Source organism: Streptomyces sp. NPDC058279 (assembly GCF_042881255.1).
Taxonomy (GTDB): domain Bacteria; phylum Actinomycetota; class Actinomycetes; order Streptomycetales; family Streptomycetaceae; genus Streptomyces.
The window spans coordinates 227815-283426 of the sequence record NZ_JBHVYA010000003.1 but is presented as its reverse complement, the minus strand read 5'-3'; the positions used below and the strand labels follow the sequence as shown (position 1 = coordinate 283426).

Annotated in this window: 54 protein-coding genes (2 of these 54 running past the window's edge); 36 read left to right on the top strand and 18 right to left on the bottom strand. The window is 73.1% G+C overall.

Annotated features, from left to right (window positions below; translation table 11 throughout):
• The 3 genes from tatC to ACFVXJ_RS08805 form a co-directional block, all read left to right on the top strand.
• On the top strand, window positions 1-849 hold the 3' portion of the coding sequence (gene tatC, locus ACFVXJ_RS08815; RefSeq protein ID WP_389660681.1) for a twin-arginine translocase subunit TatC. 108 nt of this gene lie to the left of the window's left edge; the window shows 849 of its 957 coding nt (coding positions 109-957); its start codon lies beyond the left edge, outside the window; its stop codon occupies window positions 847-849.
• Window positions 850-971: 122 nt separating this feature from the next.
• Window positions 972-3824, top strand: coding sequence for a DEAD/DEAH box helicase (locus ACFVXJ_RS08810; RefSeq protein WP_389660680.1), 2853 nt, complete (start codon window positions 972-974; stop codon window positions 3822-3824).
• 91 nt (window positions 3825-3915) lie between these two features.
• A complete protein-coding gene (locus ACFVXJ_RS08805) occupies window positions 3916-4572 on the top strand; it encodes a helix-turn-helix domain-containing protein (protein WP_389660678.1) in 657 nt (218 codons plus the stop codon).
• Window positions 4573-4602: 30 nt separating this feature from the next.
• On the opposite strand, the gene ACFVXJ_RS08800 is transcribed toward ACFVXJ_RS08805, so the two are convergent.
• From ACFVXJ_RS08800 to ACFVXJ_RS08785, 4 genes are all read right to left on the bottom strand, one after another.
• Complete coding sequence (locus ACFVXJ_RS08800; protein WP_389660676.1) at window positions 4603-5565, bottom strand: pseudouridine synthase; 963 nt, start codon at window positions 5563-5565, stop codon at window positions 4603-4605.
• A gap of 30 nt (window positions 5566-5595) precedes the next feature.
• Complete coding sequence (locus ACFVXJ_RS08795; RefSeq protein WP_389660675.1) at window positions 5596-7125, bottom strand: serine hydrolase; 1530 nt, start codon at window positions 7123-7125, stop codon at window positions 5596-5598.
• Between the two features lie 304 nt (window positions 7126-7429).
• Window positions 7430-8266, bottom strand: coding sequence for a siderophore-interacting protein (locus tag ACFVXJ_RS08790; RefSeq protein WP_389660673.1), 837 nt, complete (start codon window positions 8264-8266; stop codon window positions 7430-7432).
• A gap of 49 nt (window positions 8267-8315) precedes the next feature.
• Window positions 8316-9221, bottom strand: coding sequence for a 5'-3' exonuclease H3TH domain-containing protein (locus tag ACFVXJ_RS08785; RefSeq protein ID WP_389661004.1), 906 nt, complete (start codon window positions 9219-9221; stop codon window positions 8316-8318).
• Between the two features lie 174 nt (window positions 9222-9395).
• Between ACFVXJ_RS08785 and ACFVXJ_RS08780 the strand changes: the two genes are divergently transcribed.
• The gene (locus tag ACFVXJ_RS08780; protein ID WP_389660671.1) at window positions 9396-10031 is read left to right on the top strand and encodes a helix-turn-helix domain-containing protein; all 636 of its coding nucleotides are present in this window, start codon (window positions 9396-9398) and stop codon (window positions 10029-10031) included.
• Window positions 10032-10036: 5 nt separating this feature from the next.
• Entirely contained in the window at window positions 10037-10756 is a 720-nt protein-coding gene (locus ACFVXJ_RS08775; protein WP_389660669.1) for a helical backbone metal receptor, read from the top strand.
• Between the two features lie 10 nt (window positions 10757-10766).
• On the opposite strand, the gene ACFVXJ_RS08770 is transcribed toward ACFVXJ_RS08775, so the two are convergent.
• On the bottom strand, window positions 10767-11885 hold the full coding sequence (locus ACFVXJ_RS08770) for a TDT family transporter (RefSeq protein ID WP_389660667.1): 1119 nt from the start codon (window positions 11883-11885) through the stop codon (window positions 10767-10769).
• Between the two features lie 70 nt (window positions 11886-11955).
• On the opposite strand from ACFVXJ_RS08770, the gene ACFVXJ_RS08765 reads away from it, so the two are divergent.
• Window positions 11956-12879: a LysR family transcriptional regulator gene (locus ACFVXJ_RS08765; RefSeq protein WP_389660665.1), complete on the top strand. Its 924-nt coding sequence runs from the start codon at window positions 11956-11958 to the stop codon at window positions 12877-12879.
• 81 nt (window positions 12880-12960) lie between these two features.
• Window positions 12961-13152 (top strand): DUF1059 domain-containing protein, encoded by a 192-nt coding sequence (locus ACFVXJ_RS08760; RefSeq protein WP_361314254.1) that lies wholly within the window; start codon window positions 12961-12963, stop codon window positions 13150-13152.
• 108 nt (window positions 13153-13260) lie between these two features.
• Here ACFVXJ_RS08760 and ACFVXJ_RS08755 read toward each other — a convergent pair whose 3' ends face one another.
• From ACFVXJ_RS08755 to ACFVXJ_RS08745, 3 genes are all read right to left on the bottom strand, one after another.
• A complete protein-coding gene (locus ACFVXJ_RS08755; protein ID WP_389660663.1) occupies window positions 13261-13992 on the bottom strand; it encodes a gamma-glutamyl-gamma-aminobutyrate hydrolase family protein in 732 nt (243 codons plus the stop codon).
• Between the two features lie 44 nt (window positions 13993-14036).
• Window positions 14037-15506, bottom strand: a complete 1470-nt coding sequence (gene eat / locus ACFVXJ_RS08750; RefSeq protein ID WP_389660662.1) for an ethanolamine permease — start codon at window positions 15504-15506, stop codon at window positions 14037-14039.
• Window positions 15507-15702: 196 nt separating this feature from the next.
• Window positions 15703-16449 (bottom strand): FadR/GntR family transcriptional regulator, encoded by a 747-nt coding sequence (locus tag ACFVXJ_RS08745; protein WP_389660660.1) that lies wholly within the window; start codon window positions 16447-16449, stop codon window positions 15703-15705.
• 77 nt (window positions 16450-16526) lie between these two features.
• On the opposite strand from ACFVXJ_RS08745, the gene ACFVXJ_RS08740 reads away from it, so the two are divergent.
• From ACFVXJ_RS08740 to ACFVXJ_RS08725, 4 genes are all read left to right on the top strand, one after another.
• The gene (locus ACFVXJ_RS08740) at window positions 16527-17891 is read left to right on the top strand and encodes a glutamine synthetase family protein (protein ID WP_389660658.1); all 1365 of its coding nucleotides are present in this window, start codon (window positions 16527-16529) and stop codon (window positions 17889-17891) included.
• Between the two features lie 17 nt (window positions 17892-17908).
• A complete protein-coding gene (locus tag ACFVXJ_RS08735) occupies window positions 17909-19300 on the top strand; it encodes an aldehyde dehydrogenase family protein (protein WP_389660656.1) in 1392 nt (463 codons plus the stop codon).
• Between the two features lie 5 nt (window positions 19301-19305).
• On the top strand, window positions 19306-20091 hold the full coding sequence (locus ACFVXJ_RS08730) for a 3-oxoacyl-ACP reductase (RefSeq protein WP_389660654.1): 786 nt from the start codon (window positions 19306-19308) through the stop codon (window positions 20089-20091).
• A gap of 118 nt (window positions 20092-20209) precedes the next feature.
• Entirely contained in the window at window positions 20210-21469 is a 1260-nt protein-coding gene (locus tag ACFVXJ_RS08725; protein WP_389660652.1) for a haloacid dehalogenase-like hydrolase, read from the top strand.
• 9 nt (window positions 21470-21478) lie between these two features.
• Here the strand turns inward: ACFVXJ_RS08725 and ACFVXJ_RS08720 are convergent, their stop codons facing one another.
• Window positions 21479-22003, bottom strand: a complete 525-nt coding sequence (locus tag ACFVXJ_RS08720) for an FBP domain-containing protein (protein WP_389660650.1) — start codon at window positions 22001-22003, stop codon at window positions 21479-21481.
• Between the two features lie 94 nt (window positions 22004-22097).
• A complete protein-coding gene (locus ACFVXJ_RS08715) occupies window positions 22098-23291 on the bottom strand; it encodes an amino acid deaminase/aldolase (protein ID WP_389660648.1) in 1194 nt (397 codons plus the stop codon).
• A gap of 155 nt (window positions 23292-23446) precedes the next feature.
• Between ACFVXJ_RS08715 and ACFVXJ_RS08710 the strand changes: the two genes are divergently transcribed.
• From ACFVXJ_RS08710 to ACFVXJ_RS08700, 3 genes are read left to right on the top strand one after another with little or no spacing between them, the layout of a single operon-like run.
• Complete coding sequence (locus ACFVXJ_RS08710; RefSeq protein WP_389660646.1) at window positions 23447-24238, top strand: hypothetical protein; 792 nt, start codon at window positions 23447-23449, stop codon at window positions 24236-24238.
• Window positions 24235-25413 (top strand): type VII secretion-associated serine protease mycosin, encoded by a 1179-nt coding sequence (gene mycP, locus ACFVXJ_RS08705; RefSeq protein WP_389660644.1) that lies wholly within the window; start codon window positions 24235-24237, stop codon window positions 25411-25413. Before ACFVXJ_RS08710 ends, mycP begins: the two co-directional genes overlap by 4 nt.
• Window positions 25414-25415: 2 nt before the next feature.
• A complete protein-coding gene (locus ACFVXJ_RS08700) occupies window positions 25416-26156 on the top strand; it encodes an SseB family protein (RefSeq protein ID WP_389660642.1) in 741 nt (246 codons plus the stop codon).
• Between the two features lie 98 nt (window positions 26157-26254).
• On the opposite strand, the gene ACFVXJ_RS08695 is transcribed toward ACFVXJ_RS08700, so the two are convergent.
• Entirely contained in the window at window positions 26255-26632 is a 378-nt protein-coding gene (locus ACFVXJ_RS08695; protein ID WP_361314285.1) for a DUF1844 domain-containing protein, read from the bottom strand.
• A gap of 355 nt (window positions 26633-26987) precedes the next feature.
• Here ACFVXJ_RS08695 and infC point away from each other — a divergent pair, with 355 nt between their 5' ends.
• The 9 genes from infC to ACFVXJ_RS08650 all read left to right on the top strand — a co-directional run bounded on the left by infC (window position 26988) and on the right by ACFVXJ_RS08650 (window position 37495).
• Window positions 26988-27722 (top strand): translation initiation factor IF-3, encoded by a 735-nt coding sequence (gene infC / locus ACFVXJ_RS08690; RefSeq protein ID WP_389660639.1) that lies wholly within the window; start codon window positions 26988-26990, stop codon window positions 27720-27722.
• A 102-nt stretch (window positions 27723-27824) separates the two neighbouring features.
• Window positions 27825-28019, top strand: a complete 195-nt coding sequence (rpmI, locus tag ACFVXJ_RS08685) for a 50S ribosomal protein L35 (RefSeq protein ID WP_030387121.1) — start codon at window positions 27825-27827, stop codon at window positions 28017-28019.
• A 103-nt stretch (window positions 28020-28122) separates the two neighbouring features.
• Window positions 28123-28509 (top strand): 50S ribosomal protein L20, encoded by a 387-nt coding sequence (gene rplT / locus ACFVXJ_RS08680; RefSeq protein ID WP_007263143.1) that lies wholly within the window; start codon window positions 28123-28125, stop codon window positions 28507-28509.
• Window positions 28510-28696: 187 nt separating this feature from the next.
• Window positions 28697-29557 carry an RNA methyltransferase gene (locus ACFVXJ_RS08675; RefSeq protein ID WP_361314291.1) on the top strand — a complete coding sequence of 287 codons (861 nt, stop codon included), beginning with the start codon at window positions 28697-28699 and terminating at the stop codon, window positions 29555-29557.
• A 58-nt stretch (window positions 29558-29615) separates the two neighbouring features.
• Entirely contained in the window at window positions 29616-30779 is a 1164-nt protein-coding gene (locus ACFVXJ_RS08670; protein WP_389660636.1) for an ATP-binding protein, read from the top strand.
• Window positions 30780-30929: 150 nt separating this feature from the next.
• The gene (gene pheS, locus ACFVXJ_RS08665) at window positions 30930-32057 is read left to right on the top strand and encodes a phenylalanine--tRNA ligase subunit alpha (RefSeq protein ID WP_389660634.1); all 1128 of its coding nucleotides are present in this window, start codon (window positions 30930-30932) and stop codon (window positions 32055-32057) included.
• Window positions 32057-34585 (top strand): phenylalanine--tRNA ligase subunit beta, encoded by a 2529-nt coding sequence (gene pheT / locus ACFVXJ_RS08660; protein ID WP_389660632.1) that lies wholly within the window; start codon window positions 32057-32059, stop codon window positions 34583-34585. Before pheS ends, pheT begins: the two co-directional genes overlap by 1 nt.
• 989 nt (window positions 34586-35574) lie before the next feature.
• Complete coding sequence (locus ACFVXJ_RS08655; RefSeq protein ID WP_389660630.1) at window positions 35575-36912, top strand: transcriptional regulator; 1338 nt, start codon at window positions 35575-35577, stop codon at window positions 36910-36912.
• A gap of 52 nt (window positions 36913-36964) precedes the next feature.
• The gene (locus ACFVXJ_RS08650) at window positions 36965-37495 is read left to right on the top strand and encodes an NUDIX hydrolase (RefSeq protein WP_389660628.1); all 531 of its coding nucleotides are present in this window, start codon (window positions 36965-36967) and stop codon (window positions 37493-37495) included.
• 96 nt (window positions 37496-37591) lie between these two features.
• On the opposite strand, the gene ACFVXJ_RS08645 is transcribed toward ACFVXJ_RS08650, so the two are convergent.
• The gene (locus tag ACFVXJ_RS08645) at window positions 37592-38485 is read right to left on the bottom strand and encodes a 3-hydroxybutyryl-CoA dehydrogenase (protein ID WP_361314308.1); all 894 of its coding nucleotides are present in this window, start codon (window positions 38483-38485) and stop codon (window positions 37592-37594) included.
• A 154-nt stretch (window positions 38486-38639) separates the two neighbouring features.
• Here ACFVXJ_RS08645 and ACFVXJ_RS08640 point away from each other — a divergent pair, with 154 nt between their 5' ends.
• Window positions 38640-39911, top strand: coding sequence for a glycoside hydrolase family 10 protein (locus ACFVXJ_RS08640; RefSeq protein WP_389660626.1), 1272 nt, complete (start codon window positions 38640-38642; stop codon window positions 39909-39911).
• Between the two features lie 40 nt (window positions 39912-39951).
• On the opposite strand, the gene ACFVXJ_RS08635 is transcribed toward ACFVXJ_RS08640, so the two are convergent.
• Together ACFVXJ_RS08635 and ACFVXJ_RS08630 are read right to left on the bottom strand one after the other, a co-directional pair.
• Window positions 39952-40149 carry a DUF1918 domain-containing protein gene (locus ACFVXJ_RS08635; protein WP_389660624.1) on the bottom strand — a complete coding sequence of 66 codons (198 nt, stop codon included), beginning with the start codon at window positions 40147-40149 and terminating at the stop codon, window positions 39952-39954.
• Between the two features lie 56 nt (window positions 40150-40205).
• Entirely contained in the window at window positions 40206-41141 is a 936-nt protein-coding gene (locus tag ACFVXJ_RS08630; RefSeq protein WP_389660622.1) for a DMT family transporter, read from the bottom strand.
• On the opposite strand from ACFVXJ_RS08630, the gene ACFVXJ_RS08625 reads away from it, so the two are divergent.
• Window positions 41140-42585: a PLP-dependent aminotransferase family protein gene (locus tag ACFVXJ_RS08625; protein WP_389660620.1), complete on the top strand. Its 1446-nt coding sequence runs from the start codon at window positions 41140-41142 to the stop codon at window positions 42583-42585. The genes ACFVXJ_RS08630 and ACFVXJ_RS08625 overlap by 2 nt on opposite strands.
• A 60-nt stretch (window positions 42586-42645) precedes the next feature.
• A complete protein-coding gene (locus ACFVXJ_RS08620) occupies window positions 42646-43395 on the top strand; it encodes an N-acetyltransferase (protein ID WP_389660618.1) in 750 nt (249 codons plus the stop codon).
• A gap of 11 nt (window positions 43396-43406) precedes the next feature.
• On the opposite strand, the gene ACFVXJ_RS08615 is transcribed toward ACFVXJ_RS08620, so the two are convergent.
• Window positions 43407-43541, bottom strand: a complete 135-nt coding sequence (locus ACFVXJ_RS08615) for a hypothetical protein (protein WP_389660616.1) — start codon at window positions 43539-43541, stop codon at window positions 43407-43409.
• Window positions 43542-43665: 124 nt separating this feature from the next.
• Window positions 43666-44883: an MFS transporter gene (locus tag ACFVXJ_RS08610; protein ID WP_389660614.1), complete on the bottom strand. Its 1218-nt coding sequence runs from the start codon at window positions 44881-44883 to the stop codon at window positions 43666-43668.
• Window positions 44884-44964: 81 nt separating this feature from the next.
• On the opposite strand from ACFVXJ_RS08610, the gene ACFVXJ_RS08605 reads away from it, so the two are divergent.
• The 6 genes from ACFVXJ_RS08605 (at window position 44965) to ACFVXJ_RS08580 (ending at window position 50766) form a co-directional block, all read left to right on the top strand.
• On the top strand, window positions 44965-45534 hold the full coding sequence (locus tag ACFVXJ_RS08605; RefSeq protein WP_389661002.1) for a CGNR zinc finger domain-containing protein: 570 nt from the start codon (window positions 44965-44967) through the stop codon (window positions 45532-45534).
• 261 nt (window positions 45535-45795) lie between these two features.
• Window positions 45796-46824: an N-acetyl-gamma-glutamyl-phosphate reductase gene (gene argC / locus ACFVXJ_RS08600; RefSeq protein WP_389660612.1), complete on the top strand. Its 1029-nt coding sequence runs from the start codon at window positions 45796-45798 to the stop codon at window positions 46822-46824.
• Between the two features lie 37 nt (window positions 46825-46861).
• Window positions 46862-48034: a bifunctional glutamate N-acetyltransferase/amino-acid acetyltransferase ArgJ gene (gene argJ, locus ACFVXJ_RS08595; RefSeq protein WP_389660610.1), complete on the top strand. Its 1173-nt coding sequence runs from the start codon at window positions 46862-46864 to the stop codon at window positions 48032-48034.
• Complete coding sequence (argB, locus tag ACFVXJ_RS08590; protein ID WP_389660608.1) at window positions 48031-48978, top strand: acetylglutamate kinase; 948 nt, start codon at window positions 48031-48033, stop codon at window positions 48976-48978. The genes argJ and argB overlap by 4 nt, the downstream gene beginning before the upstream one ends.
• Window positions 48975-50222, top strand: a complete 1248-nt coding sequence (locus tag ACFVXJ_RS08585; RefSeq protein WP_389660606.1) for an acetylornithine transaminase — start codon at window positions 48975-48977, stop codon at window positions 50220-50222. The genes argB and ACFVXJ_RS08585 overlap by 4 nt, the downstream gene beginning before the upstream one ends.
• A 7-nt stretch (window positions 50223-50229) precedes the next feature.
• Window positions 50230-50766 carry an arginine repressor gene (locus ACFVXJ_RS08580; protein WP_361318490.1) on the top strand — a complete coding sequence of 179 codons (537 nt, stop codon included), beginning with the start codon at window positions 50230-50232 and terminating at the stop codon, window positions 50764-50766.
• Between the two features lie 15 nt (window positions 50767-50781).
• Here the strand turns inward: ACFVXJ_RS08580 and ACFVXJ_RS08575 are convergent, their stop codons facing one another.
• Window positions 50782-51471 carry a L,D-transpeptidase gene (locus tag ACFVXJ_RS08575; protein WP_389660604.1) on the bottom strand — a complete coding sequence of 230 codons (690 nt, stop codon included), beginning with the start codon at window positions 51469-51471 and terminating at the stop codon, window positions 50782-50784.
• A gap of 182 nt (window positions 51472-51653) precedes the next feature.
• On the opposite strand from ACFVXJ_RS08575, the gene ACFVXJ_RS08570 reads away from it, so the two are divergent.
• Both ACFVXJ_RS08570 and argH read left to right on the top strand, forming a co-directional pair.
• Window positions 51654-52847 carry an argininosuccinate synthase gene (locus ACFVXJ_RS08570; protein ID WP_389660602.1) on the top strand — a complete coding sequence of 398 codons (1194 nt, stop codon included), beginning with the start codon at window positions 51654-51656 and terminating at the stop codon, window positions 52845-52847.
• A gap of 92 nt (window positions 52848-52939) precedes the next feature.
• The gene (gene argH / locus ACFVXJ_RS08565; RefSeq protein WP_389660600.1) at window positions 52940-54367 is read left to right on the top strand and encodes an argininosuccinate lyase; all 1428 of its coding nucleotides are present in this window, start codon (window positions 52940-52942) and stop codon (window positions 54365-54367) included.
• Between the two features lie 48 nt (window positions 54368-54415).
• Here argH and ACFVXJ_RS08560 read toward each other — a convergent pair whose 3' ends face one another.
• The gene (locus ACFVXJ_RS08560) at window positions 54416-54934 is read right to left on the bottom strand and encodes an HAD domain-containing protein (protein WP_389661000.1); all 519 of its coding nucleotides are present in this window, start codon (window positions 54932-54934) and stop codon (window positions 54416-54418) included.
• 99 nt (window positions 54935-55033) lie between these two features.
• Here ACFVXJ_RS08560 and ACFVXJ_RS08555 point away from each other — a divergent pair, with 99 nt between their 5' ends.
• Together ACFVXJ_RS08555 and ACFVXJ_RS08550 are read left to right on the top strand one after the other, a co-directional pair.
• Window positions 55034-55585: a TetR/AcrR family transcriptional regulator gene (locus tag ACFVXJ_RS08555; RefSeq protein WP_389660598.1), complete on the top strand. Its 552-nt coding sequence runs from the start codon at window positions 55034-55036 to the stop codon at window positions 55583-55585.
• A protein-coding gene (locus ACFVXJ_RS08550; protein ID WP_389660596.1) for an MFS transporter crosses the window boundary here: on the top strand, window positions 55582-55612 show its start. 1514 nt of this gene lie beyond the right edge of the window; only the first 31 of its 1545 coding nucleotides appear in the window; its start codon is at window positions 55582-55584; its stop codon lies off the right edge, out of view. The genes ACFVXJ_RS08555 and ACFVXJ_RS08550 overlap by 4 nt, the downstream gene beginning before the upstream one ends.

The following is a 55612-nucleotide window of genomic DNA, read 5'->3' as shown; positions in this document are numbered from 1 at the left end:
CTGGCGATCCTCGTGATCACCGTGGTGGCGGCCTTCTTCTACAAGAACCTCATCGACTTCATGCTCAAGCCGATGTTGGACTCCGTCGGCTGCACCAACGGGGTGGTCTCGCAGCGCAACGGCCGTCCCTGCGCCGACATGACCGTGAACGGCCTCATCGCGCCGTTCTCGATCGCCCTGAAGGTCTCGCTCACCGCCGGCGTGGTGCTCTCCGCTCCGGTGTGGCTCTACCAGCTGTGGGCCTTCGTCGCCCCCGGTCTGCACAGCCACGAGAAGAAGTACGCCATCGGCTTCGTCGGGGCCGGAGCGCCGCTGTTCGCCGCCGGCGCCATCCTCGCGTACAAGATCCTCCCGCAGACCGCGATGATCCTGCTGGAGTTCACGCCGGAGAACGCGCGCAACCTGCTGCCGGTCGACGACTACCTCGACCTGGTCACGCGCATGGTCGTCGTGTTCGGTCTCGCCTTCGAGCTGCCGTTGCTGCTGATCCTGTTGAACTTCACCGGTGTGCTCACCGCGAAGCGGCTGGCGAGCTGGTGGCGGATCATGGTGCTCGGCATCACGATCTTCGCGGCGTTCGCGACGCCCACGGGTGACCCGCTCACGATGATGTCGCTGGCGGCCCCGATCATCGCCCTGTACTTCCTCGCACTCGGCCTGTGCCTGATCAACGACCGCAGGCGCAAGCGCCGCAACCCCGACGCCGACCTCGACGACGACGAGGCGTCCGCCCTGGACCTGACGCCCGTGCCGATCGGTGCGGTGGAGTCGGCCCCGGCACCCTCGGCCCTGCCGGCCCAGGACGACGGCGGGCGGGAACGGATCAACGGCTACGACGACGTGACCTGAGGGTCCCGGCCCGGCGGTCCCGGCCGCCGGTCCGGTCCGTCGCGCCGGTCCTCGCGCAGGTCATCAGGCTCCCGGTAAAGATCCGACTGTTGTCACAGGCGGCGGGTAGGCTCGAAGACAAGATGACCGAAGAACTCTCACCCGCGCAGCGGTACGCCGCTGCCCGGATCCGCGCCGCCGAAGAGGCCACCGCCCTGGCTCCCTTCCGCGAGATGTACGAATTCGGCCTGGATCCGTACCAGGTCGAGGCATGCCGGGCCCTGGAGGCGGGCAAGGGCGTCCTCGTCGCCGCCCCCACCGGCTCCGGCAAGACGATCGTCGGCGAGTTCGCCGTGCACCTCGCGCTGCGGCAGGGCCGCAAGTGCTTCTACACCACGCCGATCAAGGCGCTGTCGAACCAGAAGTACGCCGACCTCGTCAAGCGCTACGGCGCCGCGAAGGTCGGCCTGCTGACCGGCGACAACAGCGTCAACTCCGAGGCGCCGGTGGTCGTTATGACCACCGAGGTGCTCCGCAACATGCTCTACGCGGGCTCCCAGTCCCTCCTCGGCCTCGGCTACGTGGTCATGGACGAGGTGCACTACCTCTCCGACCGGTTCCGCGGCGCCGTCTGGGAAGAGGTGATCATCCACCTCCCGGAGTCCGTGACGCTGGTCTCGCTCTCCGCCACCGTCTCCAACGCCGAGGAGTTCGGCGACTGGCTCGACACCGTGCGCGGGGACACCCAGGTGATCGTCTCCGAGGAGCGGCCCGTACCGCTGTGGCAGCACGTCATGGCCGGCCGCAAGGTCTACGACCTCTTCGAGGAGGAGTCCGACCACGGCGGCCGCGGCTCCGCCCGCCGCGAGGTCAACCCCGACCTGCTGCGCATGGCGCGGGAGGAGAACAGCCGCACCTACAACCCGAAGGAGCGGCGGCGCGGCAAGATGGTCCGCGAGGCCGACCGCGAGCGCGAGCGGCGCTCCCGCGGCCGGATCTGGACCCCCAGCCGGCCCGAGGTCATCGCCCGCCTCGACAACGAGGACCTCCTCCCCGCCATCAACTTCATCTTCAGCCGCGCCGGCTGCGAGGCCGCCGTCCAGCAGTGCCTGTACGCCGGGCTGCGGCTCAACGACGACAGCGCCCGACTGCGGGTCCGGGAGATCGTCGAGGAACGGACCGCGTCCATCCCCACCGAGGACCTCCATGTCCTCGGGTACTACGAATGGCTCGAAGGGCTGGAGCGGGGCATCGCCGCGCACCACGCCGGGATGCTGCCGACGTTCAAGGAGGTCGTGGAGGAGCTGTTCGTCCGCGGCCTGGTCAAGGCCGTCTTCGCCACCGAGACCCTCGCGCTCGGCATCAACATGCCCGCGCGCACGGTGATCCTGGAGAAGCTCGTCAAGTGGAACGGCGAGCAGCACGCCGACATCACCCCCGGCGAGTACACGCAGCTCACCGGCCGGGCCGGGCGGCGCGGCATCGATGTCGAGGGCCACGCGGTGGTGCTGTGGCAGCGCGGCATGGACCCGGTGGCGCTCGCCGGGCTCGCGGGCACCCGGACGTATCCGCTGCGCTCCAGCTTCAAACCCTCCTACAACATGGCCGTGAACCTGGTGCAGCAGTTCGGGCGCCACCGTTCGCGCGAGTTGCTGGAGACCTCGTTCGCGCAGTTCCAGGCCGACCGCTCGGTCGTCGGGATCTCCCGGCAGGTGCAGCGCAACGAGGAGGGCCTGGACGGCTACCGGGAGGGCATGACCTGCCACCTCGGCGACTTCGAGGAGTACGCGCGGCTGCGCCGCGACCTCAAGGACCGCGAGACGGAGCTGGCCAAGCAGGGCGCGGCGCAGCGCCGCGTGCAGGCGGCCGACTCGCTGGAGAAGCTCAAGCCGGGCGATGTCATCCACGTGCCGACCGGCAAGTTCGCCGGGCTCGCACTCGTCCTGGACCCGGGCATGCCGGCCGGGCGCTCCAACGGGCACCGCGGATACGAGTACACCGAGGGGCCGCGCCCGCTGGTGCTCACCGTGGAACGGCAGGTCAAGCGGCTCGCGGCGATCGATTTCCCGGTCCCGGTGGAGGCGATCGACCGGATGCGGATCCCGAAGACCTTCAACCCGCGCTCCCCGCAGTCCCGTCGGGACCTGGCGTCGGCGCTGCGGGCCAAGGCCGGGCACATAGTCCCCGAACGGCGTGGGCGCGGCCGGGCCGCCGCGGCCGACGACCGCGAGATCGCCCGGCTGCGCGCCGAGCTGCGGGCGCACCCCTGCCACGGCTGTGACGAGCGCGAGGACCACGCCCGTTGGGCGGAGCGCTACCACCGGCTCAAGCGGGACACCGTGCAACTGGAGCGGCGCATCGAGGGGCGGACGAACACCATCGCCCGCACCTTCGACCGGATCCACGCCCTGCTGACCGAACTGGACTACCTGCGCGAGGACGAGGTCACCGTGCACGGCAAGCGGCTCGCCCGGCTGTACGGGGAGCTGGACCTGCTGGCGTCCGAGTGCCTGCGCGAGGGCGTCTGGGAGGGCCTGAGTCCGGCCGAACTGGCCGCCTGCGTCTCGGCTTTGGTGTTCGAGGCGCGCCAGTCCGACGACGCGGTGGCGCCCAAGGTGCCGGGCGGCGCGGCGAAGGCGGCGCTGGGCGAGATGGTCCGGATCTGGGGTCGGCTCGACGCGCTGGAGGAGGAGCACCGGATCAACCAGGCGGAGGGCGTGGGCCAGCGCGAGCCGGACCTCGGCTTCGCGTGGGCCGCCTACCAGTGGGCGTCCGACAAGAGCCTCGACGAGGTGCTGCGCGAAGCGGAGATGCCCGCGGGTGACTTCGTACGCTGGTGCAAGCAGGTCATCGACGTGCTCGGGCAGATCGCGGCGGCGGCGCCGTCGTCGTCCGCGCCGCCGTCGTCCCAGGGCGGCAGCACGGTGGCGCGAAATGCCCGGAAGGCCGTGGACGCCCTGTTGCGTGGTGTGGTGGCCTACAGCTCCGTCGGCTAAGTGGATTTGGGTCTTCCTCCGAGAGGCGGGGAGGCCGGATCTCATCTCTTGCCATGATCGATCCGACGTGTCCTGTGCGACGATCGGGCACATGAGTGGGGCAACGGACGAAGGGTCGAGACGGGTCGGTCGGCCACGCGCCGACCAGGCGAGACGGCATGACGACCGGCCGCCGCGCGAGGAACTCCTCTGCGCGGCGGCCGAGTTGTTCACGGTGCACGGGTACGCGGCGACCACCACGCGCAATGTCGCCGAACGGGCGGGAATGCGCCAGGCGACGATGTACCACTACTTCCGCGGCAAGGAGGAACTCCTCGCCGAACTGCTGGAGTCCACGGTCGCGCCCTCGCTGGCGCTGGCCCGCCGACTGGTGGCCGATACCGTACGGCCCGCCGCGCGGCGGCTGTGGGAGCTGTGCCGCTCCGATGTGCTGCTGTTGTGCGGCGGCCCGTACAACCTGGGCGCGCTCTACCTGTTGCCCGAAGTGGGCGGGGCCCGGTTCGCCCAGTTCCACCGGATGCGCCGGGAACTGCGCGACTCCTACCGGCAGTTGCTGTGCGCCACCTCGGTCGGGGAGGAACTGGCCGGTGACGAGGCCGGGTTGGCCCTGCGCAACGACCTCGTCTTCGGCCTCGTCGAGGGGGTCATGCTCATCCACCGTTCCGACCCGGCGCGACCGGTCGCGGCCTTCGCGGAGGCCGCCGCGGACGCGGCGTTGCGGGTCGCCGGGGTCACGGAGATGGCGTGAGCCCGGCGGGGCCCGTGGCGCCCGCGGGGCTCAGGGGCCGGCCTCCCAGCCGGGCAGGTCGTCCCAGGCCCGCAACGTCAGACCGCTCTCCAGGTGGTGGGCGATCCCGGTCACCGGATCGGTGAACGCGAGCGTGCGGGCCAGGAGTTGGAGCGGGCGCCGGTAGTCGGCCGGGTCCGCGGCGGCGGCGACCACGGGGTAGACGGGGTCGCCCAGGATCGGCAGGCCCAAACCGTTCATGTGCACCCGCAGCTGATGGGTGCGCCCCGTGCGCGGGGTCAGCCGGTAGCGGCCCAGCCCGCCGCTCGCGGCGATGAGCTCCACGACGCTCTCGGCGTTGGGCGCGGCGCCCGCCACCTCCACCGCGGCCATCTCGCCGCGGACCTTCACGATGTGGCTGCGCACCGTGCGCGGAAGGCGGACCCGCGGATCGTGCCGCGCGACGGCCTCGTACTCCTTGAACACCTTCCGCTGCTCGAACAGCGACTGGTAGGCGCCGCGGTCCTCGGGGCGGACGCTGAACATCACCAGTCCGGCGGTCATCCGGTCGAGGCGGTGCGCCGGGCTGAGGGCGGGCAGGTCCAGCTCGACGCGCAGCCGCGCCAGGGCGGTCTGGAAGACGTGGGTGCCGCGCGGGGTGGTGGCCAGGAAGTGCGGCTTGTCCACCACCAGGAGGTGCGCGTCGCGGTGGACGACCCGGATCGGGAACGGCACGACCGGCTCGGCGGGCATGTCCCGGTGGAACCACAGGAACGCGCCCGGTTCGTACGGGTCCCGCGGGCGCAGGACGCGCCCGCCGGGGCCGAGGACCCGGCCCGACTCCAGCAGCCGCGCCATCGACTCGGCGCCGCGGGTGCCGGCGTAGCGGGCGGTGAGGTAGGCGCCGAGGTCGGGCCACAGCCCGTCCGGGTCGGGGGGCAGCCGCAGGCGGACCGGGTCGATGCCGGCCCGCTGGGGCAGGGGTGCGGGCGGGATGGTGGATCTGCGTCTCATCGGGGTCCAGCGTAGGCCCTGCGGGCGCGGCTACTGTCGGGTGAAGGTGCCCAGGTGGGTGGCGTCCAGGTACTCGATGCGCAGCGTCCCGTCGGCGAAGAAGGCGCCCGTGCGGCCGACGGCGTTCTCGCCCCGGGTCTCGAAGCTGAACGTGTCGCCGTCGTAGTGGGCGAGCGGGTAGCGCTGGGGCTTCGGGCCGAGGGCGAGGGTGAGGCCGCTGCCGTCGGGGTTCGCGGTGACGGTGGCCTTGCCGTAGTAGGGGTTGTCGTACGTGCCGGTGTACGCGGAGGCCGCCTTGGCGGGTTTCGCGGTGGCGGGCGGGTGGGCGTAGTCGGTGGGGGACCGGGCCTCGTCCGCCTGCTTGGCGTAGACGGACGCGAGCAGAGGCAGCCAGTCGGTCGTGGCCTTGCCGTGCTGGGCGACGTCGAAGAAATCGAGGGCGACGGCGTCGGCCAGGCCGACGGGGGCGCCGTTGGTGAGGACGACGATGCCGAGCTTCTCCAGGGGGAGCATCGTGACGTTTGCGTTGGCACCGAGTTCGAAGGCGCCGGAGTGGCTCAGGCGCAGCCGGCCGGAGTCGTCGTAGGACACGTTCCAGCCGAGGCCGTAGAAGCCGGCGCGGCCGGTGGGGGAGGTGGGCGGCTGCGAGACGATCTCGGGAACGTGCGTGCGGGCGAGCGTGGCGGCGGGGATGATCCGCTTGCCGTCGAGGGTGCCGCCGGAGAGCTGGAGGCGCATCCAGCGGGCCAGGTCGCGGGTGGTGGAGCTGACGCCGCCGGCGGGGGCTTGGGCGTCGGCATCGCGGACGAAGCGCGGGCTCCAGGTGCCGTCGGCGTTCTTGACGTGGGTGGCGGCGCGGTCGGGGGCGTGCGCGTAGGCGGCGAACTCGGTGCTGGTGTGGGTCATCCCGGCGGGCTTGAAGAGGGTGTCGTCGGAGAGCTTCTGCCAGCTGACGCCGTGGGCCTCGGCGACGGCCTCGGCGGCGGCGGTGAGGCCGAAGTTGGTGTACGCGTAGCTCGCGCGGAAGGGGGTGAGGGGCTCCAGGCGCAGGTGGTCGAGGATGTACGTCCGGTCGTAGCCGAGGTCTTCGAGGAGGTCTCCGGCGTGGTCGGGGAGGCCGCTGCGGTGGGAGAAGAGGTCGGCCGTCGTGACGTGGTCGGTGACCCAGGGGTCGCGCAGCGCGAAGTCGGGGAGGGCGACGTGGTCGTCCCACTCGGCGGGGTCCTTGAGGACGCCGGCGACGACGGTGGACGAGACGGGTTTGGAGAGGGAGGCGATCTGGAAGACGGTGTCGGGGTCGACGGTCGCGCGCTCGCCGGTCTTGCGGACGCCGAAGCCCTTGACGTGGACGACCTTGTCGTTGTGGACGACGGCGACGGATACGCCGGGGACGCCGGTGCGGGACATCATGGCGGTGACGGTGGCGTCGAGGCGGGCGACGGCCTTGTCGACGGCGGCGTCGGTGAGGAGGGGGTGGGGGGCCGGGGGTGGCGTCGCCGCCGTCGTGGCGAGGAGGGCGGCCCCGGCGGTCGCGGCGGCGAGCGCGTGGAGGGTACGCATGGGGTCAGTGTCCCGCCGGACGGGTGACTCCGCCTGGGGGCTGCGCCGCGGGGTGGGTGGTTTGCGTGCGGCGCCGTTGCGCTTCGCGGCCCCGGCTGCGCCGGGTTTTCGGGGCCCCGCCCCGGACCCCGCGCCTCGATCGCCGGCGGGGCTGGATTGGGCCCGCGCCTCGATCGCCGGCGGGGCTGGATTGGGCCCGCGCCTCGATCGCCGGCGGGGCTGGATTGGGCCCGCGAGGCTGGGTCGGGCCCGCCTCAGTCGCCGGCGGGGTTGGGTTTGCCCGGCGGGGCCGGGTTGGGGCCGGTCAGGCCGCGGCGGGTTCTTGTTCGGCTTCGACCTTGGCGTTCCAGTCGCGCTTGATCGCGCGCCAGGCTTCGTCCGTCTGGCCCAGGCGCCAGTAGCCCGAGATGGAGAGGCGCTCGCGGGGGATGCCGCGGGTGACGCGGAGGTGGTGGCGGAGGTCCTTGACGAAGCCCGCCTCGCCGTGGACGAAGGCGTGGACGTCGCGGGAGGGGAACTCCAGCGCGGAGACCGCCTCCAGCAACGCCTCGCCGATCGGGCGGTCGCCGCGGTGGAGCCAGACCGGGACGACACCGTCGGGGGTGGCGATCTTCTGCTCGTCGGCGGGGCCGTCGATCTCCACGAAGGCGTGTACCACCGCACCCATCGGCATCCGCTCCATCGCCGCGCCGATCGCCGGCAGCGCGCTCTCGTCGCCCGCGAGCAGGTGCCAGCCCGCCGTCGGGGAGGGGGCGTAGGCACCGCCGGGGCCGAGGAAACGTACCTCCTCGCCCGGCTGGACGGCGGCGGCCCACGGCCCGGCCAGCCCCTCGTCGCCGTGTACCACGAAGTCGAGGGTCAGCTCCCGGTGCACCGGGTCCCAACCGCGCACGGTGTACGCCCGCTGGCGCGGCCACTCCTCGCGCGGGTGCTCGGCGCGGATCCGGTCCAGGTCCCAGGGCGAGGCGTAGCGGACACCCTCGGGGGCGAAGAGCAGCTTCACGTAGTGGTCGGTGAACCCGCCCGCGTCGAACCCGGCCAGGCCGGCACCGCCCAGCACCACGCGCACCATGTGCGGCGTCAGCCGCTCGGTGCGTACGACGACGGCGGTGCCGACTGTACGAGCGCGTCCCTCTGCCACGGCTTCTCCCCTGACTCCCCAGAAACTTAGGTTCCCCTAAGTTAGCACCTCAGTGGCGCAGCGCGCTGCTCAGCCGGGCCACGGCTCCGCCCAGACCCCACCGGCGCGCCAGCGCCTCGACCATTTCCGGGCTGGCCGGAGCCGCCGGAACAGCCGGGTCGAAGGGGGGCAGCGGGACGTCCGAGGCCACCTTGACCACCTTCGGCGCCACGGCCAGGTACGGCCGGGACTCGTCCAGCCGCTTGCGCTGGGTCGGCGTCAGCTTCGACCGGGGGTCGTCGATCGCCGCGATGATCCCGTCCAGGCCGCCGAAGGCGTCCAGCAGCTTCGCCGCCGTCTTCTCGCCGATCCCGGGGACCCCCGGCAGGCCGTCGCTCGGGTCCCCGCGCAGCAGCGCCAGGTCGGCGTAGCCGGGGCCGTCCACCCCGTACTTCTCCCGCAGCCAGGCCTCGTCCGTCACCTGGAGCGAGCCCACGCCCTTGAGCGGGTACAGGACCCGTCGTCGCCGTTCGTCGTCGATCAGCTGGTACAGGTCGCGGTCGCCGGTGACGATGTCCACCGGGCCCGTGGCCCGGGCGGTCAGGGTCCCGATGACGTCGTCGGCCTCGTACCCGGCGACGCCCACCCGGGCGATGCCGAACGCGTCCAGCGCCGCCTCGATGATCGGCACCTGCGGGGTCAGGGTGTCCGGCGTCTCCTCGACGTCGGGGCCGTTCTCCGTCTCCGCGGCCACCCGGTGCGCCTTGTAGGACGGGATGAGCTCCACTCGCCACCGGGGCCGCCAGTCGGCGTCCATGCAGGCCACGAGGTCGTCCGGGCGGTGGTCCTGGACCAGCCGCCCGATGAAGTCGAGCAGGCCGCGCACGGCGTTGACCGGCGTGCCGTCCGGGGCCTTCACGGAGTCCGGCACGCCGAAGTACGCGCGGAAGTAGAGGGAGGCGGTGTCCAGGAGCATCAGGCGTCGTGTCGTCACGCTGACGATGATGCCGCAGCCGCCCCGCCGGCCGTCGACGCCGGCCGCCGGCGGCGGCCGGTCCTGCCGTGAACGCGAATCCGGGGGCGGTTGCTGCGTAAGGTGCTTACAGCACACCGATGTGCGACGAGTGGATTAGGGGAGGGCAGCCCCGACATGAACGACAAGGACGGCAGGGACGGCAAGATCGGCACGGACGGCAGGGACGAGAAGGAGAAGGACGCCAAGGAGCAACCGCTTCGGGTGGGCGTGGCCGTGCGCAAGCGGCGCCGCGCGCTCCACCTCACCCTCGCCGTCGTCTCGGCGCGCAGCGGACTGTCCGTCCCCTTCCTGAGCCAGATAGAGAACGAGCGGGCCCGGCCCAGCATGCGGTCCCTGGAACGGGTCGCGGACGCGTTGGAGACCACGGCCGTCGAACTGCTGGCCGCCTCCGACACCGCGCGCACGGTGGACCTCGTGCGCGCCGGTGACGACTCCGGCCTGACGCCCGCCCCCGGCGTGCGCCCCCTCGTACGCGGACACCACCAACTGCACGCCTTGGAGTTCAGCGGCGACCAGGACGCCGGCCGCGAGTACCAGCACCGCAACGACGAGCTGATGTACGTGGTCGCGGGCGCCTGCCAGGTGGAGGCCGAGGGGCGGGCGTACCGGCTGGAGAACGGCGACGCGCTGTTCCTGTCCGGTGGGGTACGGCACCGCTGGCGGGCCGTGAGCGAGGACACCCGCATCCTGGTGGTCGCGGTCGGTGAGCACATCCACGCGACGTCCGAGCCGCCCTCCCCGGAGCACTGAGCGGCGTGCGGCGGATCGTCTCGCTGGTGCCGTCGCTGACCGAGGCCGTGGCGGTGAGCGCTCCGGGCCGGCTCGTCGGGGTCACCGACTGGTGCACGCATCCGGCGGACCTCGGCGGAGCGGTGCGCGTCGGCGGGACGAAGAACCCCGACGTGCCGGCGATCATCGGGTTGCGCCCGGACCTGGTCGTCGCCAACGAGGAGGAGAACCGGGCCCCGGACCTGGCGGCCCTACGGGCGGCCGGGGTGTCGCTGCTGGTCACCGAGGTCCGCTCGCTGCCGCAGGCGTTCGGGGAACTGGAACGGCTGTTGGTCGGGGCGCTCGGGCTGGCGCGGCCGGGCTGGCTCACGGACGCCCGCAAGGCGTGGGCGGCGGTGGCGCCCCTGGGTCCGCTGCGTGCGGTGATACCGGTGTGGCGGCGGCCGTGGATGGTGTTGGGCCGGGACACCTTCGCCGGGGACGTACTGGCCCGGCTGGGGGTCCGCAACGTCCTCGCGGAGCATGCCGAGCGCTATCCGCGGGTGTCCCCGGCCGAGGCGCGGGCGGCCGGCTGCGAGCTGGTGGTCCTGCCGGACGAGCCGTACCGGTTCACCGCCGAGGACGGCCCCGAGGCGTTCCCGGGGCTGCTGGCCGCGCTCGTCGACGGCCGGCACCTGACCTGGTACGGGCCTTCGCTGCGGGAGGCTCCGGCGGTGCTGACGCGGGCCCTGCGGGCCGCCCGTTAGCGGGGCGGCGTCAGCGGGGCGGCAGCCGACCGGCGAACAGGCCGCGCAGGGTGTGGCCGGCGGCCAGGAGCCAGGTGCCGAGCAGGATGAGGAACAGGGCGCGGGCCAGCCAGGAGAAGGCGGCGAGGCCGGTGTGGTGGGCCAGGCCGGTGGCTCCGGTGACACAGGTGCCGACGGGGAAGGTCAGCGCCCACCAGGTCATCGCGAACCCCATGCCGCCCCGGGCGGCCCGGACCAGCATCGCGGCGGCGAGGGCCAGCCACAGCAGGGCGAATCCCATCACGGGCACCCCGTACACCACGGCGAAGGCGCCGAACGCGTCCGCGTAGGGGGCGCCGATCGACCGGGGTGCCATGTCGGCGAGCTGGTTCACGGCGGTGGTCGACTGGCCGAGGGGGCCGAGGACCAGGAACAGGGTGGGGGTCAGTGCCAGGGGCAGCGGCCCGCTCACGATCAGGCGGCCGAAGACCAGGGGCAGCATCAGCAGGGTGGCCAGGAGGCTGACGCCGAACAGGGCGTAGCAGGCCAGCAGCATCGCCTCGCGGGCCTGGCCGGCGGGCAGGTGGGGGATGAGCAGGGGGCCGAGGGCGGCGGAGACCATGGGGGAGACCAGGGGCAGCAGCCATACGGGGGTGGCCTGCGCGGGTTCGATCTGGTGCCGCACCACCATCAGGTAGGGGATCAGTACGGCCATCAGCAGGCCGATCGCGGTCCCGGCGGTGTAGAGCGCGGCGTCGGCGGCGACGGCCGCGGGGGTGCCGATGACGTCCTTGCCGACGATCAGGGTGCCCCCGCCGACGGCGAGCAGGGCCATGGCCAGACAGCCGTAGAAGGGGGCGACGGCGGGGTCGAGGAGATGGGCGCGCGCCTGGTCGCGGTGGTGCAGCCAGTGCCCGGCGCGGGCGGTCAGCAGGACGGCGAGGGCCGCGGCGGACAGCGCCCAGACCAGCCGGCAGGCCACGAGCCGGCCGGGGAGCTGGAGGGGGAGGGTGGCGCCCGCGTTGGCGACGATCGCGGTGCCCATCACGCAGGCGTACCAGTTGGGGCCGAGGTTGCGGAGCGCGGGTGCCTTGTGGGCCCGGGGCGCGGGTGCGGTGGTGGTGCGGGGTCGCACGAGGGTGGTGGCCATGGACCCAGCCTCGCGTCCGGGCGCGACCGGCGGCAGAGGGAGGTTCCGTATGAGGGCATAAACTGGATTTATGGGTAACGAGGAGTGGGTGCCGCTGGCGCACCGCGTGCCGGACCTGGGCGCGCTGGAGCTGCTGCTCGCGGTCGCGCGGGTCGGCAGTCTGAGCGGAGCGGCCCGCCGGCTGGGCATCACCCAGCCGGCGGCGAGCAGCCGGATCCGGGCGATGGAGACCCGGCTGGGGGTGGCGCTGGTGGACCGTTCGCCCCGCGGGTCGACGCTGACGGCGGAGGGCGCCCTGGTGACGGACTGGGCCCGGCGGGTGGTGGAGGCGGCCGAGGCGTTCGACGTGGGCGCGCAGGCGCTGCGGGGGCGGCGGGACTCACGGCTGCGGGTCGCGGCCAGCATGACCATCGCGGAGTACCTGCTGCCGGGATGGCTGATCGCGCTGCGGGGGCAGCGGCCGGACACGGCGGTGTCCCTGCACGCGGGGAACTCGGCGCTGGTCGCCGAGCTGGTCCTCGCGCACGAGGCGGACCTGGGCTTCGTGGAGGGGCTCTCCGTACCGGACGGACTGGACTCGGTGGTGATCGCGCAGGACCGGCTCGTGGTGACGGTGGCGCCGGGACACCCGTGGGCGCGGCGCTCGCGCGGGGTGGCGGCCGCGGAGCTGGCGGCGACCCCGCTGATCCTGCGCGAGCGGGGGTCGGGGACCCGGCAGGTGCTGGACGCGGCGCTGGCCGCGTCCGGGGGGCTGGCGCAGCCGCTGCTGGAGCTGGCGTCCACCACCGCGGTGAAGTCGGCGGCGCTCAGCGGGGCCGGGCCGTGCGTGCTGTCGGAGCTGGCGGTGGGGGACGAGCTGGGGTCCCGGCGGCTGGTGGAGGTACCCGTCGTCGGGGCCGGGCTGGCGCGGGCGCTGCGGGCCGTCTGGCCGACGGGCGCCCGCCCGGCCGGTCCGGCCCGCGACCTGCTCTCCTTGACCCGCCGCCCGGCGTGACCGGGCCGGACACCCCCTCGTGCTCGCCACCGTGACGATACGGGCGGACAATGGAGGCAGTCGGATCCGAGGAGGCGCGTGATGCGCAAGATGATCGACTGCCGCGAATTCCCGAGTGAATCGAACTGCAGCCTCTTCATGTCGGGTGAGGAGGCGGAACTCGTCCGCGCCGCGGAGGAGCACGCCGTGTCCGTGCACGGGCACACGGCGAGCGCGGAGCTGCGCGAGCAGCTCAAGGCGGCCATGAAGGACGAGGTCCCGCAGCACGCCTGAGCCGTCGGCCAACGAGGGCCGGACGACGAGGGCCGGACGACGAGGGCCGGACGACGAGGGCCGGACGGCGGGCCCGGGTGGCAGCCCGGGTCGCCGCCCGGCCCCGCGCTACAGGGCGGCGGGGGCCAACGTCGCGCCGGGCGTCGTGAGGTTGAACTCCGCCGCCGCGTCCACCAGTGCCGCCATCACCCGGGTGTCCTTGTCTCGCTCCGGGTGCCACTGGACGCCCACCACCCAACGGTCCGGGTCGGTGAGTTCGACGGCCTCGATCGTGCCGTCCAGCGCGTGCGCCGAGACGACGAGCCCCTCGCCCAGCCGGTCCACCGCCTGGTGGTGGTAGGTCGGGACGTCCGCCTCCTCCGGGACCAGCGCCGCGTAGCGGGTGCCGTCGACCGGGCGGACCGGGTGCCAGGACGTGACGCCGGGGGTGTGCGCATGGCCGTCGATGTGCTGGATCAGCGTGCCGCCCAGGGCCACGTTCAGGGCCTGCATGCCCCGACAGATGCCGAGCAGTGGGGCGCCGGACTCCAGGGCGGCCCTGATCAGCGCGAGCTCCCAGATGTCGCGGACCGTCGCGGGTGCGCCCGTACGGGGGTCGCGCGCGGCGCCGTAGTGCACCGGGTCCACGTCGGGGCCGCCGGCGATGACCAGCCCGTCCACCCGGCTCAGTACCTCGCCCGCCCGGGACGGGTCGTCCGGGGGCAGCAGGACGGCCGCGCCGCCCGCCGCCCGGACGAGTTCGTGGTACCCGGAGGGGACGAGGGACGTGGCGAGGTCCCACACGCCGTAGCGGGTGGACTCCTCCACATAGGTGGTGATGCCGATGAGCGGCCTGGGCACGGTTCTACCTCCGGGTGGACGGGATCCGGGTCAGCGTCAGGATTTCAGTCGCGGGTCAATTCCGCCTCGGCTTCGGCCAGCGCCGCGAACTCCTCCTCGGGCGCGGAGGCGACCAGGCGGTGCCGGCTGTAGAAGGCGAAGTAGGCGAGGGCGACGGCGTAGACGGCCAGCGCGATGAACGCCGCGTCCTGGTCCACCAGGAAGGTGGCGACCAGCGCGGAGAGGGCCAGGACGAAGGCCACCGAGGAGGTGACGGCGCCGCCCGGCGTGCGGTACGGGCGCTCCAGGCCCGGCTCGCGGCGCCGCAGCACGATGTGGGACAGCGCCATCAGGGCGTACGAGATGGTCGCGCCGAACACCGCGATGTTCAGCATGCGCGGGCCGTTCCCGGTGGCGGCGGCCAGCGCGAAACCGATCGCGCCGGGTATCAGCAGGCCCAGGTACGGGGCCTTGCGCCGGGAGGTGAGGGACAGGAAGCGCGGCAGGTAGCCGGCCCGGGAGAGGGCGAAGAGTTGGCGGGAGCCCGCGTAGATGAGCGAGAAGAAGGAGGCCACGAGCCCGGCGAGACCGGCGTAGTTGACGAATGTCTTCAGCCAGGACAGCCCCGCGTCGCCCTCCAGGGCCACGACCAGCGGGTTGCCCGCGTCCTTCAGGGCGTCCGCGCCGCGGGCGCCGGTGGAGGCCAGGAACGTCATGAGGGCCAGCAGGACGAGGACGCCCATGGAGATCGACAGGGCGCGGGGCATCGAGCGCACCGGGTCCTTGGCCTCCTCGGCCGCCAGCGGTACGCCCTCCACCCCCAGGAAGAACCACATGCCGAAGGGGAACGCGGCCCAGATGCCGAGGAAACCGAGCGGCAGCCACGAACTCGCGCCGGCGGCCGTGGTGTCGACGGCGATGTCGTCGAGGCGGGACGGGTCGAACTCGGTGAAGGCGCCCAGCGCGAAGACGAGGAGCGCGAGCACGGCGATGGCGGTGACGACGAGCGAGAAGCGCAGGGCCTCGCCCACGCCCCACAGGTGGATGCCGATGAACACCGCGAAGCAGGCGAGGTAGACGGGCCACCCGGAGGTGAGGCCGAAGAGGTGCAGCGACTCGACGTAGTCGCCGATGAAGATGGAGATCGCGGCGGGCGCCAGGATGTATTCGATGAGGATGGCCGTGCCGGTGAGGAAGCCGCCCCAGGTGCCGAGCGCCCGGCGGGCGAAGCCGTAACCGCCGCCGGCGGTCGGCAGGATGGCGGACAGCTCGGCGAGCGAGAACACCAGGCAGGCGTACATCGCGCCCATCAGGGCGGTCGCGATGGCGAGACCGCCGAACCCGCCCTGGGCGAGGCCGACGTTCCAGCCGGAGAAGTCGCCCGAGACGACGTAGGCGACCCCGAGGCCGGTGAGCAGCAGCCAGCCGGCGCTGCCGCGGCGCAGCGTACGGCGCTCCAGGTACGTGTCGGCGGCCTCCGGGGCCTTGGTGGGTCCGGGCGCGGCGGTCAGCCGGGCCTCGATGTCGTCGGCCATGTGCGCTCCTGCCTGGGGCAAGGTGGTGCAACGGATGGGGATGGGGGAGTGACGCGGTCAATGGTTGTGAGGCGTACCTTTGCGTCATGCGGGTGGAGCGCGCAAGACCCCCGCGTTAAACGGGGGTTACGAAACGCTCTCGCCCGGCGCCGCCCGGAGGCGGTTCAGGCCGGGAAACCGCGCCGTCCGGGGCGGTTCACGCCAGGAAGCCGCGCAGCAACGCGGCAGTGCCGCAGCAGTGCTCGCGCATCGTCTCCCGGGCCGATTCCGCGTCCCGCTCCAGCACCGCCTCGACCAGCGCGGTGTGCTGCTGCTGGGAGTGCTCCAGGTTGCGCACCAGCAGCGGGATGCAGTCCAGCAGGTCGTTGACGGTCGCCCGGACGGCCGCGTATTGGGCCGTCAGGGTGGGGGAGCCGGCCAGTTCGCACAGCGTGAGGTGGAACAGGGTGTCCTGGCGGCGGTAGTCCTGGAGCGGGGCGTCGTGGGTGGCGGCGAGGGCGCCCAGCAGCCGTTCCGTGCCCTCCTCGGTGAGTCCGTGCGAGGCGCACAGGCCCGCCGCGCCCACCTCCAGGACCTCGCGGAACCGCAGCGCGTCCTCGATGTCCACCCCCGCGACCCGGCGCCGCAACTCCCGCTCGGCGCCGTCGGCCGGCGTGTCGGGACGGGCCAGCACAAACGTTCCGCCGTACCGGCCGCGCCGGGCCTCCACCAGGCCCTGGTCCTGGAGTACCTTCAGCACCTCGCGCAGCGTGACCCGGCTGATGCCCATCCGCTCCGCCAACTCCCGCTCGGGCGGCAGCCGTTCACCGCCCGGTACCAGTCCCAGCCGGACCACCTGGAGGATCTGCTCCAGCGCCTCCTCGAAACCGTTGCCCGCCCGCACCTGTCGCAGCACGGGATTCAGCCGCGCGATCGCGTCGCCCTCACTCGCCATGTCGGTCATCTGGCCTCCACCCCTTCCCAAGCAATGGTTCTGTTCAATACCTTAGGCCCACTCGGCTCACCGAAGGAGAGATTCCAGTGGTAGACCGCAAGCCCCCGCTCGGCCCCGAGGAGCTCCGCTCCCTGGTCGCCGGCGGCGAGATCGACACAGTCGTCCTGGCCTTCCCCGACATGCAAGGGCGCCTCCAGGGCAAGCGGTTCGCCGCACAGTTCTTCCTCGACGAAGTCCTCGCCCACGGCACCGAGGGCTGCAACTACCTGCTCGCCGTCGACACCGAGATGAACACCGTCGACGGCTACGAGATGTCCTCCTGGGACCGCGGCTACGGCGACTTCGCCATGCACCCCGACCTCGCCACCCTGCGCCGCATCCCGTGGAACCCCGGCAGCGCCTTCGTCCTCGCCGACCTCGCCTGGAACGACGGCACGCCCGTCGTCGCCGCGCCCCGACAGATCCTGCGCCGCCAACTGGAGCGCCTCGCCGAACACGGGTACACCGCGATGGTCGGCACCGAGCTGGAATTCATGGTGTTCAAGGACACCTACGAACAGGCGTGGAACTCCGGCTACCGCGACCTGACGCCCGCCAACCAGTACAACATCGACTACTCCGTCCTCGGCACCGGCCGCATCGAGCCCCTGCTGCGCCGCATCCGCAACGAGATGCAGGCGGCCGGCCTGGTCGTCGAGTCCGCCAAGGGCGAGTGCAACCTCGGCCAGCACGAGATCGTCTTCCGCTACGACGACGCGCTCACCACCTGCGACCAGCACTCCGTCTACAAGACGGGTGCCAAGGAGATCGCCGCCCAAGAGGGCGTCTCGCTCACCTTCATGGCCAAGTACGACGAGCGCGAGGGCAACTCCTGCCACATCCACCTCTCGCTCACCGACGCCGACGGCCACAACGCCATGGCCGGCGACGGCCCCGGCGGCATGTCCCCGGTGATGCGCCACTTCCTGGCCGGCCAACTCGCCGCGCTGCGCGACTTCTCCCTTCTCTACGCCCCGAACATCAACTCGTACAAGCGGTTCCGGCCCGGATCCTTCGCCCCGACCGCCGTCGCCTGGGGCGTGGACAACCGGACCTGCGCCCTGCGCGTGGTCGGCCACGGCCGCTCCACCCGGTTCGAGAACCGCCTCCCCGGCGGCGACGTCAACCCCTACCTCGCCGTCGCCGGACTCGTCGCCGCCGGGCTCTACGGCATCGAGAACCGCCTCGAACCACCGGAGCCCTGCACCGGCAACGCCTACACCGCCGACTTCGCCCACGTCCCGAGCACCCTGCGCGAGGCCGCGGAACTCTGGGAGAACAGCGAGATCGCCAAGGCCGCCTTCGGCCCCGAGGTCGTCGCCCACTACCGCAACATGGCCCGCGTCGAACTCGACGCCTACGACTCGGCGGTCACCGACTGGGAACTGCGCCGCTCCTTCGAACGCCTGTAACCCCCTTGGAGAAGTCTGTGAGGCACCACGTGTCCGATGTGTCGGCCCCCTCCACCCTGCGCGTCCTGAACCCGGCCACCGAGGAACTCGTCGCCACCGTCCCGACCGCCACACGGGACGACGTCGACGCCGCCGTCGGCAGAGCCGCCGCCGCGCAGCGCGGCTGGGCGGCCGCGGCCCCCGCCGACCGGGCCAGGCTGCTGCGCCGCTTCGCCGCGGTGGTGGACGGACACCTCGACGAACTCGCCCTGCTGGAGGTCCGCGAAGCCGGCCACACCATCGGCAACGCCCGCTGGGAGGCGGGCAACGTACGCGACCTCCTCGACTTCGCGGCCGGCGGAGTCGAACGGCTCTCCGGGCGGCAGATCCCCGTCGCCGGCGGCATCGACGTCACCTTCCTCGAACCCCTCGGCGTCATCGGCGTGATCGCGCCCTGGAACTTCCCCATGCCGATCGCCGCCTGGGCCTTGGCCCCGGCCCTCGCCGCCGGCAACGCGGTCCTGCTCAAGCCCGCCGAGACCACCCCGCTCACCGCCCTGCGCCTCGCCGAGCTCGCCCTCGAAGCCGGGATCCCCGAGCACCTGTTCCAGGTGCTCCCCGGACCGGGCGCCGTCACCGGTGACGCGCTGGTGGAACACCCCGGGGTCGCGAAGATCGTCTTCACGGGCTCCACCGCGGTCGGCAAGCGGATCATGGCCAAGTGCGCGGACCGGGTGAAGCGGGTCACCCTCGAACTCGGCGGCAAGAGTCCCAACATCGTCTTCGCCGACGCCGACATCGAGGCCGCGGCGGCCGCCGCCCCCATGGCCTTCCTCGACAACACCGGCCAGGACTGCTGCGCCCGCACCCGCATCCTCGTCCAGCGCTCCGCCTACGACAGGTTCCTGGACCTGCTCGCCCCCGCCCTCCAGGACGTGCGCGTCGGCGACCCGGCCGACGAGAAGACCCAGATGGGCCCGCTCATCTCGCGCGCCCAGCTGGAACGCGTCCGCGGCTACGTCACCGACGACCTCACCACCCTCCGCGGCACCGCCCCGGACGGGCCCGGCTTCTGGTACCCGCCCACCCTCGTCACGGACGTCGCCCCCACCGCGCCCGTGGCCGCGGAGGAGGTGTTCGGCCCGGTCGCCGTCGTCCTGCCCTTCGAGGACGAGGAGGACGCCGTACGCCTGGCCAACGCCACCGACTACGGCCTCTCCGGCTCCCTCTGGACCCGCGACATCGGCCGCGCCCTGCGCGTCTCGCGCGCCGTCGCCGCCGGGAACCTGTCCGTCAACTCCCACAGCAGCGTCCGCTACTGGACCCCCTTCGGCGGCTACAAGCAGTCCGGTCTCGGCCGGGAGCTCGGACCCGACGCCCTGACCGCATTCACCGAGACCAAGAACGTCTTCATCAGCACGGAGGTCTGAACCGCATGTCCCACGAAGAGAGCATCTGCCGCCGCCTGGTCGGCCGTACCGCCGTCATCACCGGCGCCGGCAGCGGCATCGGCCTCGCCACCGCCCGCCGGCTGGCCTCCGAAGGCGCCGACGTCGTCTGCGGCGACATCGACGAGATCGCCGGCAAGGCCGCGGCCGAGGAGGTCGGCGGCACCTTCGTCAAGGTCGACGTCACCAGCCCCGAGGAGGTCGAAGCCCTCTTCAAGACCGCCTTCGACACCTACGGCTCCGTCGACATCGCCTTCAACAACGCCGGCATCTCCCCGCCGGACGACGACTCGATCCTCACCACCGGCCTGGAGGCATGGAAGCGCGTCCAGGACGTCAACCTCACCTCCGTCTACCTCTGCTGCAAGGCCGCCCTGCCCTACATGCAGCGCCAGGGCCGCGGCTCCATCATCAACACCGCCTCCTTCGTGGCCGTCATGGGCGCCGCCACCTCCCAGATCTCCTACACCGCGTCCAAGGGCGGCGTCCTCGCCATGTCCCGCGAACTCGGCGTGCAGTTCGCCCGCGAGGGCATCCGCGTCAACGCCCTGTGCCCCGGGCCCGTCAACACCCCGCTGCTCCAGGAGCTGTTCGCCAAGGACCCCGAGCGGGCCGCCCGACGCCTGGTCCACATCCCGCTGGGCCGGTTCGCCGAACCCACCGAGATCGCCGCCGCCGTCGCGTTCCTCGCCAGCGACGACTCCTCCTTCATCAACGCCACCGACTTCCTCGTGGACGGCGGTATCTCCGGCGCGTACGTCACGCCCCTGTAGGACATCGCCCGACAGCCGGGCGTCGCACGACGCCCGGCTGTCGTGTTCCTCCGTCCGCGCCGCCCCACTGAACGGAGAGTCCACCCCGTGCCCCGCCCCCGCCCGCCGGCTCCAGGCCGTGGCCGCCGCCCTCGCGCTGGCCGCCGGCGCCCTCACCGCCACCGCCCCCGCCGCCCAGGCCGCCCCCGGCGCCCGCTGCACCTCCCCCCAGCTCGGGACCGGCTGGTACGGGGACAACCGGGCGCGGCTCCAGCGGTTGATCGACCGGTACGCGACCTGCGATCCGCACCGACCCGCCCGCGCCAAGCCCGTCGCCGTCTTCGACTGGGACAACACCGTCGTCAAGAACGACGTCGGGGACGCCTCGATGTACTGGCTGCTGCGCAACGGCAAGATCCGCCGGCCCGGCACCGGCGACTGGTCGTCCACCAGCCGCCACCTCACCCCGGACGCCGCCGGCGCCCTCGCCGCCGCCTGCGACCCCCTCGCCCCACCCGGCGCCCCGCTGCCCACCGGCACCCCCGCGGGCACCGCCTGCGCGGACGAGGTGCTGGCCGTCTACGGCACCGCGGCCACCCGGACCGGCGCCCCCGCCTTCGCCGGCTGGGACCACCGCACGGTCGAACCCGCCTACGCCTGGCTGTCGCAACTGACGCGGGGCTGGAGCGCCGCCGAGATCCGCGGCTTCGCGTCCGCCGCCCGCGCCGAGAACCTCGCCGCGCCCGTCGGCGCCACCCAGCGGGTCGGCAGCGCCACCGCCACCGGCTGGGTCCGCTACTACGACCAGCAGCGGGACCTGATCAACGCGCTCGGGAAGGCCGGCTTCGACGTGTGGATCAGCTCCGCCTCGCCCCAGCCGGTGGTGGAGGTCTGGGCGAAGGGCGTCGACGTCGCCGCCGACCACGTCATCGGCATCCGCAACACCACCACGCCCGACGGCAGGTTCACCGCCCACCTCAAGGGCTGCGGGTCGGTGCCGGACGGCGCGGACACGATGATCCCGTACGTCGACGGCAAGCGCTGCTGGATCAACCAGGAGGTCTTCGGAGTACGCGGAGCCGCCGCCGAGAAGGTCCGGCCGGCGGCCCGGCGCCAGGTCTTCGCGGCGGGCGACTCCGACACCGACGTATCGTTCCTGCGCGACGCGACCGCGCTGCGGCTCGTACTGAACCGGAACAAGAACGAACTCATGTGCCGCGCCTACGACGACAGCGACGGCGCCTGGATCGTGAACCCCATGTTCATCGAGCCGAAGAAGCCGAAGAGCGACCCCTACCCGTGCGCGACGACCGGGTACATCGGCCATGACGGCACGCCGGGCCCCGTCCGCCGGGCCGACGGCAGCGTCGTCCCCGACCAGACGGACTCGGTGTTCTGACCGGAGGTCTCAGCCGGTGACACCCGTGACGCCGGTGACCTTGGCGGCGAAGGCGTCCAGGTTCGCCTCGGCGCGCGCGACGCGCTCCTCCAGGGACAGCGTCTCCTCGTACCCGCGCGTGCGCAGCTTCGGCTGCCGCCTGCCCCGCATGTAGAGCGAACAGGCGAGGTCGGCGCAGAGGTAGGTGCCCACGCTGTTGCCCTCCCGGCCGCGCGCCCCCGCCAGGGGGGCGACGAGGAGGGCGACGCCGGAGGAGGCGTGCCCGGTCAGACAGATCTGGCAGATGCTGGACTTGAACGCGCCCGTCCGGTTCGCCCCCGGGACCCGCAGGGTGATGCCGACGGGAGGACCGCCGGCCGCCCCGGGCCGCACGATGTGGGCGCGCAGCGGCGCGCCCGGATCCACCCAGCCGAGGAAGTCCAGGTCGTCCCAGGGCAGTTCGGCGAAGTCCAGGGGCAGCTTCAGCCGGGCCGCCTCGCCCTTGCTGCAGTTCACGAAGGACGAACGGATCTGTTGTTCGGTGAGCGGGTCCATGGAAAGCACGTTACGTGCCGGTACGGACCGCGGTCATCCGATATTCACCCCGCCGCGATCAGCCCGACGCGATCATCCCGCCGCCTCAGCCGCCTCACAGGAAGGTGCGGCCCTCGCCCCGGTAGGTCGGGACGGTGGCCGTCACCCGGTCCCCCTCGACCAGGTGCAGCGCGTCGAAGCGTTCGCACAGCTCACCGGCCTTGGCGTGGCGGAACCAGACCCGGTCCCCGATCAGCAGGTCGTCGGCCGGCCCGCCCAGCAGCGGCGTCTGCACCTCGCCCGCGCCCTCCTGCGGGTCGTAGCGCAGTCCCGCCGGCAGGTACGGCTGCGGCAGCCGGTCCGGGCCGGCCGCGCCGGAGGCCGGGTAGCCGCCGCCCAGCACCGTCACCACCCCGACGCCGGGCCGGCGCACCACCGGCTGGGCGAAGAGGGCGGCCGGACGCCCCCGGAACGAGGTGTAGTTGTCGAACAGGCGCGGCACGTACAGCCCCGAACCGGCGGCGATCTCCGTGACGGCGTCCTCGGCGGCGGTCTGCCGCACGCTGCCGGTGCCGCCGCCGTTGACGAACTCCAGCTCCGGAACGACGGCCCGCACCGCCCGCACCGCCTCGGCCCGGCGGACGGCCAGCTCCTTGCGCGCCGCGGCCTGCATCAGCCGGATCGCCCGGGAGCGCAGGGGGCGCCCCGCGAGGAGGTCGCCGACCCCGGCGACGTGGCCCTCGTAGCCCATCAGACCCACCACCCGGAACCCCGGTCGGGCGCTCACCGCGCGGGCGAGCTCCGCGAGTTGGGCCGGCTCGCGCAGCGGCGAACGGCGGGCCCCGACGCGGATCCTGCCGCCGAGCAGACGCAGGGCGGTGTCCAACTCCAGGCAGACCCGGATCTCCTGGGCGCCGCCGTCCCGGGCACGGTCGATCAGCTCCAACTGCGCCGGGTCGTCGACCATCACGGTGACGGCCGAGGAGAGCTTCGGGTCGCCTGCGAGTTCGGCGAAACCGGCGCGGTCGGCGGAGGGATAGGCGAGGAGCACGTCCTCGAAACCGGAACGGACCAGCCAGATGCTCTCCGCGAGGGTGTACGACATGATCCCGGCGAACCCGGGCCGGGCCAGCACGCGTTCGAGGAGCGTCCGGCACCGCACGGACTTGCTGGCCACGCGGATCGGCTTGCCGCCGGCGCGGCGGACGAGGTCGTCGGCATTGGCGTCGAACGCCTCCAGGTCGACGATCGCCAGCGGCGCGTCGAGGTGGGCGGTGGCCGCGTCGTACCGGGCACGGTCGGAAGTCATAGCGGCAGCCTGCCACGCGGGTGTACCCGCGGGTAAGGGGTCCGCCGCGGTCCCTTGGACCGTCCCGCAGTCCGGGGGACGCCGCCGGCGGGCCCGTGCGACCTCGTAGAGTACGGACAAGGCCGCAGCGGACGAACGGGGGGCGGAGCCGCCGGATGACGACGTCTACACCGCTGCCCGCGGACCTCGCCGGACCCGGACCGGGAGCGGTCACCGGCCGCCGGGGCCCCGCCCGGATCACCGCCGCCGTGCTCTGCGCGCTCCTCGGCACCGGCCTCACCGCCGGGGCCGCCGTCACCGCCTGGAACGACCACCGCGCCGCCCACCGCCCCCTGCCGGCCGAAGCCGCCTACCGCGCGGCCGGGTCGCTCTGGCGCGACGCCCCCGTCGACCGCCTCCTCCCGCCCGTGCTCGACGGCCCCGGCGACGGTCCCGGCGGCGCCGACCGCACGTGGACCAGGATCGCCCTCGCCCCCGACGCCGACTGCGGCCCCGCCGTCCTCAACGCCGACTGGCGCAGCGCCCTGGCCGCCGCCGGCTGCGCCCACGTCCTGCGCGCCACCTACACCGACGCCACCCGCAGCTCCCTGGTCAGCGTCGGCCTGGTCTTCACCACCGCCGACTCCGCCACCATGGACGGGCTGCGGGGCCGCCTCCCCGCCCCCGCCGCCTACGGCTTCACCGACCCGCAGCGCGCCACCTGGGCCGCGGGCGTCGTCGCCGGGGCCCCGGCCGTCGTCTACGCCGTCTCCGCCTTCGCCGACGGCCGGGTCCAGGACGCGCCCCAGCCGGCCGAGGAGGCCGCGCGGCCCGCCGCCGTCGGTGCGCCGGCCCAGGCCGGCCTGGGCCACGAGGCCAAGGCCGTCACCGGGCGGCTCGAACGCGCCGTCGAGGACCTGGCCGCGCCGCCGGCGCCGCACCGCACGGAGCCGGAGTCCGCCCGATGAGCCGAACCCGTACGGCGGCGGCCCTGTCCGTCGCCGCCCTCGTCACCGCCGCCGGCGCCCACCCCGCGACCGCCGACACCGTCCGCGACCGCCAGTGGGGCCTGCTCACCCTGCGCGCCGAGGAGGCGTGGGGCACCACCCAGGGCGAGGGGGTCACGGTCGCCGTCGTGGACACCGGTGTCGACGGCACCCATCCCGACCTCGCCGGTCAGGTCCTCGACGGCGCCGACCTCGTCGGCATGGGCGCCGGCCGGGGCGACCGGGCCTGGGCCCGCCACGGCACCGCGATGGCCGCCCTCATCGCCGGGCGCGGCCACGGCCCCGACCGCGCCCAGGGCGTCCTCGGCGTCGCCCCCCGCGCCAAGATCCTGCCGGTCCGGGTGATCCTGGAGGAGAGCGATCCCGCCCGGGCCAAGGCCCGCGACAGCAAGTCGGGCGCCCTCGCCGAAGGCATCCGCTGGGCCGCCGACCACGGCGCCGACGTCATCAACCTCTCGCTGGGCGACGACAGCGAATCCGCCCACCACGAAGGCGCCGAGGACGAGGCGGTCCAGTACGCCCTGGGCAAGGGCGTGGTGGTCGTCGCCTCGGCGGGCAACGGCGGCGAACACGGCGACCCCATCTCCTACCCGGCCGCCTATCCCGGGGTGATCGCCGTCACCGCCGTCGACCGCGCGGGCCACAAGGCGGACTTCTCCACCCGCCACTGGTACGCCACCGTCAGCGCCCCCGGCGTCGACGTGGTCAGCGCCGACCCCGACCGCAGCTATTACGAGGGCTGGGGCACCAGCGCCGCCGCCGCCTTCGTCTCCGGAACGGTCGCCCTGGTCAAGGCCGCCCATCCCGGCCTGTCTCCGGCCCAGATCAAGAAGTTGCTCCGGGACACCGCCTCGGACGCCCCGGCGGGCGGCCGCGACGACTCCCGCGGGTACGGCACGGTGGACGCCGTCGCCGCGCTCCAAGGCGCGGACCGGCTCCGCCCCGAGGCCCCGCTGCCCACGCCCGTCGCGGCCGGCCGGCCCTACTTCGGCCCCGGCCCGGAGCCGGCCGCCCGCCCCGAGCGGCGGCCCCGGCTGGGCGCCCCGGCGGCGGCCGTCGCCGGTGTGGCGCTGCTGGTGCTGGCCGCCGTACTGGCCCGGCGTCCGCGCGGCCCGCGGCGGGATAGGGTCGGTTAACTGTGGCGAACAAGAACATCCCCGATCCCGGTTTCTCCGACGACGACGGCTCCGCCGATCCCGCGCTGAGCGCGGCCCTGGCCGCCTGGGCGCAGGACCGCTCGCGCGAACCGCAGGTGCTGGCCGCCCTCAAGGGCGCCCGCCTGCTGGTCCCCGTCGTCGCCCTGCTCGGCGAGGTCGAGACCGACCCCGAGACGGGCCTGAGGCGCGAGAAGACCAGCGACATGGCCGTCCCCACGCTGACCGCGGGCGACCGCCGGGCCCTGCCCGCCTTCACCTCGACGGAGTCCCTCGCGCTGTGGGACCCGGCGGCCCGCCCGGTGGCGGTCCCGCTGCACCAGGCCCTGGCGGCGGCCGCGCACGAGAAGGCCGACACCATCGTGGTCGACCTGGCCGGTCCCGTCCCGTACCAGCTCACCGGCCCGGCCCTGCTGGCCCTCGCGGAGGGCCGTACGGACCCCGACCCGCTGGCGGACCCCGCCGTGCGCGAGGCGGTACGGGCGGCGGTGGCCGGGGAGCCGGACGTACTGCGGGCCCACCTCGGCCCGGGCGGCGCCGGCTCCGACGGCACCCTCGCGCTCGTGCCGGCCACCGACGCGGGCGGCCCGGCCGCCGCCCGGCGGGTCGCCGAGGCGCTCGCGGCCGACGAGACCCTGCGCGGCCGGTTGGTGCGCGGGCTGGACCTGGCCCTGCTGCCGGCGACCGCCGCGGCGCCGCCGGGGGAGCCGCTCTTCACGCGCTGAGGCGGGGGCCGGGCCCGCCGCCCGGGTCCGTATACGCCGAAGGGCCGGAGAGCCGCCGTGCGGCGCTGCCGGCCCTTCGGGCGTCGGGGCGTGCGGTGTTACGCGTACACGGGGCCCGTGAACTTCTCGCCAGGGCCCTGGCCCGGCTCGTCCGGGACGATCGACGCCTCGCGGAAGGCGAGCTGGAGCGACTTGAGGCCGTCGCGCAGCGGGGCCGCGTGGAAGGAACTGATCTCGGTGGCGCTCGCGGTGACCAGACCGGCGAGGGCGGTGATCAGCTTGCGGGCCTCGTCGAGGTCCTTGTGCTCGGAGTCGGGCTTGTCCAGGCCCAGGTTGACCGCCGCGGCGCTCAGCAGGTGCACGGCCACCGTGGTGATCACCTCGACGGCGGGCACGTCCGCGATGTCGCGGGTCATGGCGTCGTAGTCGGGGGCCGTCTCGGCCTCGGTGGCGGGGGTGGGGGTCGCGTCAGTCATGCTTCACACGATAAGCCGGGTCGCGCCCGCCCCGGACCGCCCGCTCCGGGTGAGCGGCTCTGGCGCGGAATGCTATATTGGGCTACGACCGGCCGGAGACCTGTGTCCCCGGCCCACAAGTGGAGGCTCCGATTCTCCCACCTGACCGCCTTCCGGGGCGGCGGGTCACCGGTCAGGCGGTATCCATCGTTCCGTACGGACGATGGAAAGCCGCCCGAGTTTGCGCCCCGCGGTTCGCACGCGACGGTGCTCCGGTTGTTTTGGAGCCCCTGCCTGTGTCCCGGCGGGGCTTTTTTCATATCCCGCCGAGGCCGGTCTGACGACACCAACGTCAACGGCTGTCTGCCAGGCAGCCGTGTGGTGCTACCGAGGAGGATCCATCAGCACCGAGCCCCGCATCAACGACCGGATTCGCGTTCCCGAGGTACGACTCGTCGGTCCCAGCGGCGAGCAGGTCGGCATCGTGCCGCTTGCCAAGGCGCTTGAGCTCGCGCAGGAGTACGACCTCGACCTGGTCGAGGTCGCGGCGTCCGCACGCCCGCCGGTCTGCAAGCTCATGGACTACGGCAAGTTCAAGTACGAGTCGGCCATGAAGGCCCGTGAGGCGCGCAAGAACCAGGCGCACACGGTCATCAAGGAAATGAAGCTCCGGCCGAAGATCGACCCGCACGACTATGACACCAAGAAGGGTCACGTCGTTCGGTTCCTCAAGCAGGGCGACAAGGTCAAGATCACGATCATGTTCCGTGGTCGCGAGCAGTCCCGGCCGGAACTCGGCTACCGACTGCTGCAGCGCCTCGCCTCGGACGTCGAGGACCTCGGGTTCATCGAGTCGAACCCGAAGCAGGACGGCCGAAACATGATCATGGTTCTCGGTCCGCACAAGAAGAAGACCGAGGCAATGGCCGAAGCCCGCGAGGCGCAGGCCGCCCGCAAGGCCGAGCGCCAGGGTGTCGCCCCCGCCGGCGAGGAGGAGGCTTCCGAGGAGGCCGCCACCGCCGTCGAGGCCGACGCGAACGAGGCAGAGGTCTCCGCCGAGGCCGCCTCCGACGAGGCGGACACCTCTCACGAGGCATCTGCCGACGCCTGATCCCGAGGCAGCCCGTCTCGGAATCACCGACACAACATGACGCTCCCGGCAGCCGGTCCCCAGGACCGGCGGGAGCGCCACCGACGAGGAGATAACGGCGCTATGCCGAAGAACAAGACGCACAGCGGTTCCAAGAAGCGCTTCAAGATCACCGGCTCCGGCAAGGTGCTCCGTGAGCGCGCCGGCAAGCGCCACCTGCTCGAGCACAAGTCGTCCCGTGTCACCCGCCGCCTGACCGGCACCGCGGAGATGGCCCCCGGCGACGCCGCGAAGATCAAGAAGCTTCTCGGCAAGTGACGTCCTCCGCTCCCCTCGCCGGGAGCGGGACGTCGAGACCGGGACCCCATCTGAATTCGGGCCGTGTGAAGACACCCACGGCCCCGCTACAAGGAGTTAAAAAGTGGCACGCGTCAAGCGGGCAGTAAACGCCCACAAGAAGCGCCGGGCGATCCTCGAGGCGGCCTCCGGCTACCGCGGTCAGCGTTCGCGCCTGTACCGCAAGGCCAAGGAGCAGGTCACCCACTCGCTGGTCTACAACTTCAACGACCGCAAGAAGCGCAAGGGCGACTTCCGTCAGCTGTGGATCCAGCGCATCAACGCCGCTGCCCGCCAGAACGGCATGACGTACAACCGCCTCATCCAGGGTCTCAAGGCCGCCAACATCGAGGTGGACCGCAAGATCCTCGCGGAGCTGGCCGTCAACGACGCCAACGCGTTCGCCGCGCTCGTCGAGGTCGCGCAGAAGGCCCTCCCGGCCGACGTCAACGCCCCGAAGGCCGCTGCCTAAGGACTGGCCGGCCGCGTAACGCAGTCGGCACCCACGGACCCGCAGGCGACTCGCCTGCGGGTCCGTGTGCTTTCGCCCCGCCCGCCGGGGCCCCGCGACCCCGCCCGTCTCCGACCGGCCAGGCCCCGCGGCCGTCAGGCCCCGCCGGAGCCGGCCCCAGGACACCCGAGAAAGAACCGCTGACGCCATGGGCACCCCCGCCGAGCTGATCTCCCCCCGATCCCCGCGGGTGGCCGCCGCCAGGCGCCTGGCGCGGCGCAACTTCCGCACCAAGGAGCGCCGGTTCATCGCCGAGGGCCCGCAGGCGGTCCGCGAGGCCGTCGAGCACCGCGGCCCCGACGGCGCCTCGACCCTGATCGAGCTGTTCGCCACCGTCGAGGCCGCCGAGCGGTACGCCGATATCGTCGAGGCCGCGCTGCTGGCCGGGGCGCGGGTGCACTACGCCTGCGACGAGGTGCTCGCCGAGGTCTCGCAGACCGTCACCCCGCAGGGTCTCGTCGGCGTCTGCCGGTTCCTCGACTCGCCGTTCGAGGACATCCTGAAGGCCGGCCCCAAGTTGGTCGCCGTCCTCGCGCACGTACGGGACCCCGGCAACGCCGGTACGGTGCTGCGCTGCGCGGACGCCGCCGGCGCGGACGCGGTGGTGCTGACCGACGCCTCCGTGGACCTCTACAACCCGAAGTCCGTACGGGCCTCGGTGGGCTCCCTCTTCCACCTGCCCGTCGCGGTCGGGGTGCCGGTGGAACAGGCCGTGCAAGGGCTGCGGGCCGCCGGCGTACGCATCCTCGCCGCCGACGGGGCCGGCACCGACGACCTGGACGCCGAGCTGGACGCGGGCACCATGGGCGGCCCCACCGCCTGGGTCTTCGGCAACGAGGCCTGGGGCCTGCCCGAGGAGACCCGGGCGCTCGCCGACGCCGTCGTCCGCGTCCCGATCCACGGCAAGGCGGAGAGCCTGAACCTCGCCACGGCCGCCGCGGTGTGCCTCTACGCGTCCGCGCGTGCACAGCGGGCGTCCGGAGGGTGCCGCTCCGTGACCCCCAGCTAGTAATGTGGCGGCCCGGGGGGCCCACCGCGGCACTCGGAGATGTGGGGTAGACGGGGACATGAGCGTCGGTACGAACAGCTCGGCGGCGGCCACCGGAGCGGCCGGGCCGCCGCGCCCCACCGTCCCCGCGGCGGCCGCCCCGGCCGATCTCGGGGCCCTCGGCATAGACGCGGACGACCTCCCCGACGGGCTGGTCGTCGCCGACCACACCGGCCGGGTCATCTGCTTCAACTCCGCCGCCGCCCGGATCACCGCCCTCGCGCCCGGCGAGGCGCTCGGCGCCCGGATCGACCGGGCGCTGCCACTGGAAGACCTCGAAGGCCGCCGCTGGTGGACGCTGACCGACCCGTACGGCGGCCTGGCCACCCGACGCGGACAGCCCGAGCGGAACCTGCTGCTGCCGGGCGGCCGGGAGGTCCTGGTCTCCGCCCGCTACGTGCGCACCCACCCCACCGGCCCGCTGCGCCGCCTCGTGATCACCCTGCGCGGCACCGAGGCACGACGGCGCACCGAGCGCAGCCACGCCGAGCTGATCGCCACCGTCGCGCACGAGCTGCGTTCCCCGCTGACCTCCGTCAAGGGCTTCACCGCGACCCTGCTCGCCAAGTGGAACCGGTTTACCGACGATCAGAAGCGGCTGATGCTGGAGACCGTCGACGCGGACGCCAACCGCGTCACCCGGCTCATCACCGAACTGCTGGACATCTCCCGCATCGACTCCGGTCGGCTGGAGGTGCGCCGGCAGCCGGTGGACATCGCCACCGCCGTCGGCCGGCACGTCCAGGCGCTGACCGCGAACGGGCAGGCCCCCGAACGGTTCCTCGTACGGGTCAGCCGGCCGCTCCCCGACCTGTGGGCCGACCCGGACAAGATCGATCAGATCCTGGGCAACCTGCTGGAAAATGCGGTGCGGCACGGTGAGGGAACCGTCACCATCGACGTGTCGCCGACCACCTTCGCGAACGCAGCGGGGAAGACCGAGAAGGGAACCGCCGTCACCGTGACCGACGAGGGCCCCGGTATCCCGGAGGAGTCGATGGGCCGCGTGTTCACCCGCTTCTGGCGGGGCAGCAAACGCGGTGGCACCGGCCTCGGCCTCTACATCGTCAAGGGCATCGTCGAGGCCCACGGCGGCACCATCACGGTCGGCCGCGGCCCCGGCGGCGGCGCCGAGTTCCGATTCATCCTGCCCGTCGCCGCCCCGGCCTACCTCACGCAGTAACCCCGCGGAGCGTCTCGCCAGGCGGCCCACGGGCTCCTCCACCCCCGGCGACCTTTAGACTCGTGCTTTGGCACCTTTGTGTCTCTGCTTCGATCGGTCCGATCGAGTCGTACGGGGACCACCAGCCAGCCATCGGAAGTACGGGAAGAGATGTCGGCACCGAACAAGTCGTACGACCCTGTCGAGGTCGAGGCACTGAAACCGGAAGAGATCGAGCGCATGCGGGACGAGGCGCTCGCCGCCTTCGCGGCCGCCGGCGACCTCGACGAGCTCCGTGAGGCGAAGACCGCGCACATGGGCGACCGCTCGCCCCTGGCGCTCGCCAACCGCGAGATCGGCGCCCTGCCGCCCCAGGCCAAGGCCGAGGCCGGCAAGCGCGTCGGCCAGGCCCGCGGCGCCGTGAACAAGGCCTTCGGGGCCCGCACCGTCGAGCTCGAAGCCGAGCGCGACGAGCGGGTGCTGGTCGAGGAGGCCGTGGACGTCACGCTGCCCCACGACCGCGTCCCGGCCGGCGCCCGCCACCCCCTGACCACCCTGATGGACCGCATCGCGGACATCTTCGTGGCCATGGGGTACGAGGTCGCGGAAGGCCCCGAGGTCGAGGCGGAGTGGTTCAACTTCGACGCCCTCAACTTCACGCCCGACCACCCGGCACGCCAGATGCAGGACACCTTCTTCGTCCGGGGGCCGGAAGGCACCGAGGGCGACGAATCCGGCGTCGTGCTGCGCACCCACACCTCCCCGGTGCAGGCGCGCTCGCTGCTGGAGCGCAAGCCGCCCGTCTACATCGTCTGCCCGGGCCGGGTCTACCGCACCGACGAGCTCGACGCGACGCACACCCCGGTCTTCCACCAGGTCGAGCTGCTCGCCGTGGACGAGGGCCTGACCATGGCGGACCTCAAGGGCACCATGGACCACATGGTCCAGGAGCTGTTCGGCGAGGGCACCACCACGCGGCTGCGCCCGCACTTCTTCCCGTTCACCGAGCCGTCCGCCGAGATGGACATGCAGTGCTACGTGTGCCGCGGCGAGTCGGTGGGCAACCCCGACCGCCCGTGCCGTACCTGCTCCAGCGAGGGCTGGATCGAGCTGGGCGGCTGCGGCATGGTCAACCCCAAGGTGCTCGTCGCCTGCGGTGTGGACCCCGAGAAGTACAGCGGGTTCGCCTTCGGGTTCGGCATCGAACGGATGCTGATGTTCCGCCACAACGTCGAAGACATGCGAGACATGGTCGAGGGTGACGTCCGTTTCACCCGGCCGTTCGGGATGGAGATCTGATGCGGGTCCCGCTTTCTTGGCTGCGGGAGTACGTCGACCTCCCCGCGGGTGAAACCGGTCGCGACGTCGCGGCCAAGCTGGTCGACGCCGGCCTGGAGGTCGAGACCGTCGAGCAGCTCGGCGCCGGGCTCAAGGGCCCCCTCGTCGTCGGCCAGGTGCTGACCATCGAGGAGCTGGAGGGCTTCCGCAAGCCCATCCGCTTCTGCACGGTCGACGTCGGCCGGGCCAACGGCACCGGCGAGCCGCAGGAGATCGTCTGCGGCGCCCGCAACTTCTCCGTCGGCGACAAGGTCGTCGTGGTGCTGCCCGGCGCGGTGCTGCCCGGCGACTTCGCGATCGCCTCGCGCAAGACGTACGGCAAGACCTCGCACGGCATGATCTGCTCCGGCGAGGAGCTGGGCATGGGGGACGACGGTACGCACGGGATCATCGTGCTGCCGCCGGAGCACGAGGTCGGCACCGACGCGATCGAGCTGCTCCAGCTCGTCGACGAGGTCCTCGACATCGACATCACCCCGGACCGCGGCTACTGCATGTCGATGCGCGGTGTGGCCCGCGAGGCCGCCACCGCCTACGGCCTGCCGCTGCGCGACCCGGCGCTGCTGGACGTGCCCGCGCCGAACTCGTACGGCTACCTCGTCAAGATCGACGACCCGGCCGGCTGCGACCGCTTCACCGCCCGTACGGTGACCGGTCTCGACCCGGAGGCGCGCTCCCCGATCTGGCTCACCCGCCGCCTGCAGAAGGCGGGCATGCGCCCGATCTCGCTCGCCGTCGACATCACCAACTACGTGATGCTGGAGCTCGGCCAGCCGCTGCACGCGTACGACCGCTCGCGGCTGGACGGCGCCATCGGCGTCCGCCGGGCCGAGCAGGGCGAGACGTTCACCACCCTCGACGGGGTCAAGCGCACGCTCGACGCCGAGGACCTGGTGATCACCGACAACAACGGGCCGATCGGGCTCGCCGGTGTCATGGGCGGCGCCAACACCGAGATCGCCGACTCCGTGACCGACCCGGAGACCGGCCAGGTCACCGGAACCACGGACGTCGTCATCGAGGCCGCGCACTTCGACTCCGTGTCGATCTCGCGCACCGCCCGCCGCCTCAAGCTGTCCTCCGAGGCGTCCAAGCGCTTCGAGCGCGGCGTCGACCCGCAGGCCGCCGCCGCGGCCGCGCAGCGGACCGTCGACCTGCTCGTCCTGCTCGCCGGTGGCACCGCCGAGGCCGGCGTCACCGAACTCACCGCGCCGGGCGCCCCGCGCACCATCGCGATGAGCGCCGACCACCCGGACCGGGTGGCGGGCATGGAGTACGGCCGCGAGACTGTGGTGCGCCGCCTCCAGGAGATCGGCTGCGACGTGTACGGGCAGGACGAGCTCGTCGTCACCGTCCCGTCGTGGCGCCCCGACCTCGCCGAGCCCAACGACCTCGCCGAAGAGGTCATCCGGCTGGAGGGCTACGGGAACCTCCCCTCGACCCTGCCGCAGGTGCCCTCCGGCCGCGGCCTGACCGCCCGGCAGCAGCTGCACCGCCGGGTCGGCCGCGCGCTGGCCGGTGCGGGCTACGTCGAGGCGCTCAGCTACCCGTTCCTCGGCGAGGGCGTCTTCGACCAGCTCCAGCTGCCCGCGGACGACGCGGCCCGGCAGGTCGTGAAGCTGGTCAACCCGATCTCCGACGAGGAGCCGGCGCTGCGCACGACGCTGCTGCCGGGTCTGCTGGGCGCGCTGCGCCGCAACGACAGCCGGGGCAGCCACGACCTGGCGCTCTTCGAGACCGGTTCGGTCTTCCGGGCCACCGGGCAGCCGGGCGTCGCCGTACGCCTGCCCGTCGACCGGCGGCCCACGGACGAGGAGATCGCGACGCTGAACGCCGCCCTCCCCGAGCAGCCGCGGTACGCCGCGGTCGTGCTGGCCGGGGCGCGCGAGCAGGCCGGCTGGTGGGGCAAGGGCCGCCCGGCCGACTGGGCGGACGCCGTCCAGGCGGCGCGCTCGCTGGCCGTCGAGGCCGGTGCGCAGCTGGTGGTGCGTCAGGGCCAGTACGGTCCCTGGCACCCCGGCCGGTGCGCGGAGCTGGTCGTCACCCTGGACGGGGTGGAGACGGTCATCGGCCACGCCGGTGAACTGCACCCGCGGGTGGTCAAGGCGATGGGCCTGCCGGCGCGCACCAGCGCGATGGAACTCGACCTGGACCGTCTCGCGGCGGCCGGCGGCGAGGCCGTGCGGGCGCCGCGGATCTCCACCTTCCCGGTGGCGACCCAGGACGTCGCGCTGATCGTGGACGCGGGCGTGCCGGCTTCGGCGGTGGAGGACGCGCTGCGCGTCGGTGCGGGCGAACTGCTGGAGTCGCTGCGGCTGTTCGACGTGTTCACCGGTGAACAGGTCGGGGCCGGGAAGAAGTCGCTGGCGTACGCGCTGCGCTTCCGCGCGGCCGACCGGACGCTGACGGCGGAGGAGTCGACGGCGGCGCGGGACGCGGCCGTGGCGCTGGCCGCCGAGCGTACGGGGGCGGTGCTGCGCGGAGCGTAACCGCTGCCGCGGGCTTCGGTGAGGGGCGCGTCCGGGTTACCCCGGGCGCGCCCCTCACCCATTGCCGGGGTGTTCGCCCGCGCCGCCGCGCAAGCGCCCCCGGGCTGCGCCCGGTGCCCCGCGCCTCAAGCGCCGGCGAGGCTGGTTTTCCGCCCCGCGGCGTTCCCGCGGAGGGGCCGGGCGAAGCCCGGGAAGGGGGGGTCCCGGCCGGGTCCGGCTACGCGGTCAGGCCGGGGCCGCGCGGAGCAACCGACCTGTCGGGTGCGGCTGGCTGGTCCCCCTCCCGGTACGGAAGGCGCGCAACCCCGGTACGGGTGTGGCTGCGTGATTCGGGCCCGGCGGATTGGCTGCGCGGAGCGACCCCGCACGGGTGCGGCTGAGTGGGCCAGCCTTCGGCAGGTATGGCTTTGCGGGGTAACCCCCGCACGGGTGCGGCTGCGCGGCCCGGCCCTCGGCGGGTATGGCTTTGCGGGTAGCGCCGGTACGGGTACGGCTGTGCGGTCCAGTTCCCCGGCGGGTTGGCTGCGCGGAGCAACGCCCGCACGGGTGTGGCCGCGTGGTCCGGCCCAGGGGACGGGTGTGGCCGGTCGGGGGGAGGAATTCCGGCCGCCCCGGTCGGGTGTCGCCTCGGCGCCGGGGCAACCCCCGGACGGGGCAGCGCACCGGGTCCCGGTGGGAGGGCCCGGTGCGCGGTCGCCCCGGTTCCGGCGGGCCCGGCGACCAACCGGGCTGCGGCGGAACCGCGGCGCGCCGCCCGCCTGCCGTGGAGTGTCGGGCAGACAACAGGACGGGCGGCGCGGTGCCGGGTCGTCGCACTGTACGAGGGGGAGCCGACGACCCGAGCGGCCTCTTGGCGAGGCCCTTAAGTGAAGCGCCCCGGACCACCCGCGCGGCAGGGTGCGTATCGCATTTATGCGCGTACTCGGTTCACACCCCGTGTGAACCCCGCACCCACTAGCCTGAGCGGGACAAGCCGTTGGAGGGGCCCCATGCAGCCCAATGCCCTGCTCGACGCCCTCCTCGCCGAGGCGGGAATGTCCCACGCCGGCCTCGCCGCGCACGTCAACCAGGCGGGCCGGTCCCGCGGACTCGCGCTGCGCTACGAACACACCGCCGTCTCCCGTTGGTTGAAGGGGCAGCGACCGCGCGGCGCCGTGCCCGAGCTGATCTGCGAGGTGCTCGGCGGCCGGCTGCGGCGCACCGTGTCATTGGACGACGCGGGGCTCGGCCCCTCGGGGCGGTCCGCGCCCCACCCGACCCCGCTCAGCGGCTTCGTGGACCGCGCCGCCGCCCTGTGGCGGGCCGACGAACAGGGTCGGTCCCGGCCGACGGCGGTGGAGGCGCTGACGGGAACGCCCGCCGTCATCCCCGTGTGGGAGTGGGAGAACCCGCCCGAGGACGGCGACGTGTCCCGCGAGGGCCCCCACCGGGTCGGCCCCGAGCACATCGAGATCCTGCGGGCCGCCCGCTGCCACTACGAGCTGATGTACCGCCGCTCCGGCGGCCTCGCCGCCCGCGCCCGCATCGTGCGCTTCCTCGGCAGCGAGACCGCGCCCCTGCTGCGCGGGAGTTACCCCGACGCCCTCGGGCGGCAACTGCACCGGGCGACCGGCTCCCTGGTGGCCGTGGCGGGGATCTGTGCGTACGACTCGGACGCCCACGGCCTCGCGCAGCGGTACTTCCACCAGGCACTGCGGCTCGCGAAGGCCAGCGGCGACCGGGGTCTCGGGGCGTACGTGATCGCGCTGCTCGTCAACCAGTCGCTGCACCTGCGCGACCACCGGCAGGCCGTCGCCTTCGCCGAGGCCGCGCTGCGGGCCGCCGGCCGGCACACCACCCCGGCCCTGGCCGCCGACCTCTACGCGATGCAGGCCAAGGCGTACGCCCGACTCGGGGACGGGGCCGCCGCGTTGGGCTGCATCCGGCGTGCGGAGGGGGCCGCCGAGCGCATCCGACCCGGTACGGAGCCGGCCGAGACCGGCTACGTACAGCCCGGGCTGGTCAACGTACAGGTGGCGGAGGCGCTGCTCAGCCTGGGCGATCTGGCGGCCGCGCACGCCCAGGCGGCGGCCGCCGCCGACACCCCGGCCCACGACCGCGGCCGGGTCCACCGACTGGCCATGTTGTGCGAGGTCCAGCTGCGCCGAGGGGAGGCGGACCGGGCGGCGGCGTCCGCCGCCGAAATGGCCGAGCGGGCCAAGGGGATGGAGTCGCTGCGGCTGCGCGACCGCTTGCGCACCGTCCGGGAACAGCTGTTGACCAGCGGCTGCGCGGGCGCGGAGGAGACCGCCCGGCTCATCGACGGGGCGCTGCGCGTTCCCCTGTGACGCCCCCGACTGCTGCCATGTTGCCACCCGTTCGAAGAAAGGTGGCAATACCGTGCAGTGGACGAACCTGAGTGAGCAGACCGTGTACAAGAACCGCTGGTTCGATGTGAACCTCGCGGATGTGGAACTCCCCGACGGGCGGCACCTGGACCACTTCGTGATCCGGCTGCGGCCCGTCGCCGCGGCCACGGCCGTCAACGACGCCAACGAGGTGCTGCTGCTGTGGCGGCACCGTTTCATCACCGACAGCTGGGGCTGGGAGCTGCCCGCCGGGGTGGTGGAGGACGGCGAGGACATCGCGGTCGCCGCCGCCCGCGAGATGGAGGAGGAATCGGGCTGGCGCCCCGGCCCGCTGCACCACCTGATGACGGTCGAACCGTCCAACGGGCTGACCGACGCCCGCCACCACCTCTACTGGGCGGAGGGGGCCACCTACACCGGCCACCCCGAGGACGACTTCGAATCCTCGCGGCGCGCGTGGGTCCCGCTCAAACAGATCCCGGACATGATCGCCCGCGGCGAGATACCGGCCGCCAACATGGCGGCCGGTCTGCTCCTGCTGCGCCACCTGCGCCTGGGCTGAGCCCTGCTCCGCCCCTATCCTGCTCCGCCCCTGCCCTGCCCTGCCCGGGCCCTGCCTCTGCCCGGGCCCGGCGCCGGTCGGTGCGTCCCGGCCGGTTCAGCCGTACGGGTAGAAGCCCGCACCCGTCTTGCGGCCGAGCCGGCCGGCGTCGACCATCCGCTGGAGCAGCGGGGGAGCGGCGTACAGCGGCTCCTTGAACTCGGCGTACATGCTGTCCGCGACCGACGCGACGGTGTCCAGGCCGATCAGGTCCGCCAGCTTCAGCGGGCCCATCGGGTGGGCGCAGCCCAGCTCCATGCCGTTGTCGATGTCCTCGCGGCTGGCGATGCCGGACTCGAACATCCGGATCGCCGACAGCAGGTACGGGATGAGCAGCGCGTTGACCACGAAACCGGACCGGTCCTGGGCGCGGATCGCGTGCTTGCCGAGCACGTCCCGCACCAGGGCCTCGGCCCGCTTCACGGTCTCGTCGCTCGTGGTCAGCGCGGGGATCAGCTCGACCAACTGCTGCACGGGGGCCGGGTTGAAGAAGTGGATGCCGATCACCTGGTCGGGCCGCGAGGTCGAGACGGCCAGCTTGACCAGCGGGATCGAGGAGGTGTTGGAGGCGAGGATCGCGTCCGGGCGGGTGATCACCTGGTCCAGGACCTGGAAGATCTCCGTCTTGACCTGCTCGTTCTCGACGACGGCCTCGATGACGAGGTCGCGGTCGGCGAATTCGCCGAGGTCGGTGGTGAAGGTGAGGCGGGCCAGGGTGGCGTCCCGCTCCTCCTCGCTGATCTTGCCGCGTTCGGCGGCCTTGGTCAGGGAGTTGTACAGCCGGGTACGTCCGATCTCCAGGGCCTCGCCCGTGGTCTCGGCGACCTTGACCTCAAGGCCACTGCGGGCGCACACCTCGGCGATACCCGCGCCCATCTGGCCACAGCCCACTACGCCGACTCGAGTGATGTCGGAAGGGAGGTCAGTCACTTCGTGCCTTTCGCTGCTCATCCGTCGGCGGGTCCCCCGTCCTCGGCAGTGGTAACTGCTGTCCGGCGCCCGCCACGCCCCACGACGTTACCCCCGACCTTCCACCGGGTGACGGCCCGGGGCGGGCATGCTGGGCGGACTCGAGCGATGTCACAGAACGGAACGGAGCCGTCACATGCCGCACATCGGACGACGCAGGCTACTGGCCGGGGCGGCGGGCCTACTGGCCGCCGGAGCCACGGCGGGCCCCGCGCGGGCCGCCCGGGCGACCGGGGTCGAGCGCCGCCCGGGTGATCCCGCCGCCCCCGCCGCACCGGCCGCCCCCGCCGAGTTCCGCGGCATGTGGATCGCCTCCGTGGAGAACGTCGACTGGCCCTCGAAGACCGGGCTGTCCGCCGACCGGCAGCGCGCCGAGCTGCTGGGCCTGCTGGACACCGCCGTGGAACGCAGGTTGAACGCCGTCGTCCTCCAGGTGCGGCCGGCGGCCGACGCGCTGTGGCCCTCGCCGCTGGAGCCCTGGTCGCAGTGGCTGACCGGGACGCAGGGCCGCGATCCCGGCTGGGACCCGCTGGGTACGGCGGTCGCCGCCGCCCACGAGCGGGGGCTGGAGCTGCACGCCTGGTTCAACCCGTACCGGGTCGCCAACCACACCGATCCCGACCGGCTCGCCGACACGCACCCGGCCCGTCGGAACCCGGAATGGGTGGTCGCGTACGGCGGGAAGCTGTACTACAACCCCGGGCTGCCCGAGGTGCGGCGATTCGTCCAGGACGCCATGGCCGACGCAGTGGCCCGCTATCCCGTGGACGGGGTGCACTGGGACGACTACTTCTACCCGTACCCCGTCGAGGGCGAGGACTTCGACGACGACGCGGCGTTCGAGGAGTATGGCGGCGCCTTCGAATCCCGCGCGGACTGGCGCCGCGACAACACGGACACCCTGGTCCGGGAGATGTCCGAGCGGCTGCGCCGGATCAGGCCGGCGGCCCGGTTCGGCATCAGCCCGTTCGCCGTCTGGCGCAACGACGACGTGGACCCGCGGGGTTCGCGCACCCGTGCGGGGGTGGGCACGTACGACGACCTGTACGCGGACACCCGCAAATGGGTCAAGGAGCGCTGGATCGACTACATCGTGCCGCAGGCGTACTGGCAGCTCGGACACCCGAGCGCCGACTACGCCGAGATCGTCCCCTGGTGGGCCCGCACGGTCGCGGGGACGGGAGTGAGCCTGTACGTGGGGGAGGCGCTGTACCGCTGCGACGCCGACAGTACGACCGAAGCCTGGCGGGACCCCGCGGAACTGTCCCGGCACGTGCGCTTCGCCAAGGACTACCCCGAGGTCCGCGGCCATGTCTACTTCTCGGCGAAGCAGGTGGTCGCGGACCCCAACGGGGCGATGGCTCGGGTGGTCGCCGATCACTATCCGACGCCGGTGCCACCGCGCTGACCCCGGCTGCGGCCGTGCGCAGGCGGAGGAAGAGGAGGATTCACTGGGGGGATTCGGTCGGGTGCTTCACCACGCAGTCGGGGCCCGGGGACATCACGGCCTCGTGCCCGTCCTGGAAGCGGACCCGGTAGGGAGGGGTGCCGTTCTCTCCCAGGACCTGCATGATCTCTCCGACCTTGTCGTGCTGGCCCACGATCCTGCCGTGCTGTACCAGCTGGTCGCCCTCGGTCGCGCGCATAGCTGACCTCCTCGGTGGCGGTCCGATCCGTGCTAGCAGTTTAGGCCGGTAGGCACCTATTTGACCCGTTGGGTAACGGCGATGCAGATCAGGACCGCGCCGGCGGCCACCGGCGCGGCCGGCGACAACCGCTCGCCCAGCAGCGCGACCGACCAGACGAGCGTCAGCAGCGGTTGGGCGAGCTGGAGCTGACTGGCCCGGACGGCGCCGATCTCGGCCATGCCCCGGTACCAGACGTACAGGCCGAGGAAGGACGATCCCGCCGCCACCCAGACGAGGCCGGCCACCCCGTGCCAGGTCAGGTGCACCGGTTCGTGGGCGAGCCCGAGCGCCGAGCCGACCAGCCCGATGGGCAGGCACAGCACCAGCGCCCAACCGATCACCTGCCAGCCGGGCAGCACCCGTGCCAGCCGGCCGCCCTCCGTGTAGCCGGCCGCGCACACCAGCAGCGCGCCGAACAGGTACAGGTCGCCGGCCGAGAGGGAACCGCCGCTCTGCCCGAGGGTGAAGCCGAGGACGACCAGCGCCCCGGCGACCGCCGCGGCCCAGAAGCGGCCCGATGGCCGGGCCCCGGTGCGCAGCGAGGACACCACCGCCGTGGTCAGCGGCAGCAGCCCCACCACCACGGCGGCGTGCGAGGTCGTCGAGGTCCGCAGCGCGAGGGTGGTCAGCAGGGGGAAGCCGACGACGACGCCGGCCGCGACGACCAGCAGACCCGCCCAGTGCTCCCGCGCGGGCAGCGGGACCCGGAGGGCGAGCAGGAAGCCGCCCGCCACCAGGGCCGCGAGGACCCCGCGCAGGGCGACGAGCGACCACGGGCCGAAGCTCTCCAGGCCCCAGGCGGTCCCGGGGAAGGTCAGCGAGAACATGGTGACGCCGAGCGCCGCCAGAGCCGTTCCGCCCCTCGCCGATCCACGGACCGTCGATCCGCCGACCGCCGGTTCGCGGACCGCTATCGGGGCGGTCAGAGTAGCGCTATTCTGTGCTGTCATGTACGAGCGTAGCAGTGTGGCGTCCCTGGCAGAATCCCTCCGGACCGAGCTGAACCGCTACTCGGTAGGTGGAAAGCTGCCGTCGAGTCGGGCCCTGATCGAGCGCTACCGGGTCAGCCCCGTCACCGTCTCCCGGGCCCTCGCCCAGCTTGCCGCGGAGGGGCTCGTCGTCACCCGGCCCGGTGCCGGGGTATACCGCGCGCAGCCCCGTACGTCGGTCCCCGCGCCCGGGGACACCTCCTGGCAGGAGGTCGCCCTGACCGCCGAGGGCGCCGGCGACATCGTGCCGCGTTCCGTCGACGCCTCCGGGGTCCTGGTGACGCTGGCGGCGCCGCCGCCCGGGGTGATCGAGCTGCACAGCGGCTACCTGCACCCCTCGCTGCAACCCGAGCGGGCCATGGCGGCGGCCCTGGCCCGGGCCGGGCGGCGGCCCGGCGCGTGGGGGCGGACACCGGTGGAGGGACTGCCCGAGCTGCGCGACTGGTTCGCCCGCGAGATCGGCGGCGCGACCCGCGCGCTCACCGCGGCCGACGTCCTGATCACCGCCGGTGGCCAGAGCGCGCTGACCACCGCGCTGCGGGCGCTGGCGCCGCCCGGGGCACCGATCCTCGTGGAGTCGCCGACCTACCCCGGCATGCTGGCCATCGCGCGCGCCTCGGGGTGCCGGCCGGTACCGGTCCCGGTCGATTCCGACGGGGTCCGGCCGGAGTTGCTGGCCGCCGCCTTCGAAGCGACGGGCGCGCGGGTCTTCGTATGCCAGCCCCTGTTCCAGAACCCGACCGGCGCGGTGCTGGCGGGGGCGCGGCGCGCCGAGGTGCTCCGGATCGCGCGGGCCGCCGGGGCGTTCGTCGTCGAGGACGACTACGCCCGGGCGCTGGCCCACGAGGACGCCGGAGCGCTGCCGCCGACGCTCGCCGCCGAGGACGAGGACGGGGTGGTGGTCCACGTGCGGTCCCTGACCAAGGTGACCTCGCCCAGCATGCGGGTGGGGGCACTGGCCGCCCGGGGGCCGGTGCTGGACCGGCTGCGTGCCATCCAGGTCGTGGACAGCTTCTTCGTGCCGCGCCCGCTCCAGGAGGCGGCCCTGGAACTGGTCGGCGCGCCGGCCTGGCCGCGCCACCTGCGGGCCGTGGCGGCCGAGTTGCGCCACCGGCGGGAGGTGCTCGCGGGCGCGCTGCGCCGGGAGCTGCCCGCCCTGGAGGTGCCGCACCTGCCGCGCGGGGGCTACCAGTTGTGGGTCCGGCCCGGGGAGGGCACCGATGAGGCCGCCTTCGTCGCGGCCGCCCTGCGGGCCGGGGTGGCGGTCGCCCCCGGTCGGTCGTACTTCTGCGCGGAACCGCCGGGCCCGTACGTCCGGCTCAGCTTCGCCGGGGTCGCGGCCGCCGCGGAACTGACGGAGGCGGCCCGGCGGCTGCGCGGCGGCGGCCTGGGCGAACCGGCCTGAGCGCCGGGCGCGCGCGGTAAAGCGATTGAGGACGCCGCCGCCGCGTCCTAGCCTCCGGGCATGACCGGCATCCTGATCACCACGCTCGCCCGGCGGCCCGAACTCGCCGACCGGCTCTGGGACATGCAGAACCCCTGGCCGGCGTTTGCCGCCCACGACCCGGTCTCCGCGCTGCTGTACCCGTGGATGGTGGCCGAGTTGCCGGAGTACGTGTTCATCGCCACGGACGGCGAGGAGATGGTCGCCCGGGCGTTCAGCGTGCCCTTCGCCCTGCACGCGGCCGATCGCGCCGGGGCGCTGCCCGCGCGCGGCTGGGACCAGGTCCTGATGTGGGCCTTCGCGGACCGCCGGGCCGGGACGGAGCCCGACACGGTCAGCGCCATCGAGATCACGGTCGCCCCCCACCGGCAGGGCGAGGGCCTGGCCGGGCGGATGCTCGCGGCGATGCGGGAGGACGCCCGCGCGCACGGTTTCGCGGAGGTGGTGGCGCCCGTACGGCCGAACGGCAAGCCGGCGGAGCCGGACACCCCGATGGGGGAGTACGCGTTCCGCGTCCGCGAGGACGGGCTCCCGTACGACCCTTGGCTACGGGTCCACGTGCGGGCGGGGGCGGTCATCGACTCGGTGGCCCCGCTGTCCATGACGATCAGCGCCTCGTTGGCGCGGTGGCGCGAGTGGACGGGCCTGCCGTTCGACGCGCCCGGTCCGGTACGGGTACCCGGAGCACTGGTCCCCGTCCACTGCGCACCGGACCACGACCACGCGGTCTACGTCGAACCGAACGTCTGGGTCCGGCACCCGCTGGTCTAGGGGGTGGCGGTTCAGGGTTCGGGGGCCTGCTCGGCGGTCACCTCGACGGGTTCGGGCGCCGGACGGGAGACCAGATCCTCGAAGGCGCCCATCCCGACCAGGAACAGCATCATCAACACAGGTACGCACAGGGCTGCGAAGAGCACGAGAGCCTCCCCATGGGAACCCGAAGGAACTCCGCCTGGCTCGGCCGGACCGGCCACACCGGCGGGGGCCAAGCCCAGTGTGCGTCCGAACGGGGTGCCCTGCATCTCGGCGGCGGCCCCGCGGTCACCCCGAGAGGTCCGAGCCGATCCGTGCGGCCGTCCCGGCCACCGCGGGGCGGCCCCGGCCGCCACGGCCGACGAGCGGTCCGACCACGAGGAGTTGGGCGGCGGCGAGGGCGAGGCACAGGGCCGCCGTGCCGGCCCACAGGGCGGTGACCCCGGCATGGGCGAGGAGCTGGGTGGCGGTGACCGGGGCGACGGTCGTGGCGATGCCCCAACTGGTGCCGTACACCGCGAGGTAGCGGTCGGTGCCGCCCGGCGGTGCCAGGTCCGCCACGACGCCGAACGCCCGGCCGAGGACGAGTACGTCGCCCAGGCTCCACACGACGGTGGCCGCCAGGAGCGCGGGCAGGGTGTGCGCCACCGCGTAGCCGGCCAGGCCCGTCGCCAGCAGGGCGTAGCCCAGGGCGAGCGCCGCGGAGGCGGGCAGTGCGGTGAGGCGGCGCAGGCGCAGCGCCGGCTGGGCCGCCACGACGGTCACGGCCGAGGCGGTGAACAACAGCCCCGCGTCGGCCGGCTCGAAACCGACGCGGGCGAGGCCGAGCGGCAGCGCGACGACGATCTGCATGGACACCAGGGCGAAGGCGGTGCCGGCCAGGAACATGGCCCACAGCGCCCCGTCCCGCCACGGCCGGACCGGCGCCGGGCGCCCGCCGGACCCGGCGGTCGCCGGGCGGGGACGGTCGGCGGGCAGCGAAAAGCGCAGGAGCAGGGCACAGGCCAGGCAGGTGAGCGTGTCGGCGACGAACAGCAGGCGCAGGTCCCACCGCCCCAGGGCCGCCGCGATCAGTCCGGCGCCGGCGCCGCCCGCCGCGAGCGCGGCGTTGAGGAGGCCGTACGCGCGCACCCGCTCGCCGGGGGCGACCGCGTCGGCGATCATCGCCTGGCTCGGCGGCTCGTACAGCTCGAAGGCGAGGCCGAGCAGGATCGCGAAGGCCGCCACCTCGGTGAGGGAGCCGGCGGCGGCGATGCCCAGCTGGGAGACGGCGCAGCCGGTGAGTCCGAGCACGATCGTGCGCCGGCGCCCGAGGCGGGCCGCCAGCCGGCCGCCGGCCAGCCGGGAGGGGATCGTCGCGAGTCCGAAGGCGGCGGAGAGCAGGCCGGCGGTGGTGGCGCTCGCGCCGAAGTCCGTACTGATCAGAACGGTCAGGAAGGGCAGGGAGAAGGCGCCGAGCCGGTTGATCGCCCGCGCCGCCACCAGCAGCCACACGGCCCGCGGCATGCCACCCCCGTCTCGTAACTGTCGAATCGGATAATGTCAGTCACCAGAACGCTAGCCACGGAAGGAGTGACTGGTCAAGTGATGTTCGACAGTCACATCGCGCTGCTACTGGATCAGGCCGTCTCGCTCGTGAACGCCTTGACCGACGGGGAGGCGCGCGGCCGCCCCTACGCCGCGCCGCACGGAGCGGAGCTGCCGGGGGTGATCGACGCCGCCGTGGGGCGCACCGCCGCTTCGCTGCCGCGCGACATCGACGCCGGGCAGGCCGCGCACCTGGTCGGGACGGCGCGGCGGATGCGGGAGGTGTTCCTCGCCGTGCAGGAGGGGGACCTGGACGCCGCCGCTCGTGTCGTGAACGCCCTGCTGCGCGACACCGCCGCCCGGCCCCGGCTGAACCGCGCCGAGGGCGAGCCCTGGCAGGTGCACTTCCACGGCTCCGACGACTCCTTCGCGGCGGGGTGCGGCGCCAGTTGCGCGACCGCGCTCGCCCTGGCGGTGGGCGGCGGCCTCGCGGGCCGGCTCGGCGTCTGCCGGGCCGACCGCTGCGACCGCGTGTACGTCGACACCTCCCGCAACGCGGCCCGCCAGTTCTGTTCCACCGCGTGCCAGAACCGCAGCAAGGCCGCGGCCTTCCGTGCCCGCCAGGGCTGACCGTCGGGCGGGCGGGCCGGGCCGCGGCTCCCGGGGACACCCCGCCCGGTGCGGCGTACGCTCGTCGCGGGAGCCCGTGGTCGACATCGCCTGATGGTCGCCGTCGTCGCGGTCGACGCGCCCCGCCCCCGGCCCCCGCCCGACGACCCGCCGCCGGTCGCCCCGCGGTCATGAGCCGTGAGCCGTGAGTGTGAGCCACATAAGGAGCTTTGAATAAAACTGCGACGGACCGTATAGTCATGCCATCGAGGAGGAGGTCCGATGGTGGTACGTGTAGCAGTGGCCGGAGCGAGCGGATACGCGGGCGGGGAAGTGCTGCGCCTGCTCCTCGCGCACCCCGAGGTGGAGATCGGCGCGCTGACCGCCAACACCAGCGCCGGACAGCTCCTCGGCGCGCTCCAGCCGCACCTCGTACCCCTCGCCGGCCGGACGCTGGAGGCGACCACGCCCGAGGTGCTCGCCGGGCACGACGTCGTGTTCCTCGCGCTGCCGCACGGCCGGTCCGCCGCGGTCGCCGCGCAGCTCGGCGAGGAGGTGCTCGTCGTCGACATGGGCGCCGACCACCGGCTCAAGGACTCCGCCGACTGGGACGCCTTCTACGGTGCGCCGCACGCCGGCACCTGGCCCTACGGCCTGCCCGAACTCCCCGGCGCCCGGGCCGCGCTGGAGGGGACCAAGCGCATCGCCGTCCCCGGCTGCTTCCCCACCGCCGTCTCGCTCGCCCTGTTCCCGGCGTACGCGGCCGGCCTCGCCGAACCCGAAGCCGTGATCGTCGCCGCCACCGGCACCTCCGGCGCGGGCAAGGCCCTCAAGCCGCACCTGCTGGGCTCCGAGGTCATGGGCTCCGTCAGCCCCTACGGGGTGGGCGGCGGCCACCGGCACACGCCCGAGATGGTGCAGAACCTGAGCCCGCTCGCCGGGGAGCGGGTCTCGGTCTCCTTCACCCCGACCCTGGTGCCGATGGCCCGCGGCATCCTCGCCACCTGCTCCGCGAAGGCCCTCCCCGGCACCACCGCCGACGCGGTCCGTGCCGCGTACGAGAAGGCGTACGCCGACGAGCCCTTCGTCCACCTCCTCCCGGAGGGGCAGTGGCCGGCCACCCAGTCGGTCCAGGGCTCCAACGCCGCGCAGATCCAGGTCGCCTACGACGCCACCGCCCGGCGGATCATCGCGATCAGCGCCATCGACAACCTCACGAAGGGCACCGCCGGCGGCGCGGTGCAGAGCATGAACATCGCCCTCGGGCTGCCCGAACAGCTCGGGCTCTCCGCGGTCGGAGTCGCTCCGTGAGCGTCACCCCCGCAGCCACCACGAACAAGGAGATGCAGTGAGCGTCACGGCAGCACAGGGATTCACGGCCGCGGGCATCGCCGCCGGGATCAAGGCGAACGGCAACCCGGACCTGGCCCTCGTGGTCAACAACGGGCCGCGTCTGGCCGCCGCGGGCGTCTTCACCTCCAACCGGGTCAAGGCCGCGCCGGTCCACTGGTCCGAGCAGGTGCTGCGCGGCGGCACCATCAGCGCGGTGGTCCTCAACTCCGGCGGCGCCAACGCCTGCACCGGCCCCAAGGGCTTCCAGGACACCCACGCCACCGCCGAGAAGGTCGCGGCCACGCTGAACGGGCACGGTGTCGGCGGCGAGCACAACGCCGGCGAGATCGCCGTCGCCTCCACCGGGCTGATCGGCGTCCTGCTCCCCATGGACAAGCTGCTTCCCGGCGTCGAGACGGCCGTGGAGGCCCTCTCCGCCGATGGCGGCGAGGCCGCGGCCATCGCCATCAAGACCACCGACACCGTCCACAAGACGGCCGTGGCCGCCCGGGAGGGGTGGACGGTCGGCGGCATGGCCAAGGGCGCGGGCATGCTCGCCCCGGGGCTGGCCACCATGCTCGTCGTGCTCACCACCGACGCCGACGTGGACGGTGCCGACCTGGACAAGGCGCTGCGCGCCGCCACCCGCACCACCTTCGACCGGGTCGACTCCGACGGTTGCATGTCCACCAACGACACGGTGCTGCTGCTCGCCTCCGGGGCGTCGGGCCGGTCGCCGGCGTACGAGGAGTTCGCGGAGGCCGTCCGGACGGTGTGCGCCGACCTCGCCCGGCAGTTGATCGGGGACGCCGAGGGTGCGAGCAAGGACATCCGCATCGAGGTCGTCGGCGCGGCGAACGAGGACGACGCCGTCGAGGTCGGCCGGTCCATCGCCCGCAACAACCTCCTCAAGTGCGCGATCCACGGCGAGGACCCCAACTGGGGCCGGGTGCTCTCCGCCATCGGCACCACCAGGGCGTCCTTCGACCCGGACCGGCTGAACGTGGCCATCAACGGCGTGTGGGTCTGCAAGAACGGCAGCGTCGGCGAGGATCGCGACCTGGTCTCGATGAAGGACCGGGAGGTCCGCATCACCGCCGACCTCGCCACCGGTTCCGAGTCCGCGGTGATCTGGGCCAACGACCTCACCGCCGAGTACGTCCACGAGAACAGCGCGTACAGCTCATGAGCGGCGACAAGGCGGGACAGCCCGGACAGCCCGGCAGCGGAACCGCGCGCAAGCACACCGCGCTGCCCAAGGCGCAGATCCTCATCGAGGCACTGCCCTGGCTCACCCGACACAACGGCAAGGTCGTCGTCATCAAGTTCGGCGGCAACGCCATGATCGACGAGGACCTCAAGGCGGCCTTCGCGCAGGACGTCGTCTTCCTGCGCCAGGCCGGCCTCAAGCCCGTCGTGGTGCACGGCGGCGGCCCGCAGATCAACGCCCAGCTCGACAAGCAGGGCCTGGTCAGCGAGTTCAAGGCGGGCCTGCGCGTCACCACCCCCGAAGCCATGGACGTCGTGCGCATGGTCCTGGCGGGCCAGGTCCAGCGCGAGCTGGTGGGCCTGCTCAACCAGCACGGCCCGCTCGCCGTGGGCATGACGGGCGAGGACGCCCACACCATCACCGCGGTCAAGCACAGCCCGAGGATCGACGGGGAACGCGTCGACATCGGGCGGGTCGGTGAGATCACCGCCATCGACACCGGCGCGATCGAGGCCCTGCTGGCGGACGGCCGGATCCCGGTCATCTCGTCCATCGCGCGCAGCGCCGACGACCACCACGTCTACAACGTCAACGCGGATACGGCAGCCGCGGCGCTCGCCGCGGCGCTCGGCGCGGAGACGCTGATGGTCCTCACCGATGTCGAAGGTCTGTACGCGGACTGGCCCAACAGTGACGAGGTCATCAGCCGTTTGACCGTGAGTCAGCTGGAGAAGCTGCTGCCCGAGCTGTCCAGCGGGATGGTGCCCAAGATGGAGGGCTGCCTGCACGCCGTCCGCGGCGGCGTCGGCACCGCGCGCGTGATCGACGGGCGGGTCCCGCACTCGATCCTGCTGGAGATCTTCACGGACGAGGGCATCGGCACCATGGTCGTGCCCGACGCACAGGGAGGGGAACCCGAATGACCGGCACGACCGGTACGCCCGGCACCAGCGCGAACCAGGACTACGCGGCCCGCTGGCGGGGGGCGCTGACCGACAACTACGGCACCCCGGCGCTGGCCCTCGTACGCGGCCGGGGCGCGCAGGTCTGGGACGCCGACGGAAAGCAGTACACCGACTTCGTCGGCGGGATCGCCGTCAACGCCCTCGGACACGCCCACCCGGCGATCGTCGCGGCGGTGACCGGCCAGATCTCCACCCTCGGCCACGTCTCCAACCTGTACGCCTCCGAACCGGTGCTCGCGCTCGGTGAACGGCTGCTCCAGCTCTTCGGGCGCCCCGGCCGCGTTTTCTTCTGCAACTCCGGTGCCGAGGCCGTCGAGGCCGCCTTCAAGATCGGCCGGCTGACCGGGCGCACCCACATGGTCGCCACCGACGGGGGTTTCCACGGCCGGACCATGGGCGCGCTCGCGCTCACCGGCCAGCCCAAGAAGCAGGACCCCTTCCTGCCCCTGCCCGGTGACGTCACCCACGTCCCCTACGGCGACGTGGAGGCCCTGCGGGCCGCCGTCACCGAGGAGACGGCGCTGGTGGTCATCGAACCGATCCAGGGCGAGAACGGTGTGGTGGTTCCCCCGGCCGGTTACCTGACGGCCGCCCGCGAGATCACCCGGGCCACCGGGACCCTGCTCGTCCTCGACGAGGTGCAGACCGGCATCGGGCGCTGCGGCCAGTGGTTCGAGCACCAGGCACACGAAGGCGTGGAGCCCGACCTCGTCACACTCGCGAAGGGTCTGGGCGGCGGGCTGCCGATCGGCGCCGTGGCCGCCTTCGGCCCGGCCGCCGACCTGCTCCAGCCCGGACAGCACGGCACCACTTTCGGCGGGAACCCGGTCGCCTGCGCCGCCGGACTCGCCGTGATCGACACCATCGCCGCCGACGGACTGCTGGACCGGGTCAAGGCGCGCGGCGAGCGACTGCGCTCCGGAATCGAGGGCTCCGGGCACGGGCTCGTCGCCCATGTCCGTGGCGCGGGCCTTTTGCTGGGTATCGTGCTGACCGGGCCGCTCGCACCGCTGGTGCAGCAGGCGGCTCAGGACGCCGGCTTCCTGGTCAACGCGCCCGCCCCCGACGTCGTACGGCTCATGCCGCCGTTCGTACTGACCGAGGCCGAGGCGGACGCGTTCGTCCGGGCACTGCCCGGCGTCCTCGACGCGGCCCAGGCCGCGGCCGACGGGGCCAATGGGGACGGACGAACCGGGGAATGAGACGACGATGAGTCAGGCGCAGGAACACGAGCAGATCGGGCCGTCCGTCCCGCAGACCCGCACCGCCCGCCACCGCCGGATCGTGGACATCCTCAACCGGCAGCCGGTCCGCTCGCAGAGCCAACTGGCCAAGCTGCTCGCCGACGACGGGCTGAGCGTCACCCAGGCGACGCTCTCCCGCGACCTCGACGAGCTGGGCGCGGTCAAGATCCGCAACACGGGCGGCGAGCTGATCTACGCGGTGCCCAGCGAGGGCGGCTTCCGCACCCCGCAGGCCCCCCTCGGCGAGTCGGCGAAGGAGGAGCGCATGCGGCGCCTCTCCGGTGAACTGCTGATCTCGGCGGAGGCGTCCGCGAACCTCGTGGTCCTGCGCACCCCGCCGGGTGCCGCCCAGTTCCTCGCCTCGGCGATCGACCAGGCCGAACTCCAGTCGATCCTGGGCACGATCGCCGGGGACGACACCCTGATGCTGATCAGCCGCGACCCGGCGGGCGGCCAGGCCCTCGCCGACCACCTGCTCCGACTGGCGCAGAAGGAAAGCTGACCTCGCCGCGGCGCGCTAGTAGCGCGTCACGGCCAGGGGCCCGGACTCCGTACCGATCACGATGTGCGGGTGCCTGCGCGGGTTCGCCCAGCGCAGGACCGCCCGCACGGCCCGCTCCGGGACGGACACGCAACCGGCCGTCGCACCCTTGCCGTTGACGTGCAGGAAGATACCGGCGCCCCGGCCGCGCACCGGCCGGTCGTAATTGAAGCCGATGACCAGGGCGTGCGCGTACTGCTTCCCGTACGCGGCGAGGTGCTCCGCCTCGCCGGGTGCGCAGTCGGCGGGCAGCGGCTCCACCCAGCGGTTGTAGCTGCCCGAGGCGTTGTCCTGACACCACCACGAGCGGTCCGACGCCCGGCGGTAGGGGTACTCCGTGCCCGCGGGGGCGTGCGCGAGACCGAAGGCGTACGGCAGGTCGTACAGCCCGGCCGGGGTGGTGTTCGTCCCCTGGACCCGGCTCACCCCCTCGGTCAGCCCGTTCGCCCCGAACCGCGCGGGCGCCCGGCCCTCCTCGAACCACCGGCCTGCGCGCCGGTCCCACCAGCTCAGCCACCCGGTGTCGGACCCCGCCGACGGCGCGACGGCGACGAGGAGCTGACTTCCGCCGCCGGTGTCGGCGAGGCGGGCGGGCAACGGCGTCGAGCCGTGGGGCAGCAGGCAGGCGACCACCAGCGACCCGGCGAGAAGAGCGGTACGCAGCACACCCCAAACGCTACGTCCGCCCCCACCCCCACCCCCGCCCGACAGGCCGACCCCTCACCCACCGAGCCCCAGCCGCTTGCGCCGGCCTCCTCGCGCCGGGGCGCCCTCACACCCGGACGATTGACGAAACATACGGAGTAGTGCATAGTTATGCCTATTGCTTGCACCGTGAGGAGAAACCCGTGACCGAGCGCGTCGTACTCGCCTATTCGGGCGGCCTTGACACCTCCGTCGCCATCGGCTGGATCGCCGAGGAGACGGGCGCCGAGGTCATCGCCGTCGCGGTCGACGTCGGTCAGGGGGGCGAGGACCTGGACGTCATCCGCAAGCGGGCGCTCGCCTGCGGCGCGGTCGAGGCCGAGGTCGCGGACGCCAAGGACGAGTTCGCCGAGGAGTACTGTCTGCCGGCGATCAAGGCGAACGCCCTCTACATGGACCGCTACCCGCTGGTCTCGGCGCTCTCCCGGCCCACGATCGTCAAGCACCTCGTCGCCGCGGCCCGCAAGCACGGCGCGACGACCGTCGCCCACGGCTGCACCGGCAAGGGCAACGACCAGGTCCGCTTCGAGGCCGGCATCGCCGCGCTCGGGCCCGACCTCAAGTGCATCGCCCCGGTCCGCGACTACGCGATGACGCGCGACAAGGCCATCGCCTTCTGCGAGCAGAAGAACCTCCCGATCGCGACCACCAAGAAGTCCCCGTACTCCATCGATCAGAACGTCTTCGGGCGCGCCGTCGAGACGGGCTTCCTGGAGGACATCTGGAACGCCCCGATCGAGGACATCTACGAGTACACCGCGAACCCGGCGACCCCGCGCGAGGCCGACGAGGTCGTCATCTCCTTCAAGGAGGGCGTCCCCGTCGCCATCGACGGCCGGCCCGTCACGGTACTCCAGGCCATCCGGCAGCTGAACGAGCGCGCCGGCGCCCAGGGCGTCGGCCGGATCGACATGGTCGAGGACCGGCTCGTCGGCATCAAGTCCCGCGAGGTGTACGAGGCTCCCGGCGCGATCGCCCTGATCACCGCCCACCAGGAGCTGGAGAACGTCACCGTCGAGCGCGAGCTGGCCCGCTACAAGCGGCAGGTCGAGCAGCGCTGGGGCGAGCTGGTCTACGACGGCCTGTGGTTCTCCCCGCTCAAGCGGGCCCTGGACGGCTTCGTCAACGAGGCCAACCAGCACGTCACCGGTGACATCCGGATGACCCTGCACGGCGGCCGGGCCGTCGTCACCGGCCGTAAGTCTGACGTGTCGCTGTACGACTTCAATCTGGCCACCTACGACTCGGGCGACACCTTCGACCAGTCGAAGGCCCAGGGCTTCATCGAGATCTTCGGCCTGTCCTCGAAGATCGCCGCGCGCCGCGACCTCGCCTGAGCCGACTCGTTTCCCGCAGTACGAAGGCCGGCTCCCTGTTCCTCCGCGACAGGGAGCCGGCCGTACATCCACCCTCTTGAGGAGCAGTAGCTGTGAGCAGCAACAACGGTGACGTCCGGCTCTGGGGCGGCCGGTTCGCCGACGGCCCGGCCGAGGCCCTGGCCAAGCTGTCCGCGTCCGTCCACTTCGACTGGCGCCTCGCGCCGTACGACATCGCCGGCTCCCGCGCCCACGCGCGCGTGCTCGCCCAAGCGGGCCTGCTCACGGCCGACGAGCTGGACCGCATGATCGCCGGCCTGGACCGGCTCGAAGCCGACGTGGCGGACGGTTCCTTCACCGGCACCATCGCCGACGAGGACGTGCACACCGCCCTGGAACGCGGCCTGCTGGAGCGGCTCGGCGCCGACCTCGGCGGCAAGCTGCGCGCCGGCCGGTCCCGCAACGACCAGGTGGCCACCCTCTTCCGGATGTACCTGCGCGACCACGCCCGGATCGTCGGCGGCCTGCTCGCCGACCTCCAGGACGCGCTCGTCGGGCTCGCCGAGGCGCACGCCGACGTGGCCATGCCGGGCCGCACCCACCTCCAGCACGCGCAGCCGGTGCTGTTCGCCCACCACATGCTGGCCCACGTGCAGTCCCTGTCCCGGGACGCGGAGCGGCTGCGCCAGTGGGACACCCGCACCGCGGTCTCCCCGTACGGCTCCGGCGCCCTCGCCGGCTCCTCGCTGGGCCTGGACCCGGAGGCGGTCGCCGCGGACCTCGGCTTCGAGCGCGGGTCGGTCGGCAACTCCATCGACGGCACGGCCTCCCGTGACTTCGTCGCCGAGTTCGCCTTCATCACCGCGATGATCGGGATCAACCTGTCCCGGATCGCCGAGGAGATCATCATCTGGAACACGAAGGAGTTCTCCTTCGTGACGCTGCACGACGCCTTCTCCACCGGGTCGTCGATCATGCCGCAGAAGAAGAACCCGGACATCGCGGAGCTGGCGCGCGGCAAGTCCGGCCGCCTCATCGGCAACCTGACCGGCCTGCTCGCCACCCTCAAGGCCCTCCCGCTCGCGTACAACCGCGACCTTCAGGAGGACAAGGAGCCGGTCTTCGACTCCTGCGACACCCTTGAGGTCCTGCTGCCCGCCTTCACCGGCATGATGGCGACGCTCACGGTCAACCGCGAGCGGATGGAGGAGCTGGCCCCGGCCGGCTTCTCGCTCGCGACGGACATCGCGGAGTGGCTGGTCAAGCAGGGTGTGCCGTTCCGCGTCGCGCACGAGGTGGCCGGCGAGTGCGTCAAGGAGTGCGAGGCGCTCGGCATCGAGCTGGACGAGCTCACGGACGCGCAGTTCGCGAAGATCTCGGAGCACCTGACGCCTGAGGTCCGTACGGTCCTCAACGTCAAGGGCGCCCTCGCCTCGCGCAACGGCCGCGGCGGCACCGCGCCCTCGGCGGTGGCGACCCAGCTGACCGAACTCAAGGCCGACCTGGTCATCCAGCACGCCTGGGCCGCCCACAAGCAGTAACCGCGTCACCCCCCGTGAGGGCGGCCGGAGCACCCGCTCCGGCCGCCCTCACGTCGTCCACGCCGCCCAGGCCGCGAGCGCGTCGAAGTCCGCCCGGACCAGCCCGACCTGCTCGTCGATCCGCATCAGCAGCGCCCGCGCGGGGTGGCGCTGGTCGACGTACTCCCGGTCCATGGCCGTGACGTCGTCGTCGACCCACGCGAAGGGCCGGTGCCCCGCGTACTCCAGGACGTACTGGGTCTTCCAGAAGGTGCCGCGCGGCGCCCGCCCGTGCATCCGCGGCCAGTCGACGAACGGCAGCCGGGGCAGCCCCAGGCGCGGCCCTATCCAGTCGTTGGCCTCGTCCTTCCACGTCGTCGCCCAGACCAGTTCGTACGCGCCCGCCGGCGCGAGCAGCTCCGCGCCGTGCCCGGGGTTCAGCCACACCCGCAGCGGTTTGCGGCTCTCGGCCTCCGTCCAACCGGTCGGGCGCATCCGGTGGGTGGTGTAGCCATCGGGGCGGCGTTGGGGCTTGGCCGCGTAGGGATTCAGCGGCCCGTCGACATCGATCAACAACAACGGCTTCAGCGGTTTCATCTGGGCAGGATTCCTTCCGGCTGCCGCCACGGCAGCCCATTTAGCGCGGGGAATGAGACATTCACGTCTCATTTGGGGTAGGCTTGTCTCATGGCAATGGATCGTGACCAGGTGCTCCGCGACGCGGCGGCCCTGCTCTCCCGGAAATCGACCGCGACGATGGACGAGGTCGCCCGCGCCGCCGGTATCGGCCGGGCGACCCTCCACCGGCACTTCGCCGGACGCGACGCCCTCGTACGGGCCCTTGAGGAAATGGGCATCCGCGAGTTCGAGGTGGCGTTCGACAACGCCCGCCTCGGCGAGGGCACGGCCGTCGAGGCGCTGCGGCGCCTCGTCGCCGAGACGGAGCCCAACGCCCAACTGCTGGCCTTCCTCGTCACCGAGAACCAGCTCTTCGAGGGCGACCGGATCCACGAGGGATGGGCCCGGCTCGACGCCCGCGTCAGCGCCCTGTTCCGACGCGGTCAGGACGAGGGCACGATCCGGATCGACCTGAGCCCCGCCTGGCTCACCGAGGCCCTCTACGGCCTCATCGGCACCTGCGCCTGGGCCGTCATGGACGGCCGGGTCGCGGCCAAGGACTTCCAGTACATGATCATCGAGCTGCTGCTCGGTGGCGCACGACGGAGTGTGGAGAAATGACCCGTACCGAACAGCTCACACGGCAGA

Coding starts and splice junctions, on each gene's coding strand:
- ACFVXJ_RS08640 (WP_389660626.1), top strand. CDS start 38,640: ATGCCGCACATCGGACGACGCAGGCTACTGGCCGGGGCGGCGGGCCTA.
- ACFVXJ_RS08645 (WP_361314308.1), bottom strand. CDS start 38,485: ATGAGCAGCGAAAGGCACGAAGTGACTGACCTCCCTTCCGACATCACT.
- mycP (WP_389660644.1), top strand. CDS start 24,235: ATGAGCCGAACCCGTACGGCGGCGGCCCTGTCCGTCGCCGCCCTCGTC.
- ACFVXJ_RS08730 (WP_389660654.1), top strand. CDS start 19,306: ATGTCCCACGAAGAGAGCATCTGCCGCCGCCTGGTCGGCCGTACCGCC.
- ACFVXJ_RS08635 (WP_389660624.1), bottom strand. CDS start 40,149: ATGCGCGCGACCGAGGGCGACCAGCTGGTACAGCACGGCAGGATCGTG.
- pheS (WP_389660634.1), top strand. CDS start 30,930: ATGTCGGCACCGAACAAGTCGTACGACCCTGTCGAGGTCGAGGCACTG.
- ACFVXJ_RS08695 (WP_361314285.1), bottom strand. CDS start 26,632: ATGACTGACGCGACCCCCACCCCCGCCACCGAGGCCGAGACGGCCCCC.
- ACFVXJ_RS08675 (WP_361314291.1), top strand. CDS start 28,697: ATGGGCACCCCCGCCGAGCTGATCTCCCCCCGATCCCCGCGGGTGGCC.
- ACFVXJ_RS08765 (WP_389660665.1), top strand. CDS start 11,956: ATGGGTAACGAGGAGTGGGTGCCGCTGGCGCACCGCGTGCCGGACCTG.
- ACFVXJ_RS08580 (WP_361318490.1), top strand. CDS start 50,230: ATGAGTCAGGCGCAGGAACACGAGCAGATCGGGCCGTCCGTCCCGCAG.
- ACFVXJ_RS08785 (WP_389661004.1), bottom strand. CDS start 9,221: ATGCTCCTGGACACCGCCTCCCTCTACTTCCGCGCGTACTTCGGCGTG.
- ACFVXJ_RS08630 (WP_389660622.1), bottom strand. CDS start 41,141: ATGACAGCACAGAATAGCGCTACTCTGACCGCCCCGATAGCGGTCCGC.
- eat (WP_389660662.1), bottom strand. CDS start 15,506: ATGGCCGACGACATCGAGGCCCGGCTGACCGCCGCGCCCGGACCCACC.
- ACFVXJ_RS08760 (WP_361314254.1), top strand. CDS start 12,961: ATGCGCAAGATGATCGACTGCCGCGAATTCCCGAGTGAATCGAACTGC.
- ACFVXJ_RS08780 (WP_389660671.1), top strand. CDS start 9,396: ATGAACGACAAGGACGGCAGGGACGGCAAGATCGGCACGGACGGCAGG.
- ACFVXJ_RS08720 (WP_389660650.1), bottom strand. CDS start 22,003: ATGGACCCGCTCACCGAACAACAGATCCGTTCGTCCTTCGTGAACTGC.
- ACFVXJ_RS08585 (WP_389660606.1), top strand. CDS start 48,975: ATGACCGGCACGACCGGTACGCCCGGCACCAGCGCGAACCAGGACTAC.
- ACFVXJ_RS08745 (WP_389660660.1), bottom strand. CDS start 16,449: ATGACCGACATGGCGAGTGAGGGCGACGCGATCGCGCGGCTGAATCCC.
- ACFVXJ_RS08670 (WP_389660636.1), top strand. CDS start 29,616: ATGAGCGTCGGTACGAACAGCTCGGCGGCGGCCACCGGAGCGGCCGGG.
- ACFVXJ_RS08800 (WP_389660676.1), bottom strand. CDS start 5,565: ATGAGACGCAGATCCACCATCCCGCCCGCACCCCTGCCCCAGCGGGCC.
- ACFVXJ_RS08625 (WP_389660620.1), top strand. CDS start 41,140: ATGTACGAGCGTAGCAGTGTGGCGTCCCTGGCAGAATCCCTCCGGACC.
- ACFVXJ_RS08610 (WP_389660614.1), bottom strand. CDS start 44,883: ATGCCGCGGGCCGTGTGGCTGCTGGTGGCGGCGCGGGCGATCAACCGG.
- argC (WP_389660612.1), top strand. CDS start 45,796: ATGGTGGTACGTGTAGCAGTGGCCGGAGCGAGCGGATACGCGGGCGGG.
- ACFVXJ_RS08805 (WP_389660678.1), top strand. CDS start 3,916: ATGAGTGGGGCAACGGACGAAGGGTCGAGACGGGTCGGTCGGCCACGC.
- argB (WP_389660608.1), top strand. CDS start 48,031: ATGAGCGGCGACAAGGCGGGACAGCCCGGACAGCCCGGCAGCGGAACC.
- ACFVXJ_RS08810 (WP_389660680.1), top strand. CDS start 972: ATGACCGAAGAACTCTCACCCGCGCAGCGGTACGCCGCTGCCCGGATC.
- ACFVXJ_RS08555 (WP_389660598.1), top strand. CDS start 55,034: ATGGCAATGGATCGTGACCAGGTGCTCCGCGACGCGGCGGCCCTGCTC.
- ACFVXJ_RS08620 (WP_389660618.1), top strand. CDS start 42,646: ATGACCGGCATCCTGATCACCACGCTCGCCCGGCGGCCCGAACTCGCC.
- ACFVXJ_RS08795 (WP_389660675.1), bottom strand. CDS start 7,125: ATGCGTACCCTCCACGCGCTCGCCGCCGCGACCGCCGGGGCCGCCCTC.
- ACFVXJ_RS08710 (WP_389660646.1), top strand. CDS start 23,447: ATGACGACGTCTACACCGCTGCCCGCGGACCTCGCCGGACCCGGACCG.
- ACFVXJ_RS08715 (WP_389660648.1), bottom strand. CDS start 23,291: ATGACTTCCGACCGTGCCCGGTACGACGCGGCCACCGCCCACCTCGAC.
- ACFVXJ_RS08655 (WP_389660630.1), top strand. CDS start 35,575: ATGCAGCCCAATGCCCTGCTCGACGCCCTCCTCGCCGAGGCGGGAATG.
- rpmI (WP_030387121.1), top strand. CDS start 27,825: ATGCCGAAGAACAAGACGCACAGCGGTTCCAAGAAGCGCTTCAAGATC.
- ACFVXJ_RS08770 (WP_389660667.1), bottom strand. CDS start 11,885: ATGGCCACCACCCTCGTGCGACCCCGCACCACCACCGCACCCGCGCCC.
- ACFVXJ_RS08605 (WP_389661002.1), top strand. CDS start 44,965: ATGTTCGACAGTCACATCGCGCTGCTACTGGATCAGGCCGTCTCGCTC.
- pheT (WP_389660632.1), top strand. CDS start 32,057: ATGCGGGTCCCGCTTTCTTGGCTGCGGGAGTACGTCGACCTCCCCGCG.